This is a genomic window from Peptoniphilus obesi ph1 (assembly GCF_000311865.1).
GTDB lineage: Bacteria > Bacillota > Clostridia > Tissierellales > Peptoniphilaceae > Peptoniphilus_E > Peptoniphilus_E obesi.
The window spans coordinates 32,549-90,219 of sequence record NZ_HE978581.1 but is presented as its reverse complement, the minus strand read 5'-3'; the positions used below and the strand labels follow the sequence as shown (position 1 = coordinate 90,219).

Genomic DNA, 57,671 nt, shown 5'->3' with positions numbered 1-57,671 from the left:
AATTATGATGAATTGAAAGATAAAATTAAATCTTATCTAAAATACGATAAGTTAATATCTGACTTAAATATTATTAATCAAAACTCAAAAGTCTTGCTTGAAGATATAAATAAGGATAATAAGAAAATCGATTTATTATCAAAAGCATATATAAATACTTTACTAGAACTTGGACACTGTCCATATTGTATGAGTGAGATAGACGATAATGCAATTTCGCATTTAAAGCACGAACTTTAATTTAGTCATTAGGTACAGGTGATATTATGAATAATAATGAAAATAATATAAATTATGAAGATCAGCTAAAGAAATTAAGAGACGATTTAGATAGACAAAAAAATATCAAATATAAAGCAGAAGCTAGGCTTGAGCAATTATATTCTCAAAAAGAGGAAATTGTAAAAGAGATACAAGCTCAAAACATTGATCCTGAGAATTTAGAAAATGAAATTTCAAAAATCAAAAAAGAGATAGACAGTCTTTTCAAACAAGCTCAAGAATTAATGCCTAAGGAATGATTTAATGGATATCAATGACTTAAATGATTATATAGTAAGTCTAGAAAGTGAAATCAATATTGATAAGGGAAAAAGGGACTTATTAGAATCAAATTTTAAAAAACAAATGATGAACTGAGAAAAATTGAAGAATATGAAGATATCTTATCCAAGGTTCAAATACTATTTCAAGAGACTTCTAGTTACGGAAGAGAGCAAGCTAAAAGACAAATTGAAATGCTGGTTACTAAATGTCTACAAACTATATTAGAAACAGATATTGAATTTGTTGTAGAAATTACAGAAAAAAGAGAAATTCCTCAAGCTCAATTCTATGTTATTTCAAACTACAATGGCTACAGTGTTAAAACAGAACCAGAACTTGCTAGGGGTGGGGGAATAGTAGATATAATTTCAATCGCACTTAGAATTGCTTTTATATCTATAAATAAACGTCCAAGCTTGGAAGGACCACTGATCTTTGATGAACCTGGCAAGCATGTTAGTGACGATTATATATTTAATTTGGGAGAATTTCTTAAGAACTCATCGAGATATTTTAAAAGACAAATATTAATGGTTACTCATAATAAACATCTAAGCGAAATCTGCGATAAATCATATACTATTTATAATAGAAATGGTGTTTCTTATGCTGAACTAAACGAAGATTTTAAATAAGCTCAGATGAGTTTATTTTTATTTAATAAATTATTCTAGAAAGGATAATAGAAATGGATAACTTAAATATTATAAATGACTATAACAATAATATTGATCAATATATAAGCTATATAAAACAAGATAATGATAAAAAAGCGACAATTATTACTCATGGTTGCCAAATGAATGAGCATGACTCCGAAAAAATCGCTTGGTTACTTCAAAAAATGGGTTATAAGATAGTTGACAATATTGATGATTCTGACTTTGTTATTGTAAATACTTGCTCTGTTAGACATTCTGCAGAAGATAAGGTTTATGGACAATTAGGTAATTTAAAACACTTAAAAAATAATTCTAATAAAGATTTAAAATTAGCAGTGTGTGGCTGTATGATGCAAAGAAAAGAATCTAGAGAATATGTTGTAGATAAATTTGATAATGTAGATATTATTTTTGGAACAAATAATATTTGGAGATTACCAGAATTGATCTACAAAAATAGCTTAGACAATAAAATTGCAATTGATATAGATGAAAATATTTCAAATAATGATGATTTATTGGGAGCTGATAGGCTTTATAAATTTAAATCATATGTAAATATAATGTATGGCTGCAATAACTTTTGTACTTTCTGCATAGTTCCATATACCAGGGGACGTGAAAATAGTAGGGAAAAAGAAGATATATTAAGAGAAATAAAAGAACTTGCAGCAAACGGTTGTAAGGAAGTAACTCTTCTTGGCCAAAATGTTAATTCATACGGAAAGAATTTATCAAATAAAACTTCTTTTGCAGATCTTTTATATGCAATTAATGATATTGATGGAATTGAAAGAATTAGATTTATGACATCGCATCCTAAAGATATATCTGATGAACTAATTTATGCTTATAAAGATCTAGATAAATTATCTAACTTTTTACATCTTCCAGTTCAATCAGGCTCTACTAGGCTATTAAAGAAAATGAATAGAAAATACAGCAAAGAAGATTATTTAAAATTAATAGATAAAATCAAGACAATCAATCCAGATATTGCTCTTTCAACTGATCTTATGATTGGTTTTCCTGGTGAGACTGAAGAAGACTTTGAAGAAACTTTAGACCTTTGTAAAAAAGTTGAATACGATACTTCTTTTACTTTTATTTATTCAAAGAGGGAAGGTACAATAGCTGCAAGATCTAAAGATCAAGTTCCAGATAAAATAAAACATGAAAGATTCCAAAAACTACTTGATGTTTTATATCCTATACAGCTAAAGAAAAATGAAAATTTAATAAATACTAATCAAAAAGTATTGGTTGAAGGACTTTCTAAAACAAGAAACGACATATTAACTGGTAGAACTGAATCCTTTAAGACGGTTAATTTTAAAGGTGATCCTAAACATATCGGAGAAATTGTTGATGTAAATATTACATCTGCAAATACTTTTTCTTTAAATGGTGATTTAATTGAGTGATATGGAAACCAAATTAACTCCCATGATGAAACAATATTTAGAGGTAAAAGAAAAACACCAAGATGAAATATTGCTATTTAGACTGGGCGATTTTTATGAAATGTTTTTTGACGATGCAATACTTGTATCAAAAGAATTAGATTTAACTCTTACCAAAAGAGCTACTACAAAAAATGATGTTCCTATGTGTGGTTTTCCTTACCATGTTTCAGATTCTTATATTTCAAAGCTTATTAATAGAGGCCATAAAGTAGCAATATGCGAGCAAGTAGAAGATCCTAAACTAGCTAAATCTATTGTTAAAAGAGAAGTAATAAAAATTTTAACACCTGGAACTTTTACAGATAGTAATTATTTAAATAATAGAGATAATAACTATTTACTAGCAGCTTTTTTGACAAAAACTTCAATCTCTATATCTTATGTAGATTATAGTACTGGAGATTTTTATGTTACAGAGAAGAACTTTCTTTCTTTTGATAAGTTGCTTAACTTCTTTGTGGATGAATTTTATAAAATTAATCCTAGTGAGTTATTAATAAATAATCTAGACGATAAAAATTTTAAAAAGATACTATCAAAATTTTCTTGTTATATTAACTATTATTCTACTGACCAAAATATAGATCTTGAAAAATATACATCAGATTTACTTGGTAAGAATATTTTAAATGACCTAAAAGACTTAAAAAATACTAAAAAGATTACCGATTTTACATCTATAAACTTATTATTAAATTACTTATCAAGAACTCAAAAGATTTCATTAAAACATATTAATTCTATGAAATATTATGATCTAGATGAGTATATGAGTATAGATGAGGCCTCTAGAAGAAATCTTGAGCTAGTTAATACTATAAATTCTTCTAGTAAATCTTATTCTTTACTTGGAGTTTTAGATAATTGCAAAACATCAATGGGGTCTAGAGAATTAAAAAGATGGATTGAAGAACCACTTAAAAATAAGGAAATTATAGAAAATAGATATGACGTAATTGATAGTTTCTGCTCAGATTTTATTCTTTTAGATGATTTAATCAAAAAAGTTAATAAAATTTATGACATAGAAAGACTATGCGTAAAAATTTCTAACGACACTATAAATCCAAAAGATTTGATTTCTTTAAAGCTCTCCTTAAAAAATATACTTGATTTAAAGCAAATATTATCAAATTCTGATAAAGAAATACTAATAAAAATAGCTGACCAGATAGATCCTTTATTAGATGTAATTAAAGAAATAGATGAAATAATAATTGAAGATCCTCCAGCAAATTATGAGGAAAAGCAATATATAAAACGTTCTTATTCAGAAGAATTAGCTAATTTATTTGATATCAGTCAGAGATCCAAGGAATGGATTCTCGAATTTGAACAAGAAGAAAGAGAAAAAACTGGAATAAAAAATTTAAGAATAAAATACAATAAGATTTTAGGATATTTTATAGAAGTGACTAAATCTTTTATAGATAAGATTCCAGAAAACTATATTAGAAAACAAACTTTAGTAGGATCTGAGAGATATTTTTCAATTGAGCTAAAGGAAATGGAATCTAAGTTACTTAGTTCAAAAGATGAAGCTTTAGACTTGCAAAGTGAAATATTTTCAAATTTAAAAAAGGATTTGAGTAATAATATTTCAAAAATTCAAAACTTATCCAAGACAATAGCAAAGATTGATATACTACTTAACTTTGCAGACAAATCTATTAAGAACAACTATGTTAGACCTCATATAAATGAGCAAGGAATTTTAGATATAAAAGATGGCAGACATCCAATAGTAGAAAAAAATCTGCAAGAAGAAAACTTTATAGCCAATGATACTTATTTAGATAATAAAGAAAATTTAATTCATATTATCACCGGTCCTAATATGTCTGGTAAGTCTACTTATATGAGACAGGTTGCTTTGATATCAATAATGGCACAAATAGGTTCTTTTGTCCCCGCAAGTCAGGCAAATATTTTTCTTGTTGATAAAATATTTACTAGAATTGGTGCATCAGACAATCTTGCCCAAGGCGACTCTACTTTCATGGTTGAAATGAAAGAAGTTGCTAACATAATAAAAAATGCTAGTCATAATTCTCTAATAATCCTTGATGAAGTGGGTAGGGGAACGAGCACTTATGACGGAATATCATTAGCTTGGTCTATAGTTGAATATATAGCAGAGCATATTAAGGCTAAAACGCTTTTTGCAACTCACTACCATGAACTTGTTGAATTAAGTAATAGTTACGATTGCATAACTAATTTAACATCACAGGTTGAAGAAAATGATGGTGATATTGTTTTTCTAAGAAAAATCATTGAAGGCTATACAGATAACTCATATGGTATTGAAGTGGCAAAACTAGCTGGTATAAATAAAGAAATTTTATTAAGAGCAGAAAATATATTGGATAGTCTTTCTAAAAAGAAAAACTTTGATGTTAATTTAGAAAAAGAATACATTGATAAAAAGAATTTAACTAAAGTAAATCCTGAACTTGAAGAATTAATAAAAGATATAAAAAATATAGATATAAATTCTTTAACTCCAATAAATGGATTGAATCTTTTAAATGAAATTATAAAAAAAGTAAGTGATATTGATGACAATTAATATTTTAGACAGGGCAACTATATCAAAAATTGCTGCTGGAGAAATTATAGAAAATCCTGCATCTATAGTTAAAGAACTATTAGAAAACTCCATAGATGCTAAAGCAAGTAATATTTTAATTGATATAAAAGGCTCTCCTTGCGATTATATAAAAATTAGTGATGATGGAGTTGGAATGACAAAAGACGACCTAAAAATAGCCTTTTTAAGGCACTCAACATCAAAGCTAAAAAGCATAGAAGATTTAGCAAATATATATTCTCTAGGTTTTAGGGGAGAGGCATTAGCAAGTATTTCTTCTATATCAAAGGTTGAAGTCTTAACCAGACATAAAGATGAAAAATCTGGATTAAAAGCTGAAGTTGTAGAAGGAAAAATATCAGAAATTTCTAATCTTGCCATGCAGGAAGGAACAACATTTTATATAAGAGATGTTTTTTATAATACTCCTGTTAGGAAAAAATATTTAAAAAATGACAACACTGAATTTAATAATATATATGACATTGTAAGTAAAATTGCCCTTTCTAATCCTCATATATCAATAAGACTTAGAAGAGATGGCAAAATCATATTAAACTCAATAGCACACGAAAATGAACTAAATCATATATATTCTATACTAGGAAGAGATATAGCATCTAAATTGATTAAGCTTGATTTTTCTTCATCTTCTTATAAGATAAAGGCTTATATATCTAATAATGAGCTTTTTAGATCAAATAGGTCTCACCAATATATTTTTATTAATAATAGGTATGTAAAAAGTAATGAGATTTCTAAAGCTATAGAGGATGTTTACTATTCATTAATTCCTTTAAATAGGTATCCTGTTTTTGTTTTATATGTAGAAATTGATCCTATATTAATAGATGTAAACATACATCCAAAAAAGCAAGAGGTTAAATTTTCTGAAATAAACAACTTAACAGAAATTCTAAGGAATTTAGTAAAAGATGCTCTTATACCAAAAAGAGTTGTTAGTAATAAGACTCCTAAAAAAGAGGAAGAAAAAGTTGATAATTTAAATATATTTGATATTTTTAACAAAGCCAAAAAAGATAGTAGTGATGATTCTGCTTCTACTTTTGCCGAAAATAAAAATATGGATTATCAATTTTTAGATATGGCAGCTGAAGACCAAGACTCTTATTCAGATACAAAAGAAGAAATAATATTAGAGGACAATAATACTAATAATATAACTAAAGAAATCGATGAAGAAGAAATAAAGGAAGATCAAGATAAAAAAATAGATATAAATCTCTTGAAATGTGATTTTGTTGGAATCTTATTTAATACTTTTATTATATTAGAAGACAAAAGCTCAGATTCATTTTTCTTAATAGATCAACACGCAGCTCATGAGAGAATAATGTATGAAAAATATAAAAAACAATATGAAAACTCTAATATATACAGCCAACTTCTTTTGACTCCAGAAATTATACATTTAAATCCAAAAGAAAAAGATTTAGTAAATACTAATTCTGAATTATTAAAAAAACTCGGCTTTGATTTTGATGATTTCGGAGATAATGAGATTGTAATTAGACAAACTCCAATGCTTTTTGGATCTAATATAAGTAAAAATTTTATTTATGAAATTATAGACTCACTTGAAGATGTTAGAAATTCTGTATATGAGGTTGATCCTTATAAAATCATGAAAAAAGCTTGTAAATCCGCTGTTAAGGCTGGAGATAAGTTAAGTTATAAGGAAGTTGAAACGCTGATTCAAACCTTGATATCTTGCGATAATCCTTATACTTGTCCTCATGGAAGACCAACTGTCATCGAATTAAATAAGTACGCTATAGAGAAAGTATTTTTAAGGTAGGTATTATGAATAAAGATAATTTATTAATTATTGCTGGGCCTACTGGCGTTGGCAAAAGTGAACTATCAATTGAATTAGCCGAAAAATATAATGGAGAAATTATATCAGCTGACTCTATGCAAATATATAAAAAAATGGATATAGGAACAGCTAAAGTTGATTATAGTAACTCTAATATAAAGCACCATATGTTAGATATTGTTGATTTTAATGAAAATTTTTCTGTATCTGACTTTCAAAAAAAAGCAAAATCTCTTATAAAAGATATAAATAATAGAGGAAAATTACCAATAGTAGTTGGTGGTACGGGCCTTTATATCAATTCTCTATGCTATAACTTAACTTTCCAAAATCAAGCAAAAGATGTTGAGTATAGGAAGGAATTAGAGGATACAGCAGCTGATAAAGGACTTGACTATCTTTATAAAAAATTAGAAAAAATTGATCCAGCCTCTGCAAAAAAAATTGATCCTAATAATAAAAACAGGATAATAAGAGCTCTAGAAATTAATAAAACTTCTACAAAAGAAAACAATCGATTAAGAGAAGAAAATAATGACTACAATCTATTATATATCTGCTTATATATGGATAGAAAAAAATTATATGACAAAATTAATAATAGAGTGGACAAGATGATAGAACTCGGATTAATAGATGAAACTAAAGATTTGATTAAAGATCTTGATGATTATAATTTTAATAGTCTTAAAGCAATAGGATACAAGGAAGTTATTTCTTATCTCAATTCAGAGATAAGCCTGGATGAGTGCATAGATCTTATAAAAAGAAATTCTAGAAGATATGCTAAGAGACAACTTACCTGGTTTAGACGTGATGAAAGAGTCATTTGGATAAATAAAGATTGTGATAATTGGAAAGAAGATATCGAAAATTTAATGGGAGAAAAATTTAAAAAATAAAATGGAAAATTTATATAAAATTTTAGAAGATAAATATGGAATATCTAAGGAAATTTATAACTTTGTTGATGAAGCTGAGAAAGGATTAAAAAAAGATTTTGAAAATAGAAAAATAATTAGCCAATATAATCAGGTTAAAATTTTAAAAGCTATGCAAAATCAAAAATTACAATCAACAGATTTTAATTGGACAACAGGGTATGGATACGGTGATATTGGTAGAGATAAAGTAGAAGATATATATGCTGATATCTTTAACACTGAAGATGCTCTTGTAAGACCAAATATAGTAAGTGGAACTCACGCAATATCTCTTTCCTTATTTTCTTTATTAAATAAGGGCGATCATATGCTTTCTATTTCTGGAAGACCATATGACACACTTCAAAAGGTTATAGGAATAGTTGGACAAGAGAAGGGAAGTCTTAAAGAGATTGGAGTTGAATATTCAGAGCTTGCTTTAAAAAATGGATCAATTGATATCCAAAATATAGATGAAATAATCCAAGATAATACTAAATTAATAGCTATACAACGTTCCACAGGGTACTCTGACAGAAAGGCTTTAACGATTGATGAGATAAGAGAAGCAAGTGACTATATAAAAAATAAATTTCCGGATATAATAATTTTTATTGATAACTGTTATGGAGAATTTACAGAAATGTATGAACCAACAGATTTCTCTGCAGATATAATGGCAGGGTCTTTAATTAAAAACCCTGGTGGTGGACTTGCATATAGCGGAGGTTATGTAGTTGGAAGTAAAGACATAATATCAAGAGTTGCAAATAGACTAACAGCGCCTGGTATAGGAAAGGATTGTGGTCTAAGCTTTGGCATGACAAGACAAATACTTCAAGGTTTATTTATTGCACCAAAAGTTGTAGAAGACGCTATAAATTCTGCCTTGCTATTTTCAAGAGTGTTTGAAAAACTAGGATATAAAACGATTCCTAAATCTACTGATAAAAGATCTGACATAATACTTGCAATTGAACTTAAAGATCCTGAACTTCTAAAGAGTTTTTGTAGGGCAATTCAAGAATCATCTCCGGTAGACTCAATATTTACACCTGAACCTTGGGACATGCCAGGATATGAAGATAAGGTTATAATGGCAGCTGGTGGATTTATTGAAGGTTCCTCTATTGAACTATCAGCAGATGGACCTCTTAGAGACCCTTATACGGTCTATTACCAAGGTGGATTAACTTATTATCATGCGAAAATAGCTTTAATGAATGTATTAAAATATTTTATATAATTAAAATCTCCTATAAAGGCCTACTATTTTTCCTAAAATAGTTAGGTCTTTTGTATATATTGGATCCATAAAATCATTCTCTGGTTGTAATCTATAACCATCTTTTTCTTTATAAAAAGACTTAATAGTAGCTTCATCATCAATTAAAGCCAAAACTTTATCCCCATTTTTAGCGTAAGAAGCCTTTTCTATGATTACAAAATCCCCATCTAGTATTCCTGAATTAATCATACTCTCTCCGCTAACTTTTAAAATAAATAGGTCTTTATCCTTTGCAAAATCAAAAGGTAGAGGATATGTATCTTCTATATTTTCATAAGCTAATATAGGAACTCCTGCGGTTACTGATCCAACAATTGGCACATCAATTGTCTTTTTTTTATTCATTAAAACATCATCGTTATTATCTAAAATTAAAATAGCCCTAGGTTTAGTTGGGTCTTTTTTTATATATCCCTTATATTCAAGTTTTTCCATACTACCATGAACAGTGGATGTACTCTTTATATTTAATTTAGAACAGATTTCTCTTACAGTTGGGGGATAACCATTAATATTTATAGCACTTTTTATATATAATAAAATATCTCTTTCTCTTTTAGTTAGATCTTCATACATAACTTATAATACCTCTCAATCCAATTTTAATTAAATTATAACAGATACGAACAAATATTTCAAACAAACGTTTATTTTTTGCTCAAAAGTATTGACAAATATATGTTCTTATTTTATGATAGATGCAGATCAAATGTTCTGAACGTATATTTGGAACATATATTTATTTATAAGATTGAGGTGCTTTATGAAATACCATAAAAATAAATTTTATTTGAAAAAGAAGAATTGTTTAATATCACTTTTATTGATGTTCATATTATTATCAGGTGTTAATGTAGTTAATTTAGAAAATTACTATAATGAGAATGAGGATGTAGAATATTCATATTATAGGATATCAAGCAATGATACATTATGGTCAATAGTTGATAATTATAATTTCAAAGAAGATAAAAGAGATTTTATTAGAGAAGTTAAAAAGATCAATAATATAGATGACAACCTTCAAGTTGGAAGAATAATTGCTATACCTGTTAATTAGTGTATGGAAAAGTCCTTGAGCTTAGTTAAATAGCAATTTATATTGATTTAAGATAAGATACATCTTTAAATAAAATATATAATAGAACAAAACAAAAAGGTCACAAAATTGTTATTTTGTGACCTTTTTGTTTTCACTTTCTAGCTTATAATCAGATAAAGGATTACTCTCTACCGTACTTCTTAACCCTTCGTCTGTTATATGTGTGTATATTTGTGTAGTTGTGACTGATTCATGACCTAATATTTCTTGCAAAGATCTTATATCAGCTCCGCCATATTGATACATAAGTGTAGCTGCAGTATGACGTAATTTATGAACTGTATATTTATTAGGATCAAGACCTGCTTTTTTTACATATTTTTCTACAGTTCTTTGTATTTGGCGATTACTTATTCTAGTAAGGCGGTTAGATAAAAATAAGGCTTTATCCTGACTCTCTGGTCTCACTTTAAGATAATTATCAATTGCTTCTTTACTTGCCTTATTTAAGTATATTGATCTTTCTTTAGATCCCTTGCCTGTAACAACCATTCTGTCATCATCTTCTATATCTTCAACATTTAAGCCTGATAATTCACTAAGACGAATACCACAATTTAAAAATATAGTTATCATTGCAAAATCTCTTGCCTTATAGACTTGATTGGAATTACTTTCTTCAACAGCATCTAATAGCTTATAGGCCTCATCTAAGCTTAGATGAACAGGTAGTGTCTTCTCTATCTTAGGCATGTCTATATCTTTTGCTGGGTTGTATTCTAATATATCAATCTTATTAGTTAGATAATTAAAAAATGTTCTTACTGAAGATATTTTTCTAAATTTAGTCTTATTATTATTTTTTCTTTGCTTATCTAGATATGATACATAAGCATACATATCGACTTTATCTATGGATTTTATTAAGTCTATATTGACAAGGTCTATATCAATGTCATCTTCATCTTCAATTTCATTCTCATCTACTATACCTTTTCGAAGTAAAATAAATCGAAAGAAAGTTCTAATATCATAATAGTATTCTTTACTAGTCATACTAGATGTTCCTCTAGATGTGTTTAAGTAAGATATAAAATCATCCAATAAATTACTCTTTATCAATTCCCCACCTCCTAAATAGTTTTATATATTAAAATAAGAACCCGCAAGCAGGTTCTTATTTATTTTGCATATTCAATCGCTCTAGTTTCTCTTATAACATTAACTTTAATTTGTCCAGGAAAATCTAATTCTTTTTCTATTTCATTAACTATATTTCTAGCAGTTATAGTTATTTCAGCTTCTGAAATCATTTCAGGCTTAACAATAATACGAATTTCCCTTCCAGCTTGGATAGCATAAGATTTCTCAACACCTTCAAAAGATGTAGCGATTTCTTCTAATTTTTCTAAACGTTTAATATAAGATTCAACTGTTTCTTTTCTAGCTCCTGGTCTAGCAGCAGATATAGCATCCGCAGCTTGAACTAGTACAGATTCAATATATTTTGGTTCAACATCTCCATGATGTGATTCAATAGCATTAACTACACCATCAGATTCTTTATATCTCTTAGCAATATCGACTCCTAATTCAACGTGTGGAGCTTCAATTTCATGATCTATACTCTTTCCGATATCATGTAATAATCCGCCTCTTTTTGCTAATCTAACATCAGCTCCTAGTTCACTAGCAAGAATTCCCGCTATATTCGATACTTCAACTGAGTGTTTTAGCACATTTTGTCCATAACTTGTTCTGTATTTTAATCTACCTAGATATTTTATAATTTCAGGATGCAGACCATGCACACCCGCATCATAGGCAGCTTGTTCTCCAGATTCTTTGATCATTTTTTCAACTTCTTGTTGAGCTTTTTCTACTGATTCCTCAATTCTAGTTGGATGAATTCTTCCATCTGATACTAGTCTTTCTAAAGCAATTCTAGCGACTTCTCTTCTTACTGGATCAAAAGATGATAATACAACAGCTTCTGGTGTATCATCAATAATTAAATCGACACCAGTTAAAGACTCAATGGACCTAATATTACGTCCTTCTCTACCGATTATTCTACCCTTCATTTCATCATTCGGTAAATTTACAACAGATACTGTGCTTTCAGCAACTTGATCAGCAGCACAACGTTGGATTGCTTGAGCTATGATTTCCATTGCATATTTGTCACTTTCGCTTTTTATCCTTGCTTCATTTTCTTTAATTTTGACTGCATATTCTTGAGTCATCTCTTTTTCTAATTCTGATAATAATAGCTTCTTACCTTCATCAGCAGTAAGACCTGAGATTCTTTGAAGTTCTAGCTCTCTTTCCTCTATTAATTTATCTGCTTTTTCATTTTTAGCATTTAAATTATCTATTTTAGAATTTAAACTATCTTCTTTTCTTTCAAGTGATGATATTTTTTTCTCAACACTTTCCTCTCTATTTACTAGTCTATTTTCTAGTGTTTGAAGTTCTTTTCTGCGAATTCTTATATCAGCTTCACTGTCATTCCTTAATTTGTGTATTTCTTCCTTAGCTTCAAGAAGTAGTTCTCTTTTTTTAGATTCAGCATCATGTTCAGCATCAGTAATGATTCTTGTAGCTAGAACATTTGCATCATTTATTTTGCCTTCACTTATATATTTTTTAATAGCATAACCTATGGCTATACCAATAATAACTAATACAATACAAACTAAAAAAATACTGGATTATCCATCTATACACCTCCTTATTCAATTTTCAAGTTTCAAAATTTTTATAATCATGTTACATATACAAACTTGTACAGTATAATTTTATATCTTTTAAAAAAATAAGTCAAGGAAGCTAAGACCAATATAAGGTACGAAAAAAAGCTATGAGTCGAAAAACCCATAGCTTTTTATATAAATTTCAGTGTAAATCTAAAGCTGATTCTGGAAGAATTTGTCCTCCATCAACAACTATACTTTGACCTGTTATATACTTAGCTTCATCTGATGCTAAAAATATAATAGCATAAGCTATATCTTCAGGTTCCCCTAACTTAGAAAGTGGTATAATTGATTCTTGATCTTTAATATATTTTGCTCCAAGAACATTTTCCATACCTGGTGTCATAATATTTCCTGGCTCAACTGCATTGATAGTAATTCCCTTAGTAGATAGTTCAAGAGCAGCTGTTCTCATAAATCCATTTACTCCGCCCTTTGCAGCTCCATAATGACCAAGTCCAGGATTTCCTACTTTATTTCCTGTTATAGAAGAAGTTATAACAATTCTTCCACCTTCTTTTAAATATTTCATAGCTTCTTTTGTATTTAAAAACACACCTTTTAAATTTATATCAACAACTGTATCCCAGTCAGAACTTGTCATATCTTGAATTCTTTGTTGAGGGAAATATCCAGCATTTAAAACAACTATATCTATTGATCCTAAATAGTCATTAGACATTTTAAATAAATTTTGAGTATCTTCTTCAATAGCAACATCAGCTTTAATAAATTTTAATTTATTTGAATATTTAGAAAATTCTTTTACTGTTTCTTCTCCTGTTTTTTCATTTCGTCCAGAAAAAACAACATTAGCTCCCTCTTTCAAAAATACCTCAGTAATAGATTTCCCTATTCCCTTTCCACCGCCAGTGATTATAACATTTTTATCTTTCATTGAAAAAGCCATAAAAATAACCTCCTTAATATATACAATTATATTTATCCTTTGTTAAAATTATATCCATAAAAAAATAAGTAAACAAGATATCTTGCCTACTTATTTCTATTTATTCTTCATTCTTTCTTCTTAAGAAATATCCCTTTTCTACGTCTTGGTTAACTTTTATTTTAAATATTTGCTTAGCCTTATTAGCCGTTTCTATGTCGTTTCCCTTATCATCAGTCATATAATCTATTTTTTGTTTGAAATCTTTAATTGCTGGTCCAAATATTTCTACTTCTTCGCCTTTAAAGACTCTATTTCTTTGCTCAATTGTTGCAATTTTTGTTTCTTTATCATAATCAAGAACAATCCCTATAAAGTCATATCCTCTTATATATGAATTTTTTTCATAGACCTGTGAGCTTTCATTGGCTTTTCCATAAAAAAATCCACTTGTAAAATCTCTATGACTAACTTTTTTTATTTCATCAAGATAGTAAGGATCATACTTATAATTTTCTGGATCATTATAATAATTATCTATAGCCATCCTATAAGACCTAATAACTGTTGCTAAATAATATTCACTCTTAACTCTTCCCTCAATTTTAAGACTAGCTATACCAGCTTCTATTAAATCATCCACATGCTCTATCATGCAAAGATCTTTTGAGTTCATTATAAAGGTTCCTTCTTCATGTTCTTCAATTGGAAAATATTGACCAGGTCTTTTTTCTTCCATTAAATAATATTTATACCTGCAAGGTTGAGCACAATCTCCCATATTTGCATCTCTGCCAGTCATATAATTAGATAATAAACATCTTCCAGAATATGACATACACATAGCTCCATGTAAGAAAGTTTCTATTTCAATCATATCTTTAGTATTGTCTACTATTTCTTTTATTTCTTTTAAAGAAAGTTCTCTTGCAAGTACAACTCTTTTTGCTCCTTGATTTGCCCAAAATTTTACAGTATCAATATTTGTAACTGATGCTTGAGTAGATATATGGATATCTAGATTAGGAGCTGCCTGTCTAATTTTAGAAAACATACCTGGGTCTGATACTATTACTGCATCAACACCTATTTCATAAAGAGATTTAGCATAGTCATCTATTCCTTGAATATCATTATTATGAGGTATTATATTTAATGTTACATGAAGTTTTTTATTTCTTTCATGTACATATGAAACAGCTTTTTCTATTTCTTCCAAGCTAAAATTTTTAGATGCCTTTCTTAAACCAAAGCTATCTCCACCAAGATAAACAGCATCTGCTCCATAATCAATTGCAGTTTTAAGTTTATTTAAATCCCCTGCTGGAGCAAGTAATTCTATTTTTTTATGCATTATTTCTCCTAACTAACATCAAGCCATCACCAATAGGCACAATACTTGATAAATATCTATCATCATTTTTTATATTTACTATAAATTCTCTTAATCTTTTAACAATAGTTCTCTTTCTTCTTTTTAGTAGATCATTATTAGCAACCATTCCCTTAAACAGAACATTATCACAAATAATAATGCCATCATCATTAAGTAGATTTATTGCTTCATCAAAATATTTTTGATATTGCCCCTTAGCTGCATCAATAAAAATTAAGTCATATTTATTTTCATCACTTACTAAATAATCATAGGCATCCATATAATTTAAATTTATTATTTGATTTAAAGAAAATTTATCTATATTCTCTTTTGCCATTTTTAACATATTTTCATTTTTATCAACAGTGTTTATTAAGTTAATATTTTTAGCAGCTTCTGCCATGACAATCGCTGAATATCCAACAGCTGTTCCTAGTTCTAATATATTTTTAGGATCTTTAATAGAAATAATAAATTTCAAAAAATCCTCTGTTGCTTTTTCTATTATAGGAATATGATTTTCTTCCGCCATATTTCTAATAGCTAGAAGTTTTTCATTCTTATTTATATATAAATCGTCGATATATTCATCAATATATTCATAGTTGATATCTACCATTAAATTTACCTCTACAAAATAAATTAGGAATCTTTCGATTCCTAATACTTTAAATTTCCATAATTATAGGAAGTATCATTGGATTTCTCTTTGTTTGTTGGAATAAGAATCCTTTTAAATCGTCTTTAATATTATTTTTTAATAAAGACCAATCTAAAATACTTTCTTTACTGCAATTTTCTATAGTTTTGCTTACAATATCTTTAACATCATCCATTAAATCTCCAGATTCTCTAACATATACAAATCCTCTTGAAATTATATCTGGTCCAGAAATTAATTCTCTCTTAGTTTTAGATATTGTTAATACGATAATAATTAAACCATCTTCTGATAGTCTTTTTCTATCTCTTAATACTATATTTCCAACATCGCCGATACCTAATCCGTCTACTAATATATCTCCAGATGGTACATCTCCAATAAGTTTAGCGCCATTTTGAGAAATTTCTAAGCAATTTCCATTATCCATAACAAATACATTATCTTTTGGTATGCCTAAAGACATAGCTATTTCTCTGTGTTTATATAGGTGTCTTATTTCTCCATGAGCAGGAATAAAATACTTAGGATTTACTAAAGACATAATTAATTTTAGTTCTTCTTGACAAGCGTGACCAGAAACATGTATTTCTGTTAAAGCTTCATAAATAACTTCAGCTCCAGATTCCATAAGTTTATTTATTACCTTTGTAACATCTATTTCATTGCCTGGTATAGGAGTAGCAGATAGAATTATTACATCATTTGGTGTAAGGTGAATTTTCTTATGTTCACCATAAGCAATTCTTGTAAGAGCTGACATTGGCTCACCTTGTGATCCTGTTGTTATAAAACATAACTCTTTATCTTCATATTTATTTATATCTTTCATATCTATGATGGTATCTTTTTTTACATTTAGATAATTTAAACCTCTTGCAGTCTCTATAACATTTACCATAGATCTTCCAGATAATACAACTTTACGATTAAATTTTTCTGCAGAATTTATAATTTGTTGAACTCTTTGAACATTGGATGCAAAGGTTGCGATTATTATTTTATTATCTCTTTTTTGAGAAAAAATTCTATTAAAAGTTTCTCCAACTGTTGATTCGCTCATGGTGTAGCCTTCTCTTAAAACGTTGACAGACTCACCAATCATAGCTATAACACCTTTTTCTCCAATTTGAGCAATTCTTTGTAAGTCAATAACTCCATCTGATATTGGAGTAAAATCAACTTTAAAGTCTCCAGTGTGATAAACATATCCAAGAGGTGTGTTAATTGCTATTGCACAAGAATCAGGTATTGAATGGTTAACTCTTATCCATTCAACTTCCATTTTTCCAAGTTTAACTTTGTCTCCTGCATGAACAACGTGTAAGTCAACTTTGCCTAAATGATGTTCTTTTAATTTATTCTCTAACAGTCCTATAGTCAAAGGAGTACCATATATTGGCATTTTAACCTTTTTTAAGACATATGGTATAGCACCTATGTGATCTTCGTGACCGTGAGTTAATACCATAGCTTTAATTTTATCTTTATTTTTTATCAAATAAGTTATATCAGGTATTATAACATCTATGCCAAGATGTTCTTCGCTTGGAAATGTCATACCACAGTCTACAATTATAATTTCATCTCTATATTCTATAATAGTTAAATTTTTACCAACTTCGTGCATACCACCAAGTGGAATTATTTTTAACTTATTACTATTCTTCATTATCGATCTCCTTTTTTTGACAGTCTTCACAATATCCATAGAATTTCAAGTTATGATCGACTATTTTAAAATTTTCAGTTTCTTCTATTCGTTTTTCTAAAGAATCAAGTAGATCTAGCTTAACCTCTATTATTTTTTGGCAATTTAAACATATCAAGTGATGGTGTCTATGTGCATTTTTATTAGCTCTTAATTCGTATCTAACAACGCCATCATCAAAGCTAATTTTATATAATATTCCTAATTTTTCAAAAAGCATCAAAGTTCTATAAATAGTTGCTATACCTATTTCAGGAAATTCTTTTGATATATATTCATAAACATCTTCTGTAGACAAATGTTTTTCAGGATTTTTTAAAAACACATCAAAAATTTTAGCTCTTTGTCCAGTATATTTATGTCCATTTTCTTTTAAAATTTCTTTAACATCATTAGATTTGATACTCATCATAAAACCTCTTCATTTCCCTGATCAAATAAATTTTCATAGGCATCTTTAACCTCTTCCAATTCATCATCATCAATTCCACTTAAATATTCATTTCCATCTTGGTCTGTTTCTATTCTGAGTAAATAAATTAAAGAATCATCGTCAACTTTTTCCATAGCTAAATAATCATTATCATTGTATCTAAATTTTTCTTTGACATTAAATTCTACTTCTTTACCATCTTCGTCATAAAAAATTTGTTTATTCATTTGTTCCTCCAGTTTTATCTAAATAAGTTTGTAATATATATGTAGCTGCAATTTTATCTATGTAGGCTTTTCTATTTTCCCTTCTAACATCTGCTTCAATTAAAATTCTATTAGCAGAAATTGTTGTTAATCTTTCGTCTTGGAAAACAACTTCAATATCAAATTTATTAGATAATTTATTTGCAAATTTTATAACTTTTTCACTTTGAGGTCCTATGGAATTGTTCATATTTTTTGGTAGTCCCACAACAACTTTAGAAATATTGTAGGAGTTTATAATTTCATGTATTTCTTCATACGCTTGTTTATTGGATTCTCTTTTAATAGTTTTCAATGGTTGAGCAGTTAAAAGTAATTCATCACTAATTGCTACACCTATCCACCTATCACCTACATCCAGTCCGAGAAGTCTAATACGATCACAACCCATCTAAATTTTGTATAGAATTAGGAAGTGAGATGGTTAAATCCATCTCACTTAACAGCTATCTTAAATATGATTTTAATAATTCTACTAATAAATTATCACGTTCTATTTTTTGAATTATGGATCTAGCATTCTTGTAACTAGTTATATATGTTGGGTCTCCAGATAATATATAACCTATAATTTGGTCGATAGGATTATATCCTTTTTCTTCCAAAGCATCATAAACTTCTTTTATAATCTTTTTATATTTTTCAGACTCTAAATATTGTTTTTCAAATACTTGTGTTTCATAATCTTTGTCCATAATTACCCTCCATAAATATTATATCATAAAAAGTAAATTCTACATTACTTTAATTCTTCTTCTATACTATTTAGAGCTTCTTCTACTTTACTTAAATCTTTTCCGCCAGCAGTAGCCATATTTGGTCTGCCGCCACCACCGCCGCCGGCTATTTTTGCTATTTTTTTGATTATATTTCCAGCTTTGTATCCTTCTTTTATTAAGTCACTTGATACAGCGCAAACAAAGTTTAGTTTATCATCATTTACAGTTGCAAATAAAACAATAATAGATCCTACTTCATTAATCACTCTATCTGCTAAGTTTCTTAAAGTATCTAAATCAACATCTTCAAATTTATATGTCACATACTTAACTGAATTAAATTCCTTTATGTTATTAATTATGTTAGAAAATTCATCTTCTGTATTGTCTAGTTTTAATTTTTCTATTTCTTTAGATAATTTTTTATTTTCTTCTATAAGAGAACTTATTTTATCAAGAACAGAATTTTTATCTGTTTTTAAAATTCTAGCCCCTGCATTTTTTAAATCTTCTAATTGATTTAAATACCTATATACAGCTGGTCCTGTTATAGATTCTATTCTTCTAACACCAGAAGATACACTTTGTTCAGAAAGTATCTTAAACATTTCAATTTCAGATGTATTGCTTACATGAGTACCTCCACAAAGCTCAGTTGAAAAATCGCCCATTGATACAATTCTTACTGTATCGCCATATTTTTCTTCAAATAAACCTATTGCTCCGGTTTTATAAGCATCTTGTAAGTTTTTAATTTCTGTTGTAACTTTTAGTGATTCACTTATTTTTTGATTAACTAATTCTTCAATCTTTTTAAGCTCTTCCTGGCTAATAGCTTTGAAGTGTGTGAAGTCAAATCTCATATAATCAGCGTGAACTTCTGATCCAGCTTGATTAACATGATCTCCTAGTACTTCTTTTAAAGATTTATGAAGTAAATGTGTTACAGAGTGATTTCTTCTAATATTATTTCTTCTTTCAACATCAATTTTGGAATATATTTCCTGTCCTTTTTTTAGACTGCCTTCTAAAACTTCTACTACATGAATAATTAGATCATTGTGAGATTTCTTTGTATCTAAAACTTTAACTTTTAAGCCATCCGCTTCTATAAATCCAGTGTCTCCAACTTGTCCACCACTTTGTCCATAGAATGGTGTTTTATCTAATACCACTATTCCTTTTTCTTTTTCACCTATACTTGATACTTCTTTGTTATCTTTAGTTAATAAAAGAACTTTCCCAGCAGATTCAGTTAATTCATATCCTAAGAATTCACTATCATAAGATTCATAAACCTCATCATCACTTAGGTTTGACCAACCGATTTCTTCCCCTTCATTTCTTGCATCTCTAGCTCTTTGTCTTTGCTCTTCCATGTGGTCTTTAAAAGATTGCCAATCTAAATTTAAGTCTTTTTCTTCCAATATTTCAGCTGTTAATTCGACTGGGAATCCATAAGTATCATATAATTTAAAAGCTTTTTCTCCGATTAGAGTTTTACTGTTTTCATTTATAGTTTCATCAATATATGAATTTAAAATCTTTATTCCTGATTCTAGGGTTTCTAGGAATTTTTCTTCTTCGATTTTAATAACTTGTACTATATTTTCTTTATTTTCTTTTAATTCTGGGTAGTAGTCTTCACCCCAAGAATCAATTACAACCTTTGATAATTCACTTAAAAAGCTATCTTTAATTCCTAATAACTTTCCGTGCCTTGCTGCTCTTCTGATTAATCTTCTTAGAACATATCCTCTACCTTCATTTGAAGGTGTTACTGTATCAGATATTAAAAAAGTTATTGCCCTTATATGGTCTGTTATTACACGTATTGAGACATCTTTTTTACGATCTTCACCATATTTATAATCAATTTTTTTACAGATCCAACTTATTATTTCTTGTAGTGCATCTATTTCAAATATGTTATCTGTTTCTTGTAAAACAGTAGCAAGTCTTTCAAGACCCATACCAGTATCTATATTAGGATGTGATAGTGGATGATAAACACCTTTTTCATCTTTATCAAATTGTGTAAATACTAGATTCCAAACTTCTATAAATCTATCGCACTCACATCCTGGTTTGCAGTCAGGATCTCCGCATCCATATTCTTCTCCCCTATCAATATAAATTTCAGAACATGGACCAGATGGACCTACTTCTAATTCCCAAAAGTTATCATCTTTTCCTAATTTGACAATTCTATCCTTAGGTAATCCAATTTTTTCATGCCACAAATCATAGGCTTCTTGATCTTCTTCATAAACACTTGCCCATAATATATCTTTATCTATTTCTATTACTTCTGTTAAAAATTCATAAGCCCAAGAAATTGCTTGTTCTTTAAAATAATCTCCAAAAGAAAAATTTCCTAGCATTTCAAAAAACGTAGCGTGTCTATCAGTTTTTCCTACATTTTCTATATCGCCTGTTCTAATACATTTTTGGCATGTAGTTACTCTTTTTGATGGTGGTGTCAATTCTCCTGTAAAATATTTTTTCATCGGGGCCATACCAGCGCCAATTAGTAATAATGACTTATCATTTTTTGGAATTAAAGAAAAACTTGGTAACATCAAATGTTCCTTTGATTCAAAAAACTTTAAAAATTCCGATCTTATTTCATGTAATTTTAAATTTTTCACTCTGCACCTCTTTATCTTAAAACTCCTCCCCTTTCAGGGAGGAGATAGCTAATTAAATTATAAGTAAAAGCTCTAAATTTGTCAATTTAGATAGTGTTTCTAGGCTTAGAATTATATTTCATTTTTATAAAATCTATTAATATAACAATAACTGATGCAATAGGTACTGAGAATATCATTCCGAACACTCCGAAAATAGCACCACCAACAATTATCGCTATTAAAATTATAAGTGGATTTAAACCAGTTTTATTTCCTAATAATTTAGGAGCAATTATATTATTTTCTGCCCATTGTAAAACTAAAAATAGTATTGCAACCCATAAAGCTTTAACTGGTGAATCTATATAAGCAAATAATACAGCTGGGACAAAGCCTAAGAATGGACCTATATAAGGAATTATATCAGCTACCATTGTTATTAAACCAATAACAATTGCAAAATCAACTCTTAATATAAGTAGATATACCATAGTTGCTAAACCTACAATAAAAGCCATAAGCATTCTACCTTTGACAAAATCAAGTAAGGCAAGGTTTATTCTTTTTGAAACATATAGAATATCATCCTTATATTTATATGGTAAATTTCTAAGAATTAAATTTTTATATTTATCTTTGTCAACTGTAAAATAGAAAGTAAAAATAAATACAAGAACAAATTTAAATATCTTAGAAAATATAGTACCTACACCGTACAAAAATCCTCTTAATTTTATTAATATATCACTTTGAAATTCGACTATAAAATTCGTTATGGATTTTTCAATTGAGTCAAATATTTCCTGTGTATTAAAGTTATAGATAGAATTTTCTTTTGTTATATGATTTATAGTATCATTAATATTATTAGATATATTACCAACTAATTCAAATACATCCTGTAGACTTGTAGCAAGTTTTGATAACTCTGTTACAGTTTTAGGAATAACTATTACCAATAATACTGTAAATATTAATAGACACATTGCATAAACAATGAGTACTCCGTATCCTCTTTTTATTCCCTTGTTTTCTAAATAAGTTACTATTGGATTGATTATAAAAGAAATTACAATTGCCATAATCAAGGCAAAAAAAGTATCTCCAAGTACACTATATTTTTTGAAAATCAACCTAATAATATAAAAAATCAAGACAAACAAGAAAAGCTTTATAATAAACCTTAGATCAATATTTATCCTTCTTGGTCTTTCTATATATCTATTTCCAATATTTATTAAATAGTATATAGATAAAAATAATAAAACAGCGAAAAGTACGCTCATTAATATTACAATAAATTCAGGCACAATCGAAGTAAATTGAGATCCAGGAATTTTAATATTATTCATATTTTTAGCTCCTTAATTTATTTATTGTATTAATAATTATATCAGAAGCTTGCTTAATTTCATCAATATTATTGTTTTCATTTATAGTTAATCTAAGACAATTTTTTGCTAAATTATCATTTCTACCTATTGCTTTTAAAACATGTGATGGGTTTATACTTCCAGCATTGCAAGCACTGCCAGATGAGGCAAATATATCACTTTTATCAAGTAATATTAAAAGAAGTTGTGATTCAACTCCATCAATTGAAATATTTATATTTCCAGGAAGTCTATCTTCTCTAGATCCATTAAGATATACTCCATCCACTTTTAATAATCTATCTAACATGAAATCTTTCATTTCTTTTATTTTTTTTATGTTTTCTTTTTTACTCTTTGCAAGTAAATCAAAAGCCTTAGAAAGACCAACTATCGATGCTACATTTTCTGTTCCAGCTCTTTTATTTTTTTCTTGCGATCCACCATGAATAAAACTATCTATAGGAGTTCCATTTTTAATATATAAAATCCCTATTCCTTTTGGTCCTCCAATTTTGTGAGAAGAAAAACTCATCAAATCTGCTCCAAGATCATTTATGTCAAATTCAAGGCTTCCCAAAGCTTGAACTGCATCGACATGAAATAGTGCCTTGTGACCTTCAAGTATTTTAGAAATTTCTTTTATTGGCTGAATGGTTCCTATTTCATTATTTGCAAACATAATTGAAAGCAAAATAGTTTCAGAATCCAATAATTTTCTCAAACTGTCTAAATCAACTTTTCCTTCATTGTCTACTTTTAAATAATCTACATCGTAAGAAAATTTTTTTAAATATTCAACGCTCTCAAGAACCGCCTTGTGTTCTATTGGACTAGTTATAATTTTTCCCTTATTAGCATAATTATTAAAGGCAACTCCTTTAATAGCCCAGTTATCAGATTCACTGCCACCTGATGTGAAGAATATTTCATTAGCATCAACTTTTAATATTTTTGCAATATTATCCCTTGCCTCTTCAACAGCATTTTTTGCTTCTTTAGAAAATGAGTAAACTGAAGAAGGGTTTGAATATATATCTTTTAAATATGGTTCCATAGCCGATAAAACTTCTTTATTTAATTTAGTTGTCGCTGCATTATCCAAATATATATCCATACTTACCTCACATATCTGCTAAAGTTACTGAATCTAAAACTTGATCTATTCTAATTTGTATTTTATCTAAAATATCTCTTGTTGCACATCCATTTAAATTTCTACACTCTGGTTTATTAGTCATAACAGAGCAAGAAATTTCAATGTCATCTTCAAGGGCCATTAAAATATCTTTAATTTTTATTTCTGCCGGATCTTTTGCTAATTCATAGCCTCCAAAAGCTCCTCTTACAGACTTTACTAAGCCTGCTTTTTTTAGGCTTGCAAATATATGTTCAAGGTAGGCAACTGAAAGTGATTCATTCTCAGCGATTTCAGTAATTGATATTGGTCCATTACCATAATTTTGAAGTATCCTATACATAGCCATTAATCCATAACGACCTCTTGTGGATATTTTCATACTATCACCTAGTCTTTATTTATCTTTATTGTTTTTTTCTATAACATTTTTTAATGTATACCATGGTAAAACGGCGCATTTAACACGAGCTGGTAAATTTTTTATATTTTCAAAAATTATCGCATCACCAAGTTTATCAAATTCTTCTTGGTCTGTTACTTCATTTTTTATCATTCCAATAAAATCATTAGCCATATCTAAAGCTTCTTTATAGGAATGATTTTTTATAGTATCTATCATTATTGAAGTAGATGCTTGAGAAATAGCACATCCAGTCCCTGTATAAGATGCATCTTCAATCTTATCTTCATTTCCTTTTAATTGAAGAGTGATTTCATCTCCGCAAGAAGGATTATTTCCTGGTTCTACAAAAGTAGGATTAGACAATTCTTTTTTATTTCTACTATTTCTACTGTGTTCAAGTATCACTTCTGTATAAATATCATTTAGATCCAATTCTTAATATCCTCCTAACATCTTCTAAGTGTTCTATAAAACTATCGATTTCTTCAAAAGTATTATAAAATGCAAAAGAAGCTCTGCAAGATGCATTCACACCAAGATATCTGTGAAGAGGTTGAGCACAATGGTGTCCAGATCTTACAGCAATTTTATAATTATCTAATATTGAAGCTACATCATGTGGATGAGCTTCTTTTACATTAAATGCAATTACAGGTGATCTATGAGAATTACTTGTCGTGTAAACATCAATATAATCTAATTTTTTAATCTTTTCATAAGCATATTTGCAAAGTTCTGATTCAATATTATAAATTTCTTCTATACCTATCTTATCTATATAATTTATAGCTGATACTAGTGAGGCTACCCCTCCAACATTAGTTGTCCCAGCTTCAAAACGTTGTGGACTGTTTAAAAATGTTGATTCATCTTCTCTAACATACTCGATCATATCTCCACCATATAAGAAAGGATCCATAGTGTTTAACAATTCTTCCTTGCCATACAGCACTCCAATTCCCATTGAAGATAACATTTTATGTCCTGAAAAGGCTAAAAAATCACAATTTAAATCCTTAACATCTACCTTATGATGAGGAACATATTGAGCTGCATCTACAACTGTAATTATATCTTTTGAAACGTTTTTGGCCTTTTCTATAAAAGCTTTTACATTTGGCATTGTTCCAACTACATTTGATGCTGCTGTTATTGCTAAAATTTTTGTGTTTTTATTGATTTTACTATCAAATTCTTGATCTGTTATTTGCATATCATCATCTAAATATAAATAATTTAACTTTGCCCCAGTTTTATTTGCAACAAATTGCCATGTAACTAGGTTTGAATGATGTTCCATTATTGAAATTAAGATTTCATCACCTTTTTTTAAATTATTAAGTGCATATGAATATGCTATTAAATTTAAAGCTTCTGTCGCATTTCTTAAAAAAATTATTTCATTTGCTGAATTTGCATTAATAAAATCTGCAACTTTTTTTCTTCCATTTTCATATACTTCTGTTGCAGAAAATGCAAACTTGTGGGCTCCTCTATGAGGATTCCCATTTTGATGTTCATAATATGCCACTGTATCTTCTAAAACCTGAATTGGTTTTTGAGTTGTTGCAGCATTATCAAAATATATATATTCAGGGTCATCTTCTAAATATTTAAAATCTTTTCTAATTTCATTTATTTTTTCCTTAATTAGCATTATCAGTTCCCCTTACTATATCAAAAATCTTATGCCATAACATATTTCTAAACTCTTCATCGTATATGCTATTGATTGCTCCAGCAAATTTTGATTGAATTATTAATGATTTAGCATTTTCTTCATCAAATCCCCTACTCATTATATAAAACATTAAATCTTGGTCTACATTTCCAGCACTAGCTGCGTGATTACCAATTACATTGTCTTCATGAGTTAAAAGCACAGGAGCTGAGATTGATTCAACATCATCATCTAATAAAATTACATATTCTTCCTCTGATCCTTCACTGAATGATGATCCTTCTTTAAAATCAAGAGTTGATTTAAATGTTTTCTTAGCTTGATTTTGTAATGCTCCATTTACCATAATGTCTGATTGAGTATATTTGCCATAATGAAAAATATTATATAACATATTTATTTCATCTTTTTTAGAACCAAGATATATTGAGTTAATATTTAATTCTGAATGCTTACCTAATAAATTAGCTTGCATATAAGTGTAGATTTTTTTAGCACCTAACTCAAATTGACTAATATTAACTTTTGCATCCTCATCTATATCTAAATATATAGTTTCCAAAGAAGTTTGTGATGTGTTTTCATTTTGTATTATAAATAAATTTATTGTAGAGGCTTTTTTTGCATGAATTTTTAGTAAAGAGCTTCTAAATTTTTCTTTATCTCCAATATTTTCATAGTCAATTATTAAATTTAAATTTCCACCGTTTTCAGAGACAATATAATGATTGTCTAATACTTGATTTTCATCATCACTTGTAATAATTTTTATACTTTCTTTTACATCTTTACCGTCAGACTTATATATTTTAAATAAATTATTATATTTTTTATTTAAATCTAGTACATCTTGTGGAAGTTGATTATTCTTATTTTCAAAAAAATTATTTAATAAAATATCATTAACTTTATCAGATTCCATTTCTAGGTTAATCTTTTTTAACTCAGGAATATCAACCCTTGATTCATTTATTTTTAAATAATTAAATGTTTTAAATGTTAGTTCATTTGTTAATATTGTTGATTGCATATTTCCTCCTAACCTATTGATCCTTCAAGTTCAAGATTGATTAGATTGTTCATTTCAACAGCATATTCCATTGGTAATTCTTTTGCTATTGGTTCTGCAAAGCCTCTTACTACCATAGCTTTTGCTTCTTCTTCGGATATACCTCTTGACATTAAATAAAATATTACATCATCAGAAATTCTACCAATCTTAGCTTCGTGTCCAAAATCGACGTCCTTATTTTTTATATCTATAACTGGAATAGTATCTGATCTTGATTTGCTATCTAGCATTAAAGACTCACAAGATACACTTGCCTTTGAGTCGTAGGCATCTTTGGCAATTTTTACAAGACCTCTATATATTGCCTTGCCTCCGCCTTTAGAAATTGACTTTGAATTAACTGTTGATCTTGTATGTGGAGCTAGATGAATTGCTTGTGCTCCAGTATCTATATCTTGGTCTGCACCTGCAAAAGAAATTCCAACATATTCGCTGCTTGCATTTTCTCCTTTTAAAATAGAAGCTGGATATAGCATTGAGACTTTAGATCCAAAAGATCCTGATATCCATTCTATTTTTCCATTTTTTTCAACAATTGCTCTTTTTGTATTTAAGTTATACATATTTTTTGACCAGTTTTCTATAGTTGAATATCTTAATGTAGAATTTTCTCCAACATATAATTCAACTGCACCAGCGTGAAGATTTACTTTGTTGTACTTAGGCGCAGAACAACCTTCTATAAAGTGGCAATAGCTATTATTTTCTATAACTATTAAGGTATGTTCAAATTGTCCTGCTCCAGGTGCATTTAGTCTAAAATATGATTGTAAAGGTACATCAACATTTACATTTTCTGGAACATATACAAATGAACCACCGCTCCAAACTGCATAATGAAGAGCCGCATATTTATGAAGATTTGGATTTATACATTTACCAAAATATTTTTTAACTATTTCTGGATATTGTTTTAAACCAGACTCAAAATCAAGGTATACAACACCTTGGTCTGCTAAATATTTTTGAATATTATGATAAACTATTTCAGAGTCATATTGAGCTCCCACACCTGATAAAATCATGTCTTTTTCTGCTTCTGGTATACCTAATTTATCAAAAGTATCTTTTATATCTTCAGGTACTTCATTCCAATCATCAGTCATATCAGCATCAGGTCTTATATAAGTTGTTATTTCATCTATATCAACCGCAGAGATATCTGGTCCCCAAACTGGATTTTCTTTTTGATTAAATATTTCTAAAGCCTTTAGTCTATACTCTAACATCCATTCAGGTTCTTCTTTTTCCTTAGATATCTGTCTAACTATTTCTTCTGTTAAGCCTTGTTCAGTTTTTGATCTGTAGGTAAATTTATTTTTAATATCATAAATTCCCCTATCTAGATCATCTATCTTACTTTTTTTCTAAAACGTTCAGCCATTATTTCACCTCATCTTTAATCCAAGTGAAACCTTCTTTTTCTACCCTATCTACTAAAGATTCATCGCCAGTTTTTACTATTCTGCCCTTATAAACTATATGAACATAGTCAGGTTTTATATCCTTAATTAATTCTCTGTGGTGTGTAATAATCAGAACAGACTTATTGTCTTTTTGCATATATCTATTAATACCTTCTGCAACAATTCTTGTTGCATCAACATCTAGTCCTGAATCAGTTTCATCAAGTATTGCGAGTTTTGGATCTAACATTAACATTTGAAGAATTTCATTTTTCTTCATTTCTCCACCAGAAAATCCTTCATTCAAATATCTTTGAGCATATGAACTGTCAAATGATAGTTTTTCCATTTCTTCTTTTAATTCTTTTTTAAACTGAATTATTGATATATTTTTATCTTCTATATTAGATTTAGCTGTTCTTATAAAGTTTTCAACACTTATTCCAGAAACTTGCATAGGATATTGAAAACTCATAAATAATCCTTTTCTAGCTCTCTTATCTGTAGATAATTCAGTTATATCCTCTTCATCTAAAAATATTTTTCCACTATCAAGATTATACTCAGGATTATCCATTATTACATTTGCAAGTGTAGATTTACCAGAACCATTTGGTCCCATAATCACATGTACTTCCCCATAATTTATTTTTAAATTAATATCATGTAGTATTACTTTTTTACCTTCTTCATTATCTAAATCAACTGATGCAGATAAATTCTCTATTCTTAATAATTCTTTAGCCATAAATATCTCCTTTTTAATTCATACAATTTTACTAGGAATTAAATTCTGTTAAAAGTATACCACAAATAATTATCAATTAACAAAAAAACTTGAATTTATTAGCATTTATATTGTTTTTATTAACACACTAATACTATAATATTATCGAGGTGTGATATGGAATATAATCATGTTTTATTAACGATACTTATGTTTTCAATATATTTATCTTTTGAATTTACTATGGTTGAAAATGCTTTACTAAGTCTTACACAACATAAGCTTAATGAAATAAAGAAAATCTCAGAAAAAACTTATGATATTTTAATTAGAAATTATAACAATGATAAAATTTATATCTCGATTCTTACTTTTGATTATTTTGCAAATGCCTTAATAGCTGTTTTAACATCAATATTATGTTTTCATAGATTTCAATATTTAGGTTTGATTTTAGCAACAATAATATCTACTTTTTTTGTAATTATTATTGGAGAAATTGTTCCAAAATCTATTGGAAAGCAAAAATATGAAAAAATACTTTTATCTAGAGCTAAATACCTTGATCTACTTATGAAATTGCTTGTTCCATCTGTTAAATTAATTAATGCAATTTCAAAACTTTTCATAAGATTTATTGGTGATAAGAATTATGTTGAACCGCTTATCACCAAAGATGAGTTAATAGATGCCGTTTCAATTAGTGCCGAACAAGGAATTATTGACCAAGAAGAATCAGATATGATAAATAATTTAATGGGCTTTAAAAGTTCTTTTGCTAAAGATGTAATGACTCCAAGAACTGATATTGTAGCAATAGATGTTGAATCTAATTATGATGAAATTATAGAAGTAGTTAAAAGAGAAGCTTTCTCAAGAATGCCAGTCTATGAAGATGATATTGATAATATACTTGGAGTTTTACATGTTAAAGATTTGATTACTTTAGATAGAGATTGTATATTAAAAGATAATTTAAATATCTTAAAGCCAATTTATTATACCTATGAATTTAAACCTATAAGTCAATTATTTAACGAATTAAGAAATCAAAAATTATCAGTTGCAATCGTAAACGATGAATATGGCGGAACTGAGGGAATAATAACAGTTGAAGATTTGGTTGAAAAAATTGTTGGATCTATTTCCGATGAATATGATGAAGAAGATGATGAGGATTATATAAAAATAAGCAAGAAGAAATATCTTATTGGTGGTTCAATGAATCTTGACGATTTTAATCAAAAATTTTCAACTGAATTAAGCTCTGATGAAATTGATACAATAGCTGGCTATATTATAGAAAACTTAGATAGATTCCCTAAAACGGGAGAAAATATTACTATAAAAGATTTAAATTTTACTATAGCAAGCAGTAAAAAAAATAGAATAGAAAAGCTGGTACTTAATCTCTAGTACCAGCTTTTTTAACGCCTATTATAATTGAATTACTCTTAAATCAGATTCTTTCCAACTTGCATTTTCACCAAGTTCTTCAACAATACTTTTTAATATTTCGTCATTTTCATAACTTTCATCTAAAGGCGCAACCCTTACTTCTTTGTCAAAAGGAATTTCATCTGTCTTTTCGCCAAAATCAACAAAAGTTATAATTCTATTTCTTAGATTTTTTCTTTTATTTTTATCATCAACTCTTATGTATGTTCCATCCAAATCTCTAGTATAAAAATAGATGTTTTTATTATATCTTCTCTTATAGTACATATCATAAGCCTCACATGAGAAAGAGTACATTCCTAAAGGATGTACATCAAAAATTATTTCTTTCATATTCCTCCTCCTGATCTTAGCTTTATTTTACGATATTATATTATTTTAGTCAAAATTATATTAAAAATTTATATAATTTTAAAAGAAATAATATAATATTATTTAATAAATACTATACTTGTATCTTACGAGCAGTCTTTGTCATAAAATATTTAATACACACTCTCTTCATTACTTTTAAAAAATATAATACATATTTTTATAGTAATACTTTATAGATATTTCCATTTGCTTATCTATTTATATTCAACATATAGGTTTATTTTAACTTATTAGTTTCATATTTTATTAAATTAAAAAATTCCTTCACATAAAAATTATTATTATTTTTACGTTTTAAAACGAAAGTTTTTCTAAGATATACAGGTGGATTTGTAGGTTTTAATATAACATCACTACCTGTTGTCTTAACATAGTTTGGAAAAAATCCTATTCCCAAATCAGAATTAATTAGACAAAGTTTAGTAAAATATGTATTCACATATGTTATATCCTTTACCTCAAAAAATCTTTTATAAAAATCATATATAGAATATATGCTACTAGTAAACATAGTAACAAAATTTTTATCATTTAATTTTTCAGTATCTATTATTTTCTCATTTGCCAAATTACTTTCTTTATTAACTCCAAGTAGCCATGGATCTTTTGATATTAAATACTTATCGTAATTATTATCATCTATTTGATTAAAAAATTGATCTGTAGTTAATATTAAATCAAGCTCATATGAATTAAGTTTTTTTAATAATTCTTTATATTCATATTGAAATACTTTAATTTTTACATCAGTAAATTCTTTTGTAAAATTTTTTAAATATTTATCTAATAAAAAATGTTCATAAGTTCCTACACCTATACTAATATATTTACCTATTCCTTTTTCTAAATTTTTAGTATTTGTTATAGCTAAATCATATAGGCTAATTATGCTTTTTGATTTTTGATAAAATTCTTTGCCAGCTAATGTTAATTTGACTTCTTTATTATTTCTATAAAAAAGAAGTACCTCAAGTTCTTCTTCAATTGAATTTATTCTTCTGCTCATTGCAGTCTGGGTTATATTTTCTTTATCTGCCGCCTTAGTAAAATTTAAAGTTTCAGCTAAAATAATAAACGATTTGATATTATCAATATTCATATACTCACACTTTCATAATGATTTACTTTCATTATACAATACACTTTCACTGTGCTATGTTAAATCAAAGGAGTGATTTTATGACAAATTATATCAGAGAATTAAGTGGAAAACAATATTTGAAAAGAATTGAAGATAGTTACACTGCGATAGTACCAATAGGTGCTTGTGAAGTGTATGGTACACATCTTCCAATGGGTCAAGATTTAATAGTGGCTAAACGAATTTCTGAATTGGTATCTGAAAAAACAGGAGCTTTAATTGCGCCAACAATTGAAATCGGAGAATCTTCTGCTTTAGATACTTTTCAATGTACTTTTTCATTACCTAGAAATGTTATAGAAGGATTTTTAGATTATCTTGTTGGCAAACTTCTAGACGATGGATTTAAAAATATTTTATTTCTATCAGGCCATGCTGGAAATGTAGAAATAGTCAACTATGTAGTAAAAAGATATCAAAAAACTCATAATTTTAATGCTGCTCAAATTGATTGGTGGAGATTTACTCAACATTATAGCGATGATGTGTTAGACTTCACAGGAGCAATGGCTCATGGCCATGCAGCTGAATGTGGTACCTCAGTTATGTTGTATTTATATCCTGAGTTAGTTGACTTAGATAGTATGGAAAAAACTACTCCAAAAGATAATTCTAAGTTTAAAGATATAATAACAATTGAAACTCTAGATAAAAAGACTGAAAATGGAACAGTCGGTGATCCTAGAACTGCAAGTAGAGAAAAAGGAGAGAAAATTGTTAATAAATGTGTAGACAGAATTGTTGAATACATGAATGAAAAATTCACCAAATAGGAGGTAATTATAATGACTTTAAATGATGTTATATTAGATATTGCTTCAATAAGTTTTTTATTATTTATTTCATTTTTTATAAGACAAAAAATCAAGCTTTTTCAAAAAAACTTTATACCTGTTTCTCTTATAGCTGGTATATTAGGTTTAATATTAGGACCTCAAATTTTAGGAAAAATTAGTCCTGTATATATAAAGTTTAGTGAATTTATAGGTCAATGGACAAATTTTTTATTCTGCTTTATATTTTCAACATCTTTTCTTGGAATTTCAGCAAAGAAATTTGGTAAAGATGTAATTTCGACCACTTTCATAACAGGTACAATACATATGATGCAAGTTTGTACGGGCTTGTTAATTACTCTAATCTTAACTAAATTTATTACAAATCTTCCATATGGAATAGGATTATTACCTGTAGCAGGTTTTTATGGTGGTCATGGTTCTGCTGGGATTATAGGTGGAAGTTTCTCTCTAGAAGGCTGGGAAGATGCCATGGGAATTGCAATGACCTACGCAACAATAGGTATGTTTATTGCAACCGTATTTGGAATGGTTCTAGTTAATTGGGGAGTAAAAAAAGGATATGTAAAAAAGAAAATGGACTCTTCATACCTTGAAGAAAAAGATATTACAGGCATAATTCCTCTATCAGATAGGAAACCTGCAGCTATGGAAATATCAAATCCATCAGTTATAGATCCTATGGCTTTCCAACTAATGATAGTAGGAACTATTATAGCAATATCTCATATTATTAGAATTTCTATAATTAAAGTTTTACCTTTTTGGGAAAGAATCCCTTTATACACTATGTGCTTATTAATAGGAGCTTTACTTGGAACTTTAATTAGTAAAACTAAGTTTAATAATTTAATAGACAGACCATCAATGAAAAGAATTTCAGGAGTTGCATTGGAATATGTAATTGCTGCAGCTGTAGCAACTATAAAATTGTCTGTGCTAGCTTCATTCTTGGTGCCAATAATAATTTCGTCTATTATATTGTCTGCCCTAACAGCAGTTTTCGCTATCTTCTTTAGTAAAAAGTGGTATGGCGACGGTTGGTTTGAAGTTGCAATGGGAGCTTTTGGTCAATGTACTGGTTCACTAGCAACAGGACTTCTTTTAATAAAAGTTGTTGATCCTGAAGGAGAGACACTTGCTGCTGAAAGTATTTCTGGTTCATCAACTTTAGGGTCTACTTTTCAATTACCATATACTACAATGGGACCTATGTTTTTAATGGCAAGTCCATTAATGTTTACTCTTGGAAGCTGGGGTATATTCTTAGCATTCTTAATAATTGGAACTTTATTATTTGGAAGGAGTAATAAATAAGTAAAATGAACTATGTTGATACTATATTAAAACTAATCGATAACAACAAAAATGAATTTATAAAAATTCGTGAGCATTTACACAAGTACCCTGAATTAGGAGAAAATGAATACAAAACCACAGAATTTTTAAAAAAACATTTAATTAATTGGGGTTATGAAATATTAGATTTTGGAATGGATACTGGAGTTTTCGCTATATTAAATAAAGATTTATCAGAGAATTTAGTTGCAATAAGATCTGACATAGATGCTCTGCCTCTTAAAGAAGAATCTTTGCTTCCCTATGCTTCAATAAACGATGGAATAGCTCATTGTTGTGGTCATGATATTCATATGAGTGGTGTTCTACTAACCGCAAAATTATTAGCAAATCTAAAAAATGAAATTAATGGATCTATATTATTTATATTTCAACCAGCTGAAGAAACTTTAAGTGGATCAAAAAATGTAATCAAAAGTGGAATTTTTAATAAATATATGCCTAAAGAAATAATTGCTACTCACACATGGCCTTACTTAGAATCTGGAAAAATTGGTTTATTAAAAAAAGAGTTTATGGCCTCTTCTGATAATTTCAATATAAAAGTAATTGGATCAGGAGGACACGGAGCTCATCCAGAAGATTGTGTAGACCCAGTTGTAGCAAGCGCTTATATAATTACATCAATTCAAACGATAATTTCTAGATATATAGAACCATTGGATAATGTTGTTATTAGCATAGGAAAAATTTATGGAGGAAATGCTGTAAATATAATTCCAAATGAAGTTTCTCTTGAGGGTAGTATAAGAACAACAAATAATATAACTAGAAAAAAAGTTCATAAAAAACTAACTGATATTTCTAAACAAATAGCAGCTGGGTTTGGTGCAAAAGCTGAAGTTAGTATATTTCCAGGCCCCCCTGCGGTAGTCAATAATCCAGAAATAGTTGAAAAAATTGAAGAAGCAGGAATCAAAATTCTAGGAAAAGATAATGTTGTTTATCTCGAAAAACCATCCATGGGATCTGAAGATTTTGCTGAATATCTTCAAATTATGCCAGGTGCACTTTTTAGAACAGGAACCTCAAATAGCGATCCAAATTCTAAACTTGGACTCCATAATTCAAAAGTAGTCTTTGATACAGATTCTTTATTTACAACTGCAAAAGTAATGTCCCTATATGTACTCAATTGTTTTGAATAATTAAAAAGAAGTATCCTATATTTTAATATATAAGATACTTCTTTTTTTATTAAGCCTATAATATTGAATTTTAAATAAATTTTTATTATATATTCTAATTGAAAAGTTGTTTAATTATAGTTTTATTTTTTTAAAGATTGCATGAACTAGAGTTTTAGATAATCTCGCCTCTATATAAATTTATGCAGATTATATATTTTATAAACTTATAAGCGTTTTGTATTTAATATTATAACCTGCCATACAAAAATTAAAAATAAATTTGACAAATTAGAAAAAAAGATTTATTTTATAGTAAATGACACAGTGTCACTTTGGGGGTAATATGGCAAAAGATACTTTTAATAACTTAGACAAAGAAAAAAAAGAAAAAATTTTTGAAATGCTAAAAGAGTTTTTCCAAGAGGAAGATTTGAAAAATATAAATGTTTCTGGCATAGTAAAAAAACTTGGAATTGCTAGGGGATCTTTCTACCAGTATTTTGAAGACCTAGAAGATTCTTATTTTACAGTTCTTAAAAGAGAAACTGGTGAGATTCACCATAAATTTTTCAATCTATATCAAGAAAATAATAAAAACCTAGATGTCACTCTTAAAATCTACAGAAATTTTTTATCTGAGGAACTTTTTGATAAAAATTTAAAAAGATTATATAGAGCAAAATTTTTTATGTTTGAAAATTCTTTTATGCTAAATGGCAAAAATTATTTAATTGAGAATTTATCAGATGATGAATATCATTTAATACTCTATATTATGTCTGTTTTTCATGAACTAATAAAAGAAAGCATAACTCGTGATTATGAAAAGGAAAAGTTTTTGGAAGTTTGCAATATGTATATTGATTGGTTGTTAGGGGGTATATTATGAATCAATTTGAAATTTTTTTCGACTCACTCTATCTTAGTTTTGTAATTTTTCTTGGAATAAGAATGTTATTAATAGAAGATAAATATAGTAAGATTTTAGCTTCTATGACTTTACTTCTTGGGATAGGAGATTCTTTTCATCTTCTTCCAAGAATAGTTGCAAATGTAATGGAAAATGGTTTTGATGTTAATAGTTTCGGATTATTTCTAGGAACTAGAGTCTCCTCTATTACTATGTCCGCTTTCTATTTACTACTTTATTTCTACATAAAGAAAATAAGTGAAATTGAAAATAAAAATCTTGATATTTCTATGATTGTATTATTTGTAGCTAGACTTATAGGCGTACTGATTACTTTTAAATTTAGTGGAAATATGGATATTATTTCAAATATTCCTTTTATTATAATGGGTTTAATAGATATATTTCTTTTATACAAATATAGAGAAAATGAAGAATTTAAAAATCTAGCTATCTATGTATTTTTTAGTTTCTTATTCTATGTTCCAGTGGTTCTTTTCAAAAATATTTCCCCATCCATTGGAGCTCTTATGATGCCAAAGACTATAATGTATGTTTTAATTGTAATTAAACTTTATAAAAATTTAAAAAAAGACTTTGTTAAAAAAGATATTGTAGAATTTGCAGTAGCTTACTTATTTTTAGGCATACTAGCTGGCGCAGTTTATCGCGAACTTGGAAAAATATATCCTGTCCAAATAAAAATGTCACTAGTACACACTCACCTAATCATTCTCGGATTTATAGTTCCAACAATTTTTTATTTAACAGTTAAAAATTTAAATCTTTCAGATAAAAAAATAGAAAAATTATTTAGGATCTATAACTTTGGAATTTATTTTAGTTTTACAACGATGTTTCTACACGGATTAATTGATAGTTATAACATATCAAATCTTGTAAGGATAGCTATGATTTCAATCAGTGGTATTGGACACATATTAATAACTCTTGCAGTAATTTTAGTCTCAATAAAAGCTTTAAGATCAAGAAAAATCATTCAGTAGTTATTTATAATGATTCAAAAAACTTTTTGAAGTAAAGAAAGAATCCGACTGGTCAATTCTTTCTTTTTATTGAATATAATATGTATTTTACCAAAATCAATAAAAAAAGATTAATAAAATAATTCAAGATTAATTTTGAATTATTTTATTAATCTGTATTTTAATCTTTAACTAAATTTGAAATTGCGCTATTTACAATAGCAAGTACTATACTTGCCCAAAATGCTGTTCCAAATCCTGCTATATAAGCACCAGAGGTAAGCCTAAATGCTATTTGCAATACTATAGCATTTACTACTAATGAAAACAATCCTAGAGTTAATATAGTTATTGGCAAAGATAATACCTTAAGTATTGGTTTTATTACTGCGTTAACAATTGCAAATATAAGTCCGATAGCAACGATTGCTTGCCAATTGTTAAAAGATATATTACTAAATAATAAATCTAATATATAGAAGGACATAAAATTTACAACTAATAAACTTAATAATCTTTTCATATTTTTCTCCTTTCTTATCATATTTTATACCATACTTTCATTAAAAATATTCCTAAAATCTGATATTTTAACTCTGTAATAAATTAATTTAAGTACAATATTAGTGAATAAAAAGTTAATCAAAAATTTTTATATAATCCTTAGATGATATTTTATAATAATTCTCTGTATTTATTTTTGTATTATTTGAGTAGTTTGTTTGTGATTTAAAATATTTCATACCAGCACTTTTCATAACTCTTCCAGAATTTATATTTCTAACATCATGTTTTGCATAAATTGTTCTAAATCCAGCTTCTTCAAATGCATATTTTATAATAAGTTCTAAAGCTTCACTGGTATAGCCTTTATTCCAATATTTTCTTCCTATGCAATATCCAACAAAAGCAGATTTCTTAGAAACATCGACATCCATTAAAGTGATTGAGCCTATATTTTCATCATTTAACTTACAAATTGCCCATTGGTAAAAATCTTCTTTACTATAATTTTTAATCCAACTAGAAATAATCCTTCTACTTTCTTCTATATCTTTATGAGGCTTCCAAGTCAAATATTTTGTTACATATTCATCATTAGCCCAATTATCATACATATCTTTTGCATCGCTTATTTTAAATTTCCTAAGCATAAGCTTATTTCCAATTAATTCTTTGTTATCTTGTTTTTTCAATCTAGCATCCTCATATTAATTTCAATTCTTTCTCCATTTACTATTACTAAATCTTTCATTTCTAAAATAGTAATTAAAGAATTAAGTTTAGAAATATCTATTTTTAAATCAACAGCTATTTGATTTATTGTAGCATTGGAGCTCTTAACATAGTCTAAAATAGCCTTCTCTTCTTCTGATATATCAAACTCTTCTTGTTCTTCTTTTTCGCTAATTTGAGGCAAATATAAGCTTAAATCGTCAAAGTTTGCTAATATATTTGCTCCATCTCTTATTAATTTGTTCGTTCCACTAGAATATATGGAGTTTATATTTCCTGGCACTGCAAAAACTTCTTTGCCTTGTTCTGCGGCAAGTCTTGCAGTAATTAAAGACCCACTTTTATCCTTTGCTTCAACTACGATTAAAATATTGCTAAGTCCAGATATAATTCTGTTTCTTAAAGGAAACCTAAATGGAAGTGGTTGGACACCAGGACCATATTCACTTAAAATAAGTCCGTCATTCTCTAATATGTCTTGATAAAGTTTTGCATTTGAGCTTGGATATGCTTTATCTATTCCAGAGCCTAATACAGCAATAGTTTGCAATCCATTTTTTAAAGCTGCCTTGTGAGATAAAGCATCAATTCCATATGCCATACCGCTTATAATTGTTGCATCGTGTTTTTGTAAATTATCAACTATATAATTTATTACAATATTTGCATAATTACTGTGCTTTCTAGATCCAACCATTGATATTGGATAAGAATCTTGATTTCTTAATTTCCCTTTGCTGTATAATATTTTAGGAGAATTTTCTATATAAAATAATTTTTCAGGATAATCTTCATCATATATAGTATGTATTTCAATTGAATTCTTATCGCAATAAGTCATAAGTCTATCTACAAAATCATCCCTATATTTCAATAATTTATTGTATGTAGTTGGATTAAATAATTTTTTATATTGTTTAATCTCCTTTTTATCAAATATCGCTTCTTTTTCAATATTATTTTCTTCTAATATTTCTATAAGTGCAGACATTTGAACATTTTCAAATCCTAAAATACTTAAATTAATTATAAAATCTCTATTTTCCATATCTTAACTCATATTCAAACTTCTATATCTTATAGCTTCTAATAAATCATCTTTTTCAATTTCTTTAGACTCTCTTAAATCAGCAATAGTTCTTGCTAGTTTAATAATTTTATTATAGGCTCTTGCAGAAAATCTATACTTTTTAAAAGCAAATTCCATTAAATTCTTGCATTCTTTATCTAATTTACAATAATGATGTATTTGTTTTTGAGTCAAATTACTATTGTAAAATATTCTACTTCCCTTATATCTATCAAGTTGTATTTGTCTAGCTATATTAACTTTTTCTGCTAGTTCTTTTGATGATTCTGTTGTCGCTTCATTAGCTAAATTTTCATACTTAACTGGGTTTATTCTTATATGTATATCAATCCTATCTAGCAAGGGTTCTGAAACCCTAGATAAATATCTCTTTATTTCATATGGCGTACAAGTACATTCGTGATCTAGGTCACTTCCCTTCAGTCCGCACGGACAGGGATTTCCTGCTGCCAGTAAAATGAAGTCTGATGGATAAGATACTCTAGAATTTGCTCTTGCTATATTTATTTCCTTATCTTCCATTGGTTGTCTTAAAACTTCAAGAACTGATTTTGGAAATTCAAATATTTCATCTAAAAACAAAACTCCGTTATGGGACAGAGTAACTTCTCCAGGCTTTGGATTTACTCCTCCACCTATAATAGAAACTGCTGATGATGTATGGTGAGGTGATCTAAAAGGAGCATATGATATTAATTTATTATCATCTAATAATCCAGCTACTGAATATATTTTTGTAACTTGAATTGCTTCTTCATAATTAAGTCTTGGAAGAATTGTTGGATATCTTTTTGCTGCCATTGATTTACCACTTCCTGGTGATCCAATCATAAGCACATTATGTTTTCCTGCAGCAGATACTTGTAGGGCTCTTTTCATATAACTTTGTCCTTTTATATCACTAAAGTCATATGGGAAAGATTCATCTTTAATTGAATATTCTCCAATAAATCTGTCAATTTTTTCTTCTCCAGTTATATGATTAACAACTTGTCTCAAATTTTTTGCAGGATATATTTCAACATCATTAATCAATCCACATTCTAATTTATTTCCATTAGGAACTATAAATTTTCTATATCCTTTTTCTCTTAAAGATATAATCATGGCAAGAGCGCCATTTATAGCATTTAAGCTTCCATCTAAAGATAATTCTCCTAAATATATGTAGTCATCTTCTTTTAATTCAATAGTTTCATTAGCAATAAGTATTGCAATTGCTATTGGAAGATCGATTTGAGATCCATCTTTTCTTATATTAGCTGGAGCAAGATTTATGGTGATTCTTTTTAGTGGAAATTCATATCCACTGTTTTTTATTCCAGATCTAACTCTTTCAATAGATTCTTTTATTGCGGCATCTGGCAAACCCACAATTGTAAATTTAGGCAGACCATTTGATAAATCTGCCTCAACATCAATTAAATTACCAGAAAGTCCAAGCAAAGAACATGTTTGTAAACAACAATACATAAGTTCCTCCTATACTGTATAGAAAGCATTTTCAATATGATTTATTTTATCTTCTTTAACATAGTATTCTATGACATCATATCTGACTTGGTAGGCTGTCATCTTTTTATCCATCACATATCTTATTGATGCATTAACTATATTGGATATTTTCATTTCATTCACTGCTTCTAAAGCATGCCCAAATTTCTTTGATGATCTTGTCTTTACTTCAATAAAAACTAAAACATCCCTATCCATAGCTATGATATCAATTTCTTTACCAATAGCCCTGTAATTTCTATCTAAAATTTTATACCCTTTATCTTGCAAATATCTTGCAGATATATCTTCACCTAATTTTCCTAAATTTTCCTTATTCATTACCAATTCTTTCTATTTTTCACAAAACTTTTTCTATGCATATCAGTTATTCCATGTTTTTTTATTGCATCTCTGTGGGCTTTGGTTCCATATCCCATGTTTTTTTCTATTTGATAATTAGGGTATTCTTCCGCCCAAGTCTGACAAAGTTTGTCTCTATAGACTTTTGCAACTATTGATGCACAAGATATGCTATAACATTTTTCATCGCCCTTAATTATAGATACTTGTTCAGTTTGCACATCTATATGTTCTGCATCTATAAGTAAAAGATCAGGCTTAACCTGCTTATCATTTTTATCTCTTAAATTAATTATTGCTCTCATCATTGCTAAGTGAGTTGCATTTTTTATATTTATTTCATCAATTGTATTAGAATCAGCCCTACCTATTCCAACAGCAATAGCAACTTTCAAAATCTGATCATAATACGCTTCTCTTTTTTTCTTGCTTAGCTTTTTTGAATCTGTTATTCCTTCTATTCTTTTATCATCTGGCATAACAACGCAACAAGCAAGAACATCTCCAAATAGGCATCCTCTTCCCACTTCATCTATGCCAGCAATAGTTTTATAAGATTTATTTCTATAATAAAGTTCATAATCTAGTTCTTCCATTTTATAAAGTCTCCAAAGTTATTCTGCCTAGTTTTCCCTTCCTAAAGTCGTCAAAAATAATATTTGCCACCTTGCTATAATCAATAATATTGTTTTTTAATATAGCGCCTCTTTTTAGGGCAATTTCTTCTAAAATCTCTAATGGTTTTTTAGAATCTGTTTCTATTTTATATCTATCTTCTAAAATCTTAGGATCTATCTCTATTAGTTTTTCTATAAATTTTAAAGCTAAACTCTCTACATCTAAAATTTCATCTCTGATTGCTCCGGTATAAGCTAAACTCAAAGCTGTTTCTTCTTTTTCAAACTTATGCCATAAAATACCTGGAGTATCTAGCAAATGAAGTTTATTATTTATTTTTATCCACTGATTAGTTTTTGTAATTCCTGGTTTGTTTCCAACTTTAGCAACTTTTTTTCCTATAAGTCCATTAATAAATGTGGACTTGCCAGAATTAGGAATGCCAACTATCATAGCTCTAAGAGTATTTAATTTTATTCCCTTATCTTCATACTTATCTACCATGTCCTTTAATAAATCAAAAGAAGCTTTTTCAATTTTTTTGACATTTGGCTTTGTAGAGTCATATAAAATAACATTGCTATTTTGACTAGATAATTTTTTTATCCATTTTTCGTTTTGCACAGGATCTGATAAGTCAGATTTATTTAAAATTATTAATGATTTTTTATCTTTTAATATTTCACCTATTAGTGGATTTCTACTAGATATAGGAATTCTAGCATCAACTATTTCTATATAAAAATCTGTTAATTTTGATTTCTTTTCAATCTCCTCCACAGTTTTTTTCATATGTCCCGGAAACCAATTAATATTCATCTAAATCACCTGTTTTTAAAATTTTTTCAATAGCTTTTATGGCTCCTAGATTATTATTGTCATAGTCAGATACAAAAGCTACATTAGCCTTTAAATCATCTTTTGAGTTAAGCATAGCAATACCATAATCAGCTTCTTCAATCATTAATCTGTCGTTTTCATCATCACCTATGCATAGCTTTTTATAAGAAGTAAGATTTTTATTTTCCATATATTCTTCTAATCCATACCACTTATTGCTTTTCTTAGGTAATATTTCTAACATATAATTATTTTTAGACTGAATTCTCATCAAAAAATAATTAAATTTATCGCTCATCTCTGAAAATTTAAGCTTATATGGAAGCAAGTCTTCATATTCACCTACAAATACAATAGATGTAATATCTGCTTCAACTTCATCAAAATCGTTCACATACAAAACATGGTCTCCAAATCCTCCTATATATAATCTACATTTTTCATCCATGTCTTTTTTATCTATTGTGGCTATATCATAACCTTCTTTATAAAGATTGATATGCGTTAATGCTTGAATCTTATTGTCATCTAAATCATTTAAAAACAATAAGGCATCTTCTTTTTTTATAGGATTGATAAAAATATCTTCTTCACTTCTAACATTTCTGCATAAGTTTCCATTGTTGCAAATAATATCAATATCAATTTCATCTTTAAAAAATCTAGCAGCTGTTCTATAACTTCTTCCTGTATTTATAACTAGTTTATAGCCTGAATCTTTAAGTCTGTTTATATATTTAAAACTTACATCGTCTATTTTTTTATCGTCTCTTAATAAAGTTCCATCTAAATCGATGGAGAGTAAAATTTTTTTATTATCCATAGCTTAATATTAACATATATTTTTAAATTAAAAAATAAAAAAACAGCCTGGTAACCAGACTGTCTTTCTCTAAATTTAAATTGCTCTTGGTATTACAACTATAATTAATAACACAATAAAGAATATAATAGTATAAGCTAAATTTTGTTTTAAATCTTTCTTTGTTAGCTTCATAGTATCTTTTGCCATTAACTTTGCTAAACAAGTTGATATAAAAGATAAAATTGGGAATAATATTAAAATTGCTAATGTACTAGATCCCATTCCTAAAAATCTATAGAATGTTAATATTATTAACATAAATAATGGAATGAATAGTTTTGAAAGTGATTTTTTATTTAACACAATCAAAACAAGCACCGCAATTACAGAGGCTATAAATATAATATTTGTTAAATTATTTAACAATGATATTTTAGATAGAGCCATATCATCTTTTATTTCTTGAGCATTTATGTAAAAACCTGACTCACTAAAAGCTATATTTTTATTTTCTCCTAGTTTTTGAGAATTTGTAAACTTATCTATTCTCGCATTAGTAATGAAAACAGATGTTGAAGCAAGTGTTTTTTTGTTCTTATAAACTAAATCTCTAGGCATATAATATAAACTAAATGAATATGGGTCTTCTCTTTCTTCTAAAGGAATCTTTATTTGTGATTTTGCTAAGAAATCATAATTTTCATTTTTCTTATAATATTCTTTTAAAGATAATTTTTCATTAAATAGTTTCTCATTAATTTTATCATAGTCACCTTTAAGAGTTACTTCACTGTGATTAGCTGTAACATCACCATCAAAAAATACATGTCTTATAGGCGTTCCTATTATTCTTAAACTTGATTGCGCTCCTTCATAGTTAAATTCAATATTATATTTAATTATGTCTTCTCCATTGTCCTTCTCAATACTTTTTTGGATAGTTAAATCTTTTATATCAGCTGGATCTGTAAATAATAATCCTTCAAATTCAGAACCAATACCACTAGAAAAAGACCATAAATCTTTTGCATTAAAAGCACTAGTTAAGGTGGAGATGAATAAAATAATAATAAATATACCAAAAATGATTGCATTTTTTAATTTTTTACTCATATTTAACCTCCGCATGAAAACATTTCTATATAGCTATATAATAACATAGTTATCAAATAATAGGAAGAATTATATATAAAAGATCAATATAGACTAATTATTATAATACAATTTATATATTAAAATTATATATAGATTAGAAAATAAAAAAGTAAGCTACAATTTTAAAATTAGCTTACTTTTTCTCATAACTTTATATTTTATTTTTCTTCAAAACTAGCTGATACTTCTGTCCAAATTTTATCATATAAACTAAGTGTTTCTTCTCCAAGATAGCTATATGTTTCTAGACTTGGTAATTTTGCATAGTCTGGGAAAGCTACCTCAGAATTTTTAATTTCATCTGGCAAATAATCTTTTGCTCCTTGAACAGGTGAAGTATATCCCATTAGATATTCAGCATTTTTTGCTGCAACTTCTGGTCTACACAGATAATTAATAAATTTTTCAGCTCCAGATTTATTGTTTGCATTTGCAGGAATCAGCATTGAGTCCATCCATATATTCGATCCTTCTTTAGGAATTACATATTTTAAATCAGGATTATCATTAATCATCATAGCCGCATCTCCTGAATATTGAACTCCTATACCTGCATCCCCTTGCACGATTACATCTTTCATATCATCTGTTAAATATGCATATACAAGTGGTTTTTGTTTTAATAAAGCTTGCTTCGCTTCGTTTAATTCATTTGCATCTTTTGAATTCATGGAATATCCTAGCATCTTTAATGCTATTGCTATAGAATCTCTTTGTGAATTATACATAATTATTTGATCTTTATATTTTTCATTCCAAAGAGCTTTCCAGGAATCAATATTATCATCGATTAGTGACTTATTATAGATAATTCCAAGAGTCCCTACAAAATATGGAACTGAATATTCATTGTTCGGATCAAAACCCATATTTCTATATGTTTCTTCTATATTTTTATAATTTTCTATATTATCGTAGTTAATTTTATCTAAGAAGTTTTCTTTTATAAGTTTTTCTATCATATAATCAGATGCAAATAAAACATCATATTTATCATTGCCTTGAGTGACCTTAATGTACATATCTTCATTTGAAGCATAAGTATTATAGTTAACTTTTATATTATATTCTTTTTCAAAATCTTTTAAAATCGCCGTATCTATATACTCTCCTGCATTATATACATTGATAGTTTCCTTACTGTCATTAGAGCAAGCAGTCATAAATAAAAGTAACATTACTAGCAAAGTGAATTTTTTTATTAATTTCATTTTTTCTCCTTTATACTTGAATTTTTTCTACACTGCTCTTCTTATTGATAAGTAAAAGCAAAAGTAATACTGAAATAAACATAATTGTTGAAATTGCATTTATAGAAGGGTTTATTCCCTTTCTAGACATTGAATATATAGTTATTGATAAATTATTAATACCATTTCCAGTTGTAAAATATGAAATTACAAAATCATCAATTGACATTGTAAATGATATCAATGCTCCTGTTAAAATTCCGCTTGAGATTTGTGGAATTATTACATTTTTAATTGCATAAAATGGTTTTGCCCCCAAATCTAGCGCGGCCTCTAAGGTGTTTTTATCCATTTGATTTAATTTTGGTAAAACTGACAAAATAACATAAGGTATGCAAAATATTATATGAGATATTGTAATAGTCACAAATCCAAAATTTAATCCAAGCGGAGTTAATAGTCCAAATAATCCCATTAGCGCTATAGCTGTTATTATATCTGGGTTTAATATTGGTAAATAATTTAGTTTTAGGATAAAGTTTTTTATAAAACCTCTACTTTGTGATAAAGATATTGCTACAATTGTTCCTATTATTGTCGCCACAAGAGTGGCAATAACAGCAATTATAAGAGTGTTTCTCAGTGATTCTAAAATTATTGTATCGTCAAGTAGAGCCTTGTACCATTTAAAGGTGAAACCAACCCACTTACCTTTTAATTTAGAATCATTGAAAGAAAAGATCATAAGGACAACTATAGGTGCGTATAAAAAAATAAAAATTAAAAATAAATAAAATCTTTCTAAAAATTTTCTTATCATTTCAACCTAAGCCCCCTTATCTTTTTAAGATCAAATCCTGTAATCGCTAGGAAAATTAACATTATTATAATTAAATATATACTTATTGCTGATCCAAAACCCCAATTACCTGTAAATGTAAATTGTTGTTCAATTAAATTCCCAATTAAATAAAATTTATTTCCTCCAAGCAAGTTAGAAATTACAAATGTTGAAATTGCAGGTATAAATACCATAGTTATTCCTGTATAAATTCCAGATTTTGATAAAGGTAATATAACTTTTAAGAATACTTTTTTGTCATCTGCTCCTAAATCTTTTGCTGCATCAATTAAATTTTTATCCATCTTTATTATTACAGAATAAATTGGTAAAACCATAAATGGCAAAAAGTTATATATCATTCCTAAAAGAACAGCCTTGTAATTATACATTAAATTAAAAGGTCCAAGACCAAATATAGCAAAAAACTTATTTAATAAGCCATTATTACCCAAAAGAGTTAGCCAGGCATAAGTTCTCAATAAAAAATTCATCCACATAGGTATTACAAAAAGTAAAATTAAACTATTTCTTTTCTTAGCTGGCATTCTAGAAATTATATAGGCTATTGGATAACCAATTATCAGACACAATAAAGTCGATAAAAGTGATAACCACAATGAAGTAATTAGTATATTTATATATAAGGGATCTAAAAAACTTTTATAATTATCTAAAGAAAAGCTATAATTACCAAGACCTGGTCCAACGTTACCATTAAAAGAATAGATTAATATTAAAATTAGTGGAAACAAAATAAATATAATTGTCCAAAACAGATACATATAAGAATATTTTTTCATAATCCACCTCTTATTTTCTCATTACATGAATTAAATCTGGCTCAATAATAATCCCAACCCTAGATCCAATATCTGCTGATACTGTAGATTGAACTAGCATTATATAACCATCTATATCCACTTCCATCTCGTAGTGAACACCTTTAAATACATTCGAGATTACTTTTCCTTCAATAGCTCCTGAATCTTTAACCAGTTTTACATCCTCTGGTCTAACTACAACTTCAACTTCTTCATTTTGATTAAATCCCTTATCTACACATTCAAAAGTATGACCAAGAAATTTTACCTTGTAGTCATCTAGCATTATTGCATCTATAATATTACTTTCACCTATAAAATTTGCTACGAAAGCATTTTTAGGTTCATTATAAATATCAATTGGCTTGCCGAGTTGTTGAATTTCTCCATTATTCATAACTACAATAGTGTCAGACATACTAAGAGCTTCTTCTTGATCATGCGTTACATAGATAAAAGTAGATTTTACTTTCTTTTGTATTTTTTTCAGTTCGATTTGCATTACTTGTCTAAGTTTTAAATCCAAAGCACCCAAAGGTTCATCAAATAAAATCAGTTCAGGCTCATTTACAAGTGCTCTGGCTATTGCAACTCTTTGTTGTTGACCCCCACTCAATGAGTCAATTTCCCTATTTTCAAATCCAGATAAGCTTACTATTCTAAGTACTTCCTCAACTTTTTCTTTTATTATTTTTTTATTTACTTTTTTTATTTTTAAACCAAAAGCTATATTGTCAAATACATTTAGATGTGGAAATAATGCATATTTCTGAAATACAGTATTTATTTTCCTATCATACGGTTCTTGATTAGTTATATCCTTTCCATCGAATATTATCTTGCCTTGGTCTGGATGTTCAAATCCTGCTATTATTCTAAGAATAGTAGTTTTGCCACAACCACTAGGACCAAGAAGGGTGAGAAATTCATTCTTTTTAACTTTTAAATTAAAGTTATTTAGTATGTTATTGTCTCCAAAAGACTTACTTATCCCAACTAAGTCTATTAAAATGTCATTACTCATCAAAAACCTCCTTAAAAGCTTGGTGGAGAACTTATTAATAATATTTTTGATTTTCCATTTGATAAATTTTCAAGAGTAAAGGACTTATCAGCTGAAAAATAAAATGTTTCATGTTCATCCACTTCATAATTTTCTTCTTCAAAATTTATAGATATCTTGCCAGATAAAATATAACCAAAAACTTCTCCAGAAAATGGCTGTATAGTTTTTGTTTTACTTTTATCAGCTAAATCTATAATAATGGGTTCCATATTATTTTTTTGAGCATTAGGAACTATCCAAGTTAATTTATAATTATCATCTCTCTCAGAAACAAAATAGTCCTCTTCCTTAAAAACTATTTTATCTTGGCTTTCCTTAAAAAAATCAGCTGGATTAGTGCCAAGAGCTTCTAAAATATCAATCAAAGTTGCAACGGATGGAGAAGTTAAATTTCTCTCAACTTGTGATATGAATCCCTTTGTAAGTTCGGACCTATCTGCAAGCTCTTCTTGTGTTAAATAATTTTTTAATCTTAAATTTTTTATTCTAAGACCTACGTCCATAAAATCACCTAAATATTAAACATTTTGTTTACTTTATTAACCATTGAAATTATAAACTTTTGATTTTTATAAGTCAATATAAATTACATAAAATTATACAAAAAATTTAATATATGATTTAAAACAAAAAATGAAGTAAGAAATCATCCTACTTCATTTTCTTTAAATTATTAATTTTTATTTAAAATATTATTAGTAAATCTAATTTTTTTAATAAAATTTTACCATCCTCCAGAAGCTCCACCTCCGCCGGATGATCCGCCTCCACCAGAAAATCCTCCACCTCCGGAGAATCCTCCGCCAGATGATCCACCGAAAAATCCACCAGATGAACTACCTCCGCCGGAGAATCCTCCACCGCCATATGGTGGGAAAAACATTCTTCTGCGACGTCTACGACCTCTTGGTCCAGAAAATATAATTATTATAATTATTATTAATAAAATAATTTCTCCCAAGCCTATTTCATCAGATTCTTCGTAATCTTCTTCATAAGAATATTGATTTTCTACTGCATTTTCAATATTTATATTGTACTCTTTTGAATAAAAATCTAAGACTTCATTATATCCTTCGATAATCCCATTTCTAAAATCTTCATTAGATGGTGATGATGTAAAAATTTCTGCCATATTTCTTATAATTCTAGAAGCATATGCATCTGGAATAAATCCCTCTGATCCATATCCAGTTTCAATTCTCATCTTACGATCATTAATCGCAAAAAGCATCAAAGTTCCATTCAACTCATCTTTATCTCCAATGCCCCATTTCTCAAATAAGGCCGTTGAATATTCCTCTACGCTATACCCTTCTAAACTATCTACAATTACTACAGCAATTTGTCCTTTAGTTTTATTATTTAAATCATTATTTGTGTTATTTATATAAGATTTATCTTCCTCATTTAAAATATTTATCTGATCATATACATAATGGTCTGCCATATTAGGATCAGGTAGAATATCATCTAATGATTCTGCATAAACCCTGCTCGTTAATAATATTAAAGAGAAAATTAAAGATATAAAAATATTTTTTAATTTCATCTTATCACCTAAATTTTAGAATTTTACATCTGGAGCATCTTGTTCATTCGGAGCTGCTTCAAAATATTGTTTTTTATCAAATCCCATTATTCCTGCGAATAAATTCATTGGGAAAGATCTTACAGTTTGATTATATTCTTTTACAGTTTCATTGTATCTTCTTCTTTCAGTTGAAATCCTATTTTCTGTTCCTTCAAGTTGAGCTTGTAGGTCTAAAAAGTTTTGATTTGCTTTTAATTCAGGATAAGCTTCTACTGAAACATTTAAATTTTTTATTTGTTCTGTTAGATTTGCATCAGCTTGTGCAAGTTCTTCTGGATTACTTGCATTATTAACTTGAGATCTTGCTTCTGTAATCTTTGTTAAAGTTTCTTCTTCATGACTAGCATATCCTTTTACTGTTTCAACTAAATTAGGAATTAAGTCTGCTCTTCTTTTTACTGCAACTTGTACTTGTGCAAAAGCATTATCGACTTCATTATCAAGTTTTACAAGTTTATTATATTTTGAAGCAAACATTCCTCCCACAATTATAACTATCGCTAATACGATAAGTAATGGTCCACCTTTTTTCATAATTTTCTTATTTCCTCCTATTTAATATTTATAATTTCCATGCTATCTATAGCATCATTTACTAACTTATTTATATCCAATTTTTCTTCAGATAAATTAATATCTTCAATTTTAGGTCTTAATATTGGATGTTTTGGTAAAAATACTGTACAACAATCTTCAAATGGCTCAATTGAAGTTTCAAATGTTTTTATTTGCTTTGCTATATCAATTATGTTTACCTTATCCATTCCGATTAAAGGTCTAAAAACAAGCATATCCGCAAGATCATTTGTTACATTTAATCCATCAATTGTTTGAGATGCAACTTGTCCTAGATTTTCGCCAGTTATTATTGAATTATAATTTTCTCTTCTTGATATTTCTCTTGCAATTCTTACCATAAAACGTCTAGAAATTATTGTCATTTCTCTTTCAGGACAGTTCTTATTAATTTCTTTTTGTATAGGTAATAGGTTTATACTGTGAATTTTTATATCTTCTGTATATCTTGTTAAAATCTTTGCAAGTCTATGCACCTTTTCCTCTGCTCTTTTAGAAGTAAAAGGATAGGAGTGAAAGTGTAGAGCATCAATTTTAACTCCACGTTTTGCCATTAGATATCCAGCAACTGGAGAATCTATCCCACCAGATAAAAGTAAAAGTCCCTTGCCATTTGATCCAATTGGAAGTCCTCCTCTTGCTTTTAACCTTACTGAATATATATAAATATATTTTTTCACATCACAATATATAAAAAGATCTGGCTCATGAACATCTACCTTGACATCCCTATTTGATAAAACAATTGATCCAATTTTGTTGTTAAGGTCCATTGACTTTATTTCAAAACTTTTATCTGTTCTTTTAGCATGTGCTTTGAAAGTTTTTGTAGCTTCATTTGAACTTTCATCAAAACATTTTAAAACAGCAGCTTCAAATTCATCCATTCTTTTATCAATTCTGTAACAAATGCTTACATAAACAATTCCAAAGACATCAACTAATCTAGTGGCAATTTCTTCAATGTCAGATTCTGCCGCTACAATATAGACCTTTCCCATATCTAAATAAATTTCTTCATAGCCAATATCTTCTATCATTCTTTTGGCATGTTTAATAACATTATCTATAAAAGTTTTTCTGTTATTTTTTTTAAGCATTACCTCGCCTAAGCTTAAACTAATAATCTTCTTCAATACTTCACCCCATTATGCTACGAATTTCTTCAACATAAATTTTTAACTTTTCAACAAATTTATCTATATCGTCTTTACTAGTTTCATAAGAAGTGCAAATTCTTATAGTTCCATCTTCGTAAGCCTTATCTATATTTATTGCATCTAAAACCCTATTTTTATCAGTTCCATTAGAAGAGCAAGCCGATGCAGTTGAAATATAAATCTCATCTTGTTCCAAATAGTGCAATAAAACTTCTCCCCTAATAGACTTAAAAGAGATTGATAATACATAATTTGAAGAATTTTCTGGTGTATTAATTATAAAATCATCTATATTTTGAGAAATTTTTTCTTTCAAATATTCTTTAATCATTTTTGAATGTTCTTGTTCCTTGGCAAAATTTTTACCCATTAATTCTGCAGCCTTGCCAAGGCCAATTATTGCCGGTACATTTTCTGTTCCAGACCTTAAATTCTTTTCTTGACCTCCACCCTTAGTAAGTGAATCTATTACAAGTCCTTCCTTTAAATATAAAGCGCCAATACCTTTTGGACCATAAATCTTGTGTCCAGACATTGAATATGAATCACAATCAATATCCTTTAAATCTACACTAATCTTTCCACAAGATTGAACTCCGTCTACATGGATTAATATATTTTTATTAATAGATTTAGCCTTTTTAATAATTTCTTTTACAGGAGCTATTGTTCCAAGCTCATTATTAACATGGATTAAGGAAATAAGAATAGTATTTTCATTTATTTTAGAATATAAATCATCAAGATCAATATTTCCATTCTTATCGACTTTACAAGTAATAATTTTAAAAGCTTGCTTTTCATAGCTTTTTAACTTTTCAATAACAGATGAATGTTCAATAGGCGTAGTGATTATTTCATTACCCAAGTGTTTATTTTTATTTATAAATCCATTTAAAGCTATATTATTACTTTCAGTTCCACCAGATGTAAAATATAAATTATCAGAATTTATATTTAATAAGTTTGATAAAGCCTCCCTTGCCTTATCAACTTTGTTTTCTACGATTTGCCCAAAAGTATGAAGTGAAGATGGATTAGCAAAATCATCTTCAAGTGACTTACACATAAGATCTATTACTTCTTTTCTAGGCTTTGTAGTTGCACAATTATCCAAATAAATCAAAATTATCCCTCTTTTATATAAATATCTTATTTAATTTCATCTATAATAACTGTGGCATTATCGCCAGCAAATATATTATGTTTTAAATTTGTATTAGTATCTATATACTCTATACAATTATCATCATAAGTAAAATCAAACTTGCCTTCTAATTCAAAAATCTTTTCTCCACCAGAATTATAAATAGTAATTCTTCTTTCTATACCACCAGTATATTCAGACTTTAAATTTCTTTTAAATCTTTGAAAACCTGCACTATGCAATTGTAAAGCAGTACATGAAACTAAAAATACAAGCACGATTACTGTTATTGTTATCCAAATTTTTTTAGATTTGTTCATAATAACCTCCTAACTATACTATTATAACAACAGATTTAATAATATAATACAAATATAAAGAATTTTTAATCCTGCATTTAACTTAAAAAGGTGAAATATGATAATAAATAATTATAAAATAAATTTAGAAAATGATGAAATATTAGAAAAATTTAAAGGCTACACTATTATAAGCATAGAAACGACAGGACTATCTAAATATAAAGATATAATAATATCTTATGCGCTTTTAGAAATAAAAAAAGAAACTGAGCTTAAAGTTTACACTGCTCAGTCCCTAGAAGAGGAAATCAACCTAATAAATAAAATTGATTTAAAAAATAAAAATATAATCAACTATAATTTAGACGGCTTTACACTTCCCTTTATAGAAGAGAAATTTAAATTCTATAAAAAAACTCTTCCAAGCTTTAAAACTTTTGATATTTATAAATACCTTAAAAAGAATAATGATTTTTTAAATATTGAAAATTATAGGCAAAAAACTGTAGAAGAATTTTTAAAAATAGAAAATAATGAAGAAGTAAAATCTAAAAACATAGGTAAATATTTTAAAGATTATCTTTTATCAAAAGACGAAGACAATTTAAATAAAATAATCAAACACAATAAAGACAATACTTTAAATATTTATAAAATACTTGAAATATATAAATATATAGAAGAATTAAAGACTTTAAAAATATTAAATCATAATTTTTATATAGATAGCCTATCTTTTTCAGATACACTCCTATTAATAAATGGGAAAGACAATTTGGACTTTGACTCTGAATTTAACACTTCCAATTATTCTTTTTCATCCAGAAATAATAAATTTACAATTGAAATAAACTATTTAGAAGACTATTACGATGACCAAAACAAATGTAAATACCTAATTGCAAACAATTTTTTTGATATAAAAATGCAAGATGAAATAAAAGCACCCGAAAATATATACATCCTATACTACAAAAAAACCTTGATAAACAACACCTTACACTTAATTAAAACTATAATTAAAGAATCTCTGAATAATATTTAAGTGTATTAATAAATTTTAATTTTTAATACACTTGTTTTACTTTTACAAATTATAATATAATAACTCTACAAGGTTAGATGAATTTCATTTACCTTATAGAGTTGTTAGTTAATTTCTTTTACCAGTTTAATTATCCCTGCTACGAGATTTATTAAAGCAGTAGTAAGAACTAGCAACTCTTTTATATTACCCTTTTCGTGCTCATTGTCGTGGGCATAAGGAAACAAAGAATATGAATACCATTCATTTATTATTTTTCTTATATTCATATTAATCATCTCCATATAATTTTCTAATAATATCAAACATTCCTTTATCAAATCGACTTTCAATTATCATTTTCATTCTTAAATATAAGTGGGGACTAAAAGTGGGATTTTGTCCAAATACACGGCTGTCTACGGTCAATTACGGCTAAAATAAAAAATAGCCACCCTTAAAGAATGGCTATTTCATGCCGTTACGGTCAGCAACGGTTAATCACGGTTGGCAGGGGTAGCAGGACTTGAACCCACGGCACCTGGTTTTGGAGACCAGTGTTCTACCAACTGAACTATACCCCTAAGCTAAATAAATTTTACAACATAAAGTATTCTATCAAATAAAATTTACTTTAGCAAGTATTAATTGGCAGAAATGTAATCTTTTATTTCTTCAAACTTCTTTTCCCCTATCCCTGGAACCTGCATAATATCTTCTATATTTTTAAAAGACTTATCTTGTCTGTAGTCAATAATTTTTTGAGCCATTTTTGGACCTATTCCTGGCAAGTTTTGCAAACTTTCAAGGTCTGCCCTATTTATATTAACAGTTTTACTTTTTGAACTGCTTTCTCCTGTTCCTGATTCTTCTCCAATCTTTGCCACATATATTTTCTCTTCATCTTCTAATTTTTTAGCAAGGTTTATACTATCTATATCTGCATCATCATACATGCCACCTGCTTTATTTATGGCATCTATTACTCTAGCATCTGAACTAAGTTTTACTAATCCAGGATTTTTAACTCTGCCACTAACATGTACATATATTTCTTCATCTAAAGCAGTATTTATAGCAAGAGCATTATCATCATTTTTATCAAACAGTTCTAAGGTTTCAAAGCTAGTATCCTCTATTTCTTGATTTGGAACTTGATAAAAATTGTCATAAAAAACTTTTATAATAAAAACTAACAATACTAATAATATAGATAATATTATTTTCTTTTGATCGTCTAAAAAATCTTTCATCTTCTTACTCCGTAATTTTTATTAAATTATATCATAAACCGACTAGAAAATTCTTCTGTGCTATAATTTAGATGAGGTGAAAATATGGATTTACAAAAAAACTTATATAAATATGCAAATTTAGTTATCAACAAAGCTTTACAAATAAAAAAGGATGATTTTTTACTTATTAACGGCCAAGTTGAAAATAAAGATTTTATTTGCATTTTAGCTGAAGAGGCTTTTAAGGCTGGAGCTAAAGATGTTAAAATAAAATACTCTGATGAAAATTTTACAAAATTAAGATATAAATACGCTAGCAAGGAAACTTTATCTAATGTAGAAAATTATATTATTGATGAATATGATTCTTATATAGAAAAAGGAGCTAAGGTTTTATCTCTAGTTGGTGGAGACCCAAATATTTTATCAGAAATTGATAGTGATAAGATTATTGCCTCTGGCACTGCAAGATCCAAAGCTTTAAAAAACTTCAATGCTAATTTAATGAAAAATTCAAATTCATGGTGTGTTATTGGTGCCGCTGTTAAGTCATGGGCAAAAGTAGTTTTCCCTGATTTAGATGAAAACGAAGCTTTAAATAAATTATGGGAATTAATTTTATATACTTGTAGAATTGATAATAATGATCCTATAGAGAATTGGGATAAACACATAGTTAATTTAAAAAAGAATAGTGAATTTTTAAATAGAGAACAATTTGATTATTTTGTAATTAAAAATGATCGAGGAACTGATTTAAAAATTGGCATGCCAGAAAATTATATCTTTACTGGTGCTAGTGAAGATAATTTAAGGTCTGAAGAATTTATTGCTAATATGCCTACTGAAGAAGTTTTCTCTGCTCCACACAAAGATAGGGTTGATGGAATTGTTTATAATACCAAGGCTTTAAATTTAAACGGTGTCATTGTTGATGACTTTTTCTTAAAATTTAAAGATGGAAAGGTTATTGATTATGATGCTAAGGTTGGATATGGAGCACTTGATAATCTTTTAAAGAGTTATGAAAATGCGGACAGGCTTGGTGAAATTGCTTTTGTTCCTTATGATTCGCCAATATCAAATACAAATATATTATTTTATAATACCTTGTTTGATGAAAATGCTTCTTGTCATATTGCCCTTGGAAAGGCTTATCCTTCTTCAATAAAAAATGGTGAAAATATGAGCGATGAAGAACTTTCAAAAAATGGAATTAATGATTCTTTAACTCATGTTGATTTTATGATTGGTGATGGAAGTACGGAAATAATTGGTGTTAAAAAAGATTCAAGCACGATACAAATTTTTAAAGATGGAAATTTTGTAATTTAAAAAATGTT

60 protein-coding genes and 1 tRNA gene (1 of these 61 cut by a window edge) are annotated in these 57,671 nt (G+C 27.9%); 17 read left to right on the top strand and 44 right to left on the bottom strand.

The window, feature by feature from the left end; translation table 11 throughout:
• The 8 genes from HGPB_RS04075 to HGPB_RS04040 form a co-directional block, all read left to right on the top strand.
• Positions 1-240, top strand: partial view of an AAA family ATPase gene (locus tag HGPB_RS04075; protein WP_019132422.1) — the 3' portion only. The gene continues 1,203 nt to the left of window position 1, outside the view; 240 of the gene's 1,443 nt are visible here — the last part of the coding sequence; the start codon falls outside the window, past its left edge; the stop codon is at positions 238-240.
• Between the two features lie 26 nt (positions 241-266).
• Positions 267-521, top strand: coding sequence for a hypothetical protein (locus tag HGPB_RS04070; protein ID WP_019132421.1), 255 nt, complete (start codon positions 267-269; stop codon positions 519-521).
• A 216-nt stretch (positions 522-737) separates the two neighbouring features.
• Complete coding sequence (locus HGPB_RS04065) at positions 738-1,181, top strand: hypothetical protein (protein ID WP_019132419.1); 444 nt, start codon at positions 738-740, stop codon at positions 1,179-1,181.
• Positions 1,182-1,234: 53 nt separating this feature from the next.
• A complete protein-coding gene (gene miaB, locus HGPB_RS04060) occupies positions 1,235-2,632 on the top strand; it encodes a tRNA (N6-isopentenyl adenosine(37)-C2)-methylthiotransferase MiaB (RefSeq protein ID WP_019132418.1) in 1,398 nt (465 codons plus the stop codon).
• Position 2,633: 1 nt separating this feature from the next.
• Positions 2,634-5,246 carry a DNA mismatch repair protein MutS gene (mutS, locus tag HGPB_RS04055; RefSeq protein WP_036738370.1) on the top strand — a complete coding sequence of 871 codons (2,613 nt, stop codon included), beginning with the start codon at positions 2,634-2,636 and terminating at the stop codon, positions 5,244-5,246.
• Positions 5,236-7,086, top strand: coding sequence for a DNA mismatch repair endonuclease MutL (gene mutL, locus HGPB_RS04050; RefSeq protein WP_019132416.1), 1,851 nt, complete (start codon positions 5,236-5,238; stop codon positions 7,084-7,086). Before mutS ends, mutL begins: the two co-directional genes overlap by 11 nt.
• Before the next feature lie 5 nt (positions 7,087-7,091).
• On the top strand, positions 7,092-8,009 hold the full coding sequence (gene miaA, locus HGPB_RS04045; protein WP_019132415.1) for a tRNA (adenosine(37)-N6)-dimethylallyltransferase MiaA: 918 nt from the start codon (positions 7,092-7,094) through the stop codon (positions 8,007-8,009).
• A 1-nt stretch (position 8,010) separates the two neighbouring features.
• A complete protein-coding gene (locus HGPB_RS04040; RefSeq protein WP_019132414.1) occupies positions 8,011-9,276 on the top strand; it encodes a methionine gamma-lyase family protein in 1,266 nt (421 codons plus the stop codon).
• Here the strand turns inward: HGPB_RS04040 and lexA are convergent, their stop codons facing one another.
• Complete coding sequence (gene lexA / locus HGPB_RS04035) at positions 9,277-9,894, bottom strand: transcriptional repressor LexA (RefSeq protein ID WP_019132413.1); 618 nt, start codon at positions 9,892-9,894, stop codon at positions 9,277-9,279.
• A 187-nt stretch (positions 9,895-10,081) separates the two neighbouring features.
• Here lexA and HGPB_RS04030 point away from each other — a divergent pair, with 187 nt between their 5' ends.
• The gene (locus tag HGPB_RS04030; protein WP_019132412.1) at positions 10,082-10,378 is read left to right on the top strand and encodes a LysM peptidoglycan-binding domain-containing protein; all 297 of its coding nucleotides are present in this window, start codon (positions 10,082-10,084) and stop codon (positions 10,376-10,378) included.
• A gap of 111 nt (positions 10,379-10,489) precedes the next feature.
• On the opposite strand, the gene HGPB_RS04025 is transcribed toward HGPB_RS04030, so the two are convergent.
• From HGPB_RS04025 to sufC, 19 genes are all read right to left on the bottom strand, one after another.
• On the bottom strand, positions 10,490-11,482 hold the full coding sequence (locus HGPB_RS04025; RefSeq protein ID WP_019132411.1) for a tyrosine recombinase XerC: 993 nt from the start codon (positions 11,480-11,482) through the stop codon (positions 10,490-10,492).
• A gap of 59 nt (positions 11,483-11,541) precedes the next feature.
• Entirely contained in the window at positions 11,542-13,068 is a 1,527-nt protein-coding gene (rny, locus tag HGPB_RS04020) for a ribonuclease Y (RefSeq protein WP_036738304.1), read from the bottom strand.
• A 190-nt stretch (positions 13,069-13,258) separates the two neighbouring features.
• Positions 13,259-14,029, bottom strand: coding sequence for an SDR family oxidoreductase (locus HGPB_RS04015; RefSeq protein ID WP_019132409.1), 771 nt, complete (start codon positions 14,027-14,029; stop codon positions 13,259-13,261).
• A gap of 100 nt (positions 14,030-14,129) precedes the next feature.
• Positions 14,130-15,362 (bottom strand): peptidase U32 family protein, encoded by a 1,233-nt coding sequence (locus HGPB_RS04010; protein ID WP_019132408.1) that lies wholly within the window; start codon positions 15,360-15,362, stop codon positions 14,130-14,132.
• Positions 15,355-16,005, bottom strand: a complete 651-nt coding sequence (locus HGPB_RS04005) for an O-methyltransferase (protein WP_019132407.1) — start codon at positions 16,003-16,005, stop codon at positions 15,355-15,357. Before HGPB_RS04005 ends, HGPB_RS04010 begins: the two co-directional genes overlap by 8 nt.
• Before the next feature lie 49 nt (positions 16,006-16,054).
• Positions 16,055-17,719, bottom strand: a complete 1,665-nt coding sequence (locus HGPB_RS04000) for a ribonuclease J (protein ID WP_019132406.1) — start codon at positions 17,717-17,719, stop codon at positions 16,055-16,057.
• Positions 17,709-18,167 (bottom strand): Fur family transcriptional regulator, encoded by a 459-nt coding sequence (locus HGPB_RS03995; protein ID WP_019132405.1) that lies wholly within the window; start codon positions 18,165-18,167, stop codon positions 17,709-17,711. Before HGPB_RS03995 ends, HGPB_RS04000 begins: the two co-directional genes overlap by 11 nt.
• On the bottom strand, positions 18,167-18,418 hold the full coding sequence (locus HGPB_RS03990; RefSeq protein ID WP_019132404.1) for a DUF1292 domain-containing protein: 252 nt from the start codon (positions 18,416-18,418) through the stop codon (positions 18,167-18,169). Before HGPB_RS03990 ends, HGPB_RS03995 begins: the two co-directional genes overlap by 1 nt.
• On the bottom strand, positions 18,411-18,848 hold the full coding sequence (ruvX, locus tag HGPB_RS03985; protein WP_019132403.1) for a Holliday junction resolvase RuvX: 438 nt from the start codon (positions 18,846-18,848) through the stop codon (positions 18,411-18,413). The genes HGPB_RS03990 and ruvX overlap by 8 nt, the downstream gene beginning before the upstream one ends.
• A 55-nt stretch (positions 18,849-18,903) precedes the next feature.
• Positions 18,904-19,152 (bottom strand): IreB family regulatory phosphoprotein, encoded by a 249-nt coding sequence (locus HGPB_RS03980; RefSeq protein ID WP_019132402.1) that lies wholly within the window; start codon positions 19,150-19,152, stop codon positions 18,904-18,906.
• A 44-nt stretch (positions 19,153-19,196) separates the two neighbouring features.
• Positions 19,197-21,827 (bottom strand): alanine--tRNA ligase, encoded by a 2,631-nt coding sequence (alaS, locus tag HGPB_RS03975; protein WP_019132401.1) that lies wholly within the window; start codon positions 21,825-21,827, stop codon positions 19,197-19,199.
• An 86-nt stretch (positions 21,828-21,913) separates the two neighbouring features.
• A complete protein-coding gene (locus HGPB_RS03970; protein ID WP_019132400.1) occupies positions 21,914-23,161 on the bottom strand; it encodes an AI-2E family transporter in 1,248 nt (415 codons plus the stop codon).
• A 4-nt stretch (positions 23,162-23,165) separates the two neighbouring features.
• The gene (locus HGPB_RS03965; RefSeq protein WP_019132399.1) at positions 23,166-24,299 is read right to left on the bottom strand and encodes a cysteine desulfurase family protein; all 1,134 of its coding nucleotides are present in this window, start codon (positions 24,297-24,299) and stop codon (positions 23,166-23,168) included.
• A 7-nt stretch (positions 24,300-24,306) separates the two neighbouring features.
• Positions 24,307-24,702, bottom strand: coding sequence for an RrF2 family transcriptional regulator (locus HGPB_RS03960; protein ID WP_019132398.1), 396 nt, complete (start codon positions 24,700-24,702; stop codon positions 24,307-24,309).
• 15 nt (positions 24,703-24,717) lie between these two features.
• A complete protein-coding gene (sufU, locus tag HGPB_RS03955) occupies positions 24,718-25,158 on the bottom strand; it encodes a Fe-S cluster assembly sulfur transfer protein SufU (RefSeq protein WP_019132397.1) in 441 nt (146 codons plus the stop codon).
• The gene (locus HGPB_RS03950) at positions 25,145-26,383 is read right to left on the bottom strand and encodes an aminotransferase class V-fold PLP-dependent enzyme (RefSeq protein ID WP_019132396.1); all 1,239 of its coding nucleotides are present in this window, start codon (positions 26,381-26,383) and stop codon (positions 25,145-25,147) included. Before HGPB_RS03950 ends, sufU begins: the two co-directional genes overlap by 14 nt.
• A complete protein-coding gene (locus HGPB_RS03945) occupies positions 26,373-27,437 on the bottom strand; it encodes a SufD family Fe-S cluster assembly protein (protein WP_019132395.1) in 1,065 nt (354 codons plus the stop codon). Before HGPB_RS03945 ends, HGPB_RS03950 begins: the two co-directional genes overlap by 11 nt.
• An 8-nt stretch (positions 27,438-27,445) precedes the next feature.
• Entirely contained in the window at positions 27,446-28,834 is a 1,389-nt protein-coding gene (gene sufB / locus HGPB_RS03940) for a Fe-S cluster assembly protein SufB (RefSeq protein WP_036738299.1), read from the bottom strand.
• A 28-nt stretch (positions 28,835-28,862) separates the two neighbouring features.
• Positions 28,863-29,633, bottom strand: a complete 771-nt coding sequence (gene sufC, locus HGPB_RS03935) for a Fe-S cluster assembly ATPase SufC (RefSeq protein WP_019132393.1) — start codon at positions 29,631-29,633, stop codon at positions 28,863-28,865.
• Between the two features lie 156 nt (positions 29,634-29,789).
• On the opposite strand from sufC, the gene HGPB_RS03930 reads away from it, so the two are divergent.
• A complete protein-coding gene (locus HGPB_RS03930) occupies positions 29,790-31,028 on the top strand; it encodes a hemolysin family protein (RefSeq protein ID WP_019132392.1) in 1,239 nt (412 codons plus the stop codon).
• 21 nt (positions 31,029-31,049) lie between these two features.
• On the opposite strand, the gene HGPB_RS03925 is transcribed toward HGPB_RS03930, so the two are convergent.
• Both HGPB_RS03925 and HGPB_RS03920 read right to left on the bottom strand, forming a co-directional pair.
• Positions 31,050-31,403: a hypothetical protein gene (locus HGPB_RS03925; protein ID WP_019132391.1), complete on the bottom strand. Its 354-nt coding sequence runs from the start codon at positions 31,401-31,403 to the stop codon at positions 31,050-31,052.
• Positions 31,404-31,662: 259 nt separating this feature from the next.
• A complete protein-coding gene (locus tag HGPB_RS03920) occupies positions 31,663-32,544 on the bottom strand; it encodes a LysR family transcriptional regulator (RefSeq protein WP_019132390.1) in 882 nt (293 codons plus the stop codon).
• Between the two features lie 80 nt (positions 32,545-32,624).
• On the opposite strand from HGPB_RS03920, the gene HGPB_RS03915 reads away from it, so the two are divergent.
• From HGPB_RS03915 to HGPB_RS03895, 5 genes are all read left to right on the top strand, one after another.
• On the top strand, positions 32,625-33,359 hold the full coding sequence (locus HGPB_RS03915) for a creatininase family protein (RefSeq protein ID WP_019132389.1): 735 nt from the start codon (positions 32,625-32,627) through the stop codon (positions 33,357-33,359).
• Between the two features lie 12 nt (positions 33,360-33,371).
• A complete protein-coding gene (locus HGPB_RS03910; RefSeq protein ID WP_019132388.1) occupies positions 33,372-34,700 on the top strand; it encodes a sodium/glutamate symporter in 1,329 nt (442 codons plus the stop codon).
• 5 nt (positions 34,701-34,705) lie between these two features.
• Positions 34,706-35,890 (top strand): M20 metallopeptidase family protein, encoded by a 1,185-nt coding sequence (locus HGPB_RS03905; protein ID WP_019132387.1) that lies wholly within the window; start codon positions 34,706-34,708, stop codon positions 35,888-35,890.
• A 325-nt stretch (positions 35,891-36,215) separates the two neighbouring features.
• Entirely contained in the window at positions 36,216-36,761 is a 546-nt protein-coding gene (locus HGPB_RS03900; RefSeq protein ID WP_019132386.1) for a TetR/AcrR family transcriptional regulator, read from the top strand.
• The gene (locus HGPB_RS03895) at positions 36,758-37,789 is read left to right on the top strand and encodes a DUF2871 family protein (protein WP_019132385.1); all 1,032 of its coding nucleotides are present in this window, start codon (positions 36,758-36,760) and stop codon (positions 37,787-37,789) included. The genes HGPB_RS03900 and HGPB_RS03895 overlap by 4 nt, the downstream gene beginning before the upstream one ends.
• A 160-nt stretch (positions 37,790-37,949) precedes the next feature.
• Here HGPB_RS03895 and HGPB_RS03890 read toward each other — a convergent pair whose 3' ends face one another.
• The 19 genes from HGPB_RS03890 to HGPB_RS03800 all read right to left on the bottom strand — a co-directional run bounded on the left by HGPB_RS03890 (position 37,950) and on the right by HGPB_RS03800 (position 54,087).
• The gene (locus tag HGPB_RS03890; protein ID WP_019132384.1) at positions 37,950-38,291 is read right to left on the bottom strand and encodes a phage holin family protein; all 342 of its coding nucleotides are present in this window, start codon (positions 38,289-38,291) and stop codon (positions 37,950-37,952) included.
• A 115-nt stretch (positions 38,292-38,406) separates the two neighbouring features.
• Positions 38,407-38,964 (bottom strand): GNAT family N-acetyltransferase, encoded by a 558-nt coding sequence (locus HGPB_RS03885; protein ID WP_019132383.1) that lies wholly within the window; start codon positions 38,962-38,964, stop codon positions 38,407-38,409.
• Positions 38,961-40,052, bottom strand: a complete 1,092-nt coding sequence (dprA, locus tag HGPB_RS03880) for a DNA-processing protein DprA (RefSeq protein ID WP_019132382.1) — start codon at positions 40,050-40,052, stop codon at positions 38,961-38,963. Before dprA ends, HGPB_RS03885 begins: the two co-directional genes overlap by 4 nt.
• Before the next feature lie 3 nt (positions 40,053-40,055).
• Entirely contained in the window at positions 40,056-41,567 is a 1,512-nt protein-coding gene (locus HGPB_RS03875; RefSeq protein ID WP_019132381.1) for a YifB family Mg chelatase-like AAA ATPase, read from the bottom strand.
• Between the two features lie 9 nt (positions 41,568-41,576).
• The gene (locus HGPB_RS03870) at positions 41,577-41,930 is read right to left on the bottom strand and encodes a YraN family protein (RefSeq protein ID WP_019132380.1); all 354 of its coding nucleotides are present in this window, start codon (positions 41,928-41,930) and stop codon (positions 41,577-41,579) included.
• Positions 41,930-42,547, bottom strand: a complete 618-nt coding sequence (locus tag HGPB_RS03865; RefSeq protein ID WP_019132379.1) for a ribonuclease HII — start codon at positions 42,545-42,547, stop codon at positions 41,930-41,932. The genes HGPB_RS03870 and HGPB_RS03865 overlap by 1 nt, the downstream gene beginning before the upstream one ends.
• 1 nt (position 42,548) lies before the next feature.
• Complete coding sequence (gene ylqF, locus HGPB_RS03860) at positions 42,549-43,388, bottom strand: ribosome biogenesis GTPase YlqF (RefSeq protein WP_019132378.1); 840 nt, start codon at positions 43,386-43,388, stop codon at positions 42,549-42,551.
• Positions 43,378-44,232: an HAD-IIB family hydrolase gene (locus HGPB_RS03855; RefSeq protein ID WP_019132377.1), complete on the bottom strand. Its 855-nt coding sequence runs from the start codon at positions 44,230-44,232 to the stop codon at positions 43,378-43,380. Before HGPB_RS03855 ends, ylqF begins: the two co-directional genes overlap by 11 nt.
• A gap of 75 nt (positions 44,233-44,307) precedes the next feature.
• Positions 44,308-45,327: a hypothetical protein gene (locus tag HGPB_RS03850; protein ID WP_019132376.1), complete on the bottom strand. Its 1,020-nt coding sequence runs from the start codon at positions 45,325-45,327 to the stop codon at positions 44,308-44,310.
• 200 nt (positions 45,328-45,527) lie between these two features.
• Positions 45,528-46,571 (bottom strand): ABC transporter substrate-binding protein, encoded by a 1,044-nt coding sequence (locus HGPB_RS03845; protein ID WP_036738362.1) that lies wholly within the window; start codon positions 46,569-46,571, stop codon positions 45,528-45,530.
• A gap of 19 nt (positions 46,572-46,590) precedes the next feature.
• Positions 46,591-47,379, bottom strand: a complete 789-nt coding sequence (locus HGPB_RS03840; protein WP_019132374.1) for an ABC transporter permease — start codon at positions 47,377-47,379, stop codon at positions 46,591-46,593.
• Positions 47,376-48,203: an ABC transporter permease gene (locus tag HGPB_RS03835; protein WP_019132373.1), complete on the bottom strand. Its 828-nt coding sequence runs from the start codon at positions 48,201-48,203 to the stop codon at positions 47,376-47,378. The genes HGPB_RS03840 and HGPB_RS03835 overlap by 4 nt, the downstream gene beginning before the upstream one ends.
• A 10-nt stretch (positions 48,204-48,213) precedes the next feature.
• Entirely contained in the window at positions 48,214-49,248 is a 1,035-nt protein-coding gene (locus tag HGPB_RS03830) for an ABC transporter ATP-binding protein (protein ID WP_019132372.1), read from the bottom strand.
• 11 nt (positions 49,249-49,259) lie between these two features.
• Positions 49,260-49,793, bottom strand: a complete 534-nt coding sequence (locus HGPB_RS03825) for a helix-turn-helix domain-containing protein (protein ID WP_019132371.1) — start codon at positions 49,791-49,793, stop codon at positions 49,260-49,262.
• 221 nt (positions 49,794-50,014) lie between these two features.
• Positions 50,015-50,842 (bottom strand): TPM domain-containing protein, encoded by an 828-nt coding sequence (locus HGPB_RS03820; protein ID WP_019132370.1) that lies wholly within the window; start codon positions 50,840-50,842, stop codon positions 50,015-50,017.
• Positions 50,843-50,857: 15 nt separating this feature from the next.
• On the bottom strand, positions 50,858-51,418 hold the full coding sequence (locus HGPB_RS03815; RefSeq protein ID WP_019132369.1) for a LemA family protein: 561 nt from the start codon (positions 51,416-51,418) through the stop codon (positions 50,858-50,860).
• Positions 51,419-51,435: 17 nt separating this feature from the next.
• The gene (thiI, locus tag HGPB_RS03810) at positions 51,436-52,596 is read right to left on the bottom strand and encodes a tRNA uracil 4-sulfurtransferase ThiI (protein ID WP_019132368.1); all 1,161 of its coding nucleotides are present in this window, start codon (positions 52,594-52,596) and stop codon (positions 51,436-51,438) included.
• Between the two features lie 4 nt (positions 52,597-52,600).
• The gene (locus tag HGPB_RS03805) at positions 52,601-53,746 is read right to left on the bottom strand and encodes a cysteine desulfurase family protein (protein ID WP_019132367.1); all 1,146 of its coding nucleotides are present in this window, start codon (positions 53,744-53,746) and stop codon (positions 52,601-52,603) included.
• A gap of 26 nt (positions 53,747-53,772) precedes the next feature.
• Positions 53,773-54,087 carry a hypothetical protein gene (locus HGPB_RS03800; protein WP_019132366.1) on the bottom strand — a complete coding sequence of 105 codons (315 nt, stop codon included), beginning with the start codon at positions 54,085-54,087 and terminating at the stop codon, positions 53,773-53,775.
• Positions 54,088-54,184: 97 nt separating this feature from the next.
• On the opposite strand from HGPB_RS03800, the gene HGPB_RS03795 reads away from it, so the two are divergent.
• Positions 54,185-55,114, top strand: coding sequence for a ribonuclease H-like domain-containing protein (locus HGPB_RS03795; RefSeq protein ID WP_019132365.1), 930 nt, complete (start codon positions 54,185-54,187; stop codon positions 55,112-55,114).
• Positions 55,115-55,218: 104 nt separating this feature from the next.
• Here the strand turns inward: HGPB_RS03795 and HGPB_RS08780 are convergent, their stop codons facing one another.
• The 3 genes from HGPB_RS08780 to HGPB_RS03785 form a co-directional block, all read right to left on the bottom strand.
• Positions 55,219-55,383, bottom strand: coding sequence for a hypothetical protein (locus HGPB_RS08780; RefSeq protein ID WP_019132364.1), 165 nt, complete (start codon positions 55,381-55,383; stop codon positions 55,219-55,221).
• A gap of 218 nt (positions 55,384-55,601) precedes the next feature.
• Positions 55,602-55,677, bottom strand: a tRNA-Trp gene (locus HGPB_RS03790).
• A 60-nt stretch (positions 55,678-55,737) separates the two neighbouring features.
• Entirely contained in the window at positions 55,738-56,346 is a 609-nt protein-coding gene (locus HGPB_RS03785; protein WP_019132363.1) for a helix-hairpin-helix domain-containing protein, read from the bottom strand.
• Positions 56,347-56,430: 84 nt separating this feature from the next.
• On the opposite strand from HGPB_RS03785, the gene HGPB_RS03780 reads away from it, so the two are divergent.
• On the top strand, positions 56,431-57,663 hold the full coding sequence (locus tag HGPB_RS03780) for an aminopeptidase (RefSeq protein ID WP_019132362.1): 1,233 nt from the start codon (positions 56,431-56,433) through the stop codon (positions 57,661-57,663).
• Positions 57,664-57,671: the final 8 nt, after the last annotated feature.

What these genes read in the sequence shown, in the direction of transcription:
- HGPB_RS03910 (WP_019132388.1), top strand. Translation starts at nt 33,372, where the DNA reads ATGACTTTAAATGATGTTATATTAGATATTGCTTCAATAAGTTTTTTA.
- HGPB_RS03930 (WP_019132392.1), top strand. Translation starts at nt 29,790, where the DNA reads ATGGAATATAATCATGTTTTATTAACGATACTTATGTTTTCAATATAT.
- mutS (WP_036738370.1), top strand. Translation starts at nt 2,634, where the DNA reads ATGGAAACCAAATTAACTCCCATGATGAAACAATATTTAGAGGTAAAA.
- HGPB_RS04040 (WP_019132414.1), top strand. Translation starts at nt 8,011, where the DNA reads ATGGAAAATTTATATAAAATTTTAGAAGATAAATATGGAATATCTAAG.
- ruvX (WP_019132403.1), bottom strand. Translation starts at nt 18,848, where the DNA reads ATGGGTTGTGATCGTATTAGACTTCTCGGACTGGATGTAGGTGATAGG.
- HGPB_RS04015 (WP_019132409.1), bottom strand. Translation starts at nt 14,029, where the DNA reads ATGGCTTTTTCAATGAAAGATAAAAATGTTATAATCACTGGCGGTGGA.
- HGPB_RS03850 (WP_019132376.1), bottom strand. Translation starts at nt 45,327, where the DNA reads ATGAGTAAAAAATTAAAAAATGCAATCATTTTTGGTATATTTATTATT.
- HGPB_RS04065 (WP_019132419.1), top strand. Translation starts at nt 738, where the DNA reads ATGCTGGTTACTAAATGTCTACAAACTATATTAGAAACAGATATTGAA.
- HGPB_RS03865 (WP_019132379.1), bottom strand. Translation starts at nt 42,547, where the DNA reads ATGGAAGAACTAGATTATGAACTTTATTATAGAAATAAATCTTATAAA.
- HGPB_RS03995 (WP_019132405.1), bottom strand. Translation starts at nt 18,167, where the DNA reads ATGAGTATCAAATCTAATGATGTTAAAGAAATTTTAAAAGAAAATGGA.
- HGPB_RS03900 (WP_019132386.1), top strand. Translation starts at nt 36,216, where the DNA reads ATGGCAAAAGATACTTTTAATAACTTAGACAAAGAAAAAAAAGAAAAA.
- HGPB_RS04070 (WP_019132421.1), top strand. Translation starts at nt 267, where the DNA reads ATGAATAATAATGAAAATAATATAAATTATGAAGATCAGCTAAAGAAA.
- HGPB_RS03780 (WP_019132362.1), top strand. Translation starts at nt 56,431, where the DNA reads ATGGATTTACAAAAAAACTTATATAAATATGCAAATTTAGTTATCAAC.
- HGPB_RS03785 (WP_019132363.1), bottom strand. Translation starts at nt 56,346, where the DNA reads ATGAAAGATTTTTTAGACGATCAAAAGAAAATAATATTATCTATATTA.
- HGPB_RS03915 (WP_019132389.1), top strand. Translation starts at nt 32,625, where the DNA reads ATGACAAATTATATCAGAGAATTAAGTGGAAAACAATATTTGAAAAGA.
- ylqF (WP_019132378.1), bottom strand. Translation starts at nt 43,388, where the DNA reads ATGAATATTAATTGGTTTCCGGGACATATGAAAAAAACTGTGGAGGAG.
- HGPB_RS03815 (WP_019132369.1), bottom strand. Translation starts at nt 51,418, where the DNA reads ATGAAAAAAGGTGGACCATTACTTATCGTATTAGCGATAGTTATAATT.
- HGPB_RS03920 (WP_019132390.1), bottom strand. Translation starts at nt 32,544, where the DNA reads ATGAATATTGATAATATCAAATCGTTTATTATTTTAGCTGAAACTTTA.
- HGPB_RS03870 (WP_019132380.1), bottom strand. Translation starts at nt 41,930, where the DNA reads ATGAATAAGGAAAATTTAGGAAAATTAGGTGAAGATATATCTGCAAGA.
- HGPB_RS03855 (WP_019132377.1), bottom strand. Translation starts at nt 44,232, where the DNA reads ATGGATAATAAAAAAATTTTACTCTCCATCGATTTAGATGGAACTTTA.
- HGPB_RS04010 (WP_019132408.1), bottom strand. Translation starts at nt 15,362, where the DNA reads ATGCATAAAAAAATAGAATTACTTGCTCCAGCAGGGGATTTAAATAAA.
- HGPB_RS03925 (WP_019132391.1), bottom strand. Translation starts at nt 31,403, where the DNA reads ATGAAAGAAATAATTTTTGATGTACATCCTTTAGGAATGTACTCTTTC.
- HGPB_RS03950 (WP_019132396.1), bottom strand. Translation starts at nt 26,383, where the DNA reads ATGCTAATTAAGGAAAAAATAAATGAAATTAGAAAAGATTTTAAATAT.
- HGPB_RS03825 (WP_019132371.1), bottom strand. Translation starts at nt 49,793, where the DNA reads ATGGACGTAGGTCTTAGAATAAAAAATTTAAGATTAAAAAATTATTTA.
- HGPB_RS08780 (WP_019132364.1), bottom strand. Translation starts at nt 55,383, where the DNA reads ATGAATATAAGAAAAATAATAAATGAATGGTATTCATATTCTTTGTTT.
- HGPB_RS03905 (WP_019132387.1), top strand. Translation starts at nt 34,706, where the DNA reads ATGAACTATGTTGATACTATATTAAAACTAATCGATAACAACAAAAAT.
- HGPB_RS03990 (WP_019132404.1), bottom strand. Translation starts at nt 18,418, where the DNA reads ATGAATAAACAAATTTTTTATGACGAAGATGGTAAAGAAGTAGAATTT.
- sufC (WP_019132393.1), bottom strand. Translation starts at nt 29,633, where the DNA reads ATGGCTAAAGAATTATTAAGAATAGAGAATTTATCTGCATCAGTTGAT.
- HGPB_RS03965 (WP_019132399.1), bottom strand. Translation starts at nt 24,299, where the DNA reads ATGGATATATATTTGGATAATGCAGCGACAACTAAATTAAATAAAGAA.
- HGPB_RS03795 (WP_019132365.1), top strand. Translation starts at nt 54,185, where the DNA reads ATGATAATAAATAATTATAAAATAAATTTAGAAAATGATGAAATATTA.
- HGPB_RS03840 (WP_019132374.1), bottom strand. Translation starts at nt 47,379, where the DNA reads ATGATAAGAAAATTTTTAGAAAGATTTTATTTATTTTTAATTTTTATT.
- miaB (WP_019132418.1), top strand. Translation starts at nt 1,235, where the DNA reads ATGGATAACTTAAATATTATAAATGACTATAACAATAATATTGATCAA.
- HGPB_RS03960 (WP_019132398.1), bottom strand. Translation starts at nt 24,702, where the DNA reads ATGAAAATATCCACAAGAGGTCGTTATGGATTAATGGCTATGTATAGG.
- HGPB_RS03970 (WP_019132400.1), bottom strand. Translation starts at nt 23,161, where the DNA reads ATGAATAATATTAAAATTCCTGGATCTCAATTTACTTCGATTGTGCCT.
- lexA (WP_019132413.1), bottom strand. Translation starts at nt 9,894, where the DNA reads ATGTATGAAGATCTAACTAAAAGAGAAAGAGATATTTTATTATATATA.
- HGPB_RS03895 (WP_019132385.1), top strand. Translation starts at nt 36,758, where the DNA reads ATGAATCAATTTGAAATTTTTTTCGACTCACTCTATCTTAGTTTTGTA.
- HGPB_RS03835 (WP_019132373.1), bottom strand. Translation starts at nt 48,203, where the DNA reads ATGAAAAAATATTCTTATATGTATCTGTTTTGGACAATTATATTTATT.
- HGPB_RS03980 (WP_019132402.1), bottom strand. Translation starts at nt 19,152, where the DNA reads ATGGACAAAGATTATGAAACACAAGTATTTGAAAAACAATATTTAGAG.
- HGPB_RS04030 (WP_019132412.1), top strand. Translation starts at nt 10,082, where the DNA reads ATGAAATACCATAAAAATAAATTTTATTTGAAAAAGAAGAATTGTTTA.
- HGPB_RS03890 (WP_019132384.1), bottom strand. Translation starts at nt 38,291, where the DNA reads ATGAAAAGATTATTAAGTTTATTAGTTGTAAATTTTATGTCCTTCTAT.
- HGPB_RS03820 (WP_019132370.1), bottom strand. Translation starts at nt 50,842, where the DNA reads ATGAAATTAAAAAATATTTTTATATCTTTAATTTTCTCTTTAATATTA.
- miaA (WP_019132415.1), top strand. Translation starts at nt 7,092, where the DNA reads ATGAATAAAGATAATTTATTAATTATTGCTGGGCCTACTGGCGTTGGC.
- HGPB_RS03830 (WP_019132372.1), bottom strand. Translation starts at nt 49,248, where the DNA reads ATGAGTAATGACATTTTAATAGACTTAGTTGGGATAAGTAAGTCTTTT.
- HGPB_RS03875 (WP_019132381.1), bottom strand. Translation starts at nt 41,567, where the DNA reads ATGTATTGTTGTTTACAAACATGTTCTTTGCTTGGACTTTCTGGTAAT.
- HGPB_RS03945 (WP_019132395.1), bottom strand. Translation starts at nt 27,437, where the DNA reads ATGCAATCAACAATATTAACAAATGAACTAACATTTAAAACATTTAAT.
- dprA (WP_019132382.1), bottom strand. Translation starts at nt 40,052, where the DNA reads ATGGAAAATAGAGATTTTATAATTAATTTAAGTATTTTAGGATTTGAA.
- HGPB_RS04005 (WP_019132407.1), bottom strand. Translation starts at nt 16,005, where the DNA reads ATGGTAGATATCAACTATGAATATATTGATGAATATATCGACGATTTA.
- mutL (WP_019132416.1), top strand. Translation starts at nt 5,236, where the DNA reads ATGACAATTAATATTTTAGACAGGGCAACTATATCAAAAATTGCTGCT.
- HGPB_RS04000 (WP_019132406.1), bottom strand. Translation starts at nt 17,719, where the DNA reads ATGAAGAATAGTAATAAGTTAAAAATAATTCCACTTGGTGGTATGCAC.
- HGPB_RS03800 (WP_019132366.1), bottom strand. Translation starts at nt 54,087, where the DNA reads ATGAACAAATCTAAAAAAATTTGGATAACAATAACAGTAATCGTGCTT.